This window comes from Clostridium sp. CF012 (assembly GCF_018861755.1).
Taxonomy (GTDB): domain Bacteria; phylum Bacillota; class Clostridia; order Clostridiales; family Clostridiaceae; genus Clostridium_AD.
Window position 1 is genome coordinate 1 of record NZ_JAHLEF010000027.1, and the last position, 57,671, is coordinate 57,671.

A 57,671-nucleotide genomic window follows, 5' to 3' on the forward strand; every position below is an offset into this window, starting at 1 on the left:
AAGAAAGAATACATGGAAGCTTAAATTATATTAGTCCAAATGAATTTATAAGGAAATCTATAAATTAGTTAGTATTCGTTAGAAAATGTCGTAAATAAAGGGAGCAATCCGCTTTCCTTTTGCTTACTACTTTTAATAGGTAATATATTAGGTAATGTATAAAAAAGAATAGTAGTAGAAACCATATTGTAGTATATAAATCATGTACATTATATATGGTTACTATTATTCCGAATATAATAATCAATAATGAATCTATTATTGAAAAATATAACTGTAACTTCAGAAACTCTTTTAATTTTAAAATAACCATTTTGCCACTTCTATAAATAGGTGTAACTTTATTTCTACATAAAACAGAGTAGATTAAACGATATATGACCCATACCCCCTTTGTTAGACACGAGGAACTCGTGCTATACTAAAAATGAAGGGTGGATGATTTTAGATGAATAAAAGTTATAGTGCTGAATTTAAAATGGAAGCAGTAAAGAGATTAGAAAAAACAGGAGAGCCGATGTCAAAAGTAGCTGCTGATTTAGGTGTTAAGCCAACCACAATGCAGGGCTGGGTAAATAAGTACAAAAAATCTCCTAAGGCTCCATTTATAGGTAGTGGACACTTAAGCCCAGAAGATGAAAAATTCCATAAGCTTGAAAAAGAAAATAGGAACCTCAAAGAGGAGAATGATATATTAAAAAAAGCGGCAGCCTACTTCGCGAGAAACCTCAAATAAAGAGATTTCTATTTATCAAGGCTAATCGCATGAACTACCATATAGCGAAGCTATGCATGGTCCTATCCGTTTCTAGGAGCAGCTACTATGCATGGGAGAAACGTCCAGAAAGTATAAGATCACAAGCAAATAGCCTTCTATTAAAGGAAATTAGTGATATCCATGTCAAAAGCAAGAAAGTTTACGGTTCAACAAAAATTACACGGATATTAAACGCCAAAAGCAAATCTTCTATTAATCATAAAAGAGTGGAACATATTATGCGTGAAAATGGCATAAAATCAAAGGTTTCAAAGAAATTTATAGCAACTACAAATTCCAATCATAAGCTTCCAGTTGCAGAAAATATCCTCAATCGTGACTTTTCTGTGGACAAACCTAATGAAAAAATGGTAAGTGATATCACCTATCTGTGGACCGATAAAGGATGGCTTTATATCGCTGGAGTATTGGATTTATGTGGACAAAAAATTATTGGATTGTCCATGAGTGAACGAATGACAAAGGAGTTAGTTATTGATGCGTTGAATTCAGCATATCTACGCGCTGGTAAGCCTTCAAACGTCATTTTACACTCTGATAGAGGTTCACAATACTGTTCTTACGACTACCAAAATTTGATTAAAAAGTATGGTTTTACATGTAGCATGTCCCGGAAAGGTAACTGTTGGGATAATGCACCGATGGAATCTTTCTGGGGCAAATTAAAATGTGAATGGCTCTATGGCACCCACTTTAGAACTCGTGAAGAAGCCCGTGCAGCCGTATTTGAATATGTTGAAGTATTTTATAATCGACAGCGAATCCATGCCTCAAATGGATATGTAACACCTGAAGATTATTATAATAAAGCTAATCGAAAGGCTAAAGTGGCATAAAATGAAATATTAAGTTATTGTACGAAAACAAGAGATAATACGAGTTTATAGTGTCTAGTTTATTGGGTAAGGGTCAATAATTTTTTGATGTTTCTTTTGTATCAAATTGAATCCCCCTTGATTTAACTAATTTCTACATATTATAACTTTGATTTCCTTATTTGTAAATATATTTAGAGATATATTTACAATTTCCCCCTTAAAGGAAAATAAACTCTATCACTATCCCTTAAAATTAACTCCAATCTAACCTTTTTCTTTTCTTGTGGAATGAAGCACATCATAAAAGGATTTGGTATATCCAAACACATTATAATCATAATTACTTCATCAGTTCCCCTAACTGGTTTTTACCACATTTCGACAATCTTCGAGCCACCCCCGAGGGTTATTCCAAGAAATGGATGAAACAATGTGGAATCCTTTTCTTGGTTGCTATTGCTTTAGCCTTAGTTTTTAAACTACCGCAAGCAATATATTTATCCTGGGACATTTAGTTGTAGATATATTTTTGAAAAGTAACACTTAATTAGATCTCTTAGAAATTCAATATTATTTTATTGGACAGCAAATAAACAACATTATCAAAATCCAATAACTTGAATTTATAAATAATATTGAGGAAAAGGTAGAGGATGGAATAAATAAGGCTACTATTCTTGCAAAAAAATTTTAAAAGATAAAATATAAGAAATGTTCATGAAGTAAATTTAATGAACATTTTTTATTAGTTAAATTGAAGAATAAGGGGGTTTTTCTTTATCTTAAAAATCGCATTTACTAAATAAGCATAATAAAGGAGATCGGTTATATCATTTCAAAAATTAAACTCACGATGTTATTTTAATGTCTTCTTAACAAAAACAGTAAAAAATAATAGGCTAATAAACGCAGATACAGCACAAACAATAAATAACGTTTGATATCCCACGAGTTGTGAAACAAATCCTAGAATAATAGCTCCTAAACCAATACCTAAATCAAAAGCGGTAAAAAATGTGGCGTTCGCTACTCCAATTTTCTCTGGTCTAGCTAATCGTATAATCGCTAGTTGAAGGGCTGGTTGTGCTGATCCGAATCCAATTCCGTACAAAATAGCGGTAATAACTAGTCCAACAATTCCTTTTGTAAATGCTAGGACTAATAGTGCGACAATTAGTATAAATAGTGCAGGAATAATAATGACATCTTCTCCATACTTATCAGATATCTTTCCTGTAATTGGTCTAATTACTGCAAGTATGAAAGCATAAACTAAGAAAAAAGTACCAACATTAACTTGAATTTTTGCCGCAAACAGTGGTAAAAACGTTGTAATTCCACCAAAAGTAATGGATAGGAAAAATGTAACAATAGCGATTGGTAAAAGGTCTTTTTCAAAAAATGATATTGCGTTTTCATGTGTATGTTGAATTGCTGGGATTTTTGTACAAAATGCAAGTATAAATGCAATAAGCGCTAATGCTGTGCATAGCAAAAATAGATAATGAAATGAAAATGATTCTGCTACCCAAAGACCTAATATTGGTCCTAAAGCCATGCCCAAAGTCATTGAAAGCCCATACCATCCCATTCCTTCTCCACGACGAGATTTTGGAATGACATCAGTCACAGCCGTTCCTATAGAAGTTGTAGCAATTGCCCAGCTTATTCCGTGGAGGATACGTAACATCACTAAAAATATAATTACTGTTACCAAATCATAAAAATACATTGTAATTGCAAAAAATATTAGTCCACTTATTATAAATACTCGTCGCCCATATTTATCCATTAATCCTCCAACAATAGGACGAACAATTACTGCCGATATTGTAAACACTCCAATAATAAATCCAACTTGAGATTCACTTCCACCTAATTGTTTAATAAATATGGGCAGTGTTGGCATTAGTAAATAAAAACCACTAAATAGTAATAATGATGTAATTGTCAGCATTATATAGTTTTTTGTCCATAAACGTTCCATTGTAATTCAATCCTTCTTTCTATAAATTTAATTGTATAAATCAAGACTACCACAGTATCATTTGGATGTGATTCATTATAGCTTTCTAAAAAAGTCTCATATAACTTTACACTAAACGCCTGATCTGCTGGACGATTGTTTACTTTTACGAATAAAACTGTTTCATTCTCTTCTCCTCCTGTTAATTATTCTTAAGTTGTTAGATCAATCATTTAAAATAGGTATTCAATTACAATCATAGTGTATTGATTTTTTAGTGAATCCTATTTCTTTCATAGCAAAACAAATACAGTCAACTTGATTGACTATATTGCATATAGTATAATAGAATTAATAAAAAGTCAACCTAATTGACTTTATTTGAGGAGGTTTTATATATGAATCATCAAGCATTTAGTAAATTAGATCTTACATCACTTTTGTTATTATCTTTTAGATCATCGATTAACGAACTACATGATAAATTGAGCGAATTGGGATTTGAAGATATTAGACCTACACATGGGTTTATGTTTACATACATCACCCCAGATGGAGCAACGGGTATAGAATTAGCTGAATATTTAGGAATTACAAAGCAAGCTGTGAGTAAAATGGTGGATTACCTTGAGAAAAATGGTTATGTGATGCGTAAAATTCACCCCACTGATAAGAGAGGGAAAATTATTGTTTTGACCGAGCGAGGATTGTTAGTAATGAAAGCAAAAGAGGATATACTAACTGATATTGAGAAACGTTGGATTGAAAATATAGGTGCTGAACGAATGCAAATGATCAAAGAAGATTTAATAAAATTAGTTCATGAAGCAAATGAAGGTAAATTGTCATCGAAGTTAATACCAGTTTGGTAAATATAAAGTGTCTAAAAATGTTAAATTAAACGATAATAACTGCTAATCAACCTTTTAGTAAATTGGGATATGTTTTTTCAAATTCTACCTTAGAGAATGCTATACTTGATGGGGTAGCGCTACTTTATGATTTTTCGTCTAAAGCAAAATTTAAGAACGCCACCTAATCAGACGACTAAGTGGCGTTCCGTTTGCATTTTGTTAGATTGGGGAACTACGGGTTTACGTTATTATTAATACAAAGACTGATAAATTTTTTTGCTGATTTGGTAAGAAATTTATTTTTTTGATAAATAATAGAAAATTGACGTTTTAGAGAAACGTTTTTAATTTTTATCACATGGATATTACCTAATGATACACCTGCTTTTACTATTACATCAGGAAGAATGGTTAATCCTAACCCTGCTTTTACCGCCTCAAAAATGATTAGTATGCTTATACTCTCCCATCGTATATTGATTTCTAATTCGTGTGCTGCCAAGAAACTCTCAAAAAATTCTCTGTCATCACTACCTCTTTCTCGTAGTATAAAATCTTGTCCATCTAGCATGTTTAGATCTATTTCATCGTAACAGCTAAATGGGTGTTTTTTACCGCAAACTAAAACCAATTCATCATCCATAAACTTAATTTGTTCAATATTTGGACTCTGTACTTTACCTTCAATTAGGGCAATATCAACAGTATTTCTTAAAATATATTCTTCTATTGTTTTAGTATCATTTACAGCGACATTTACTTTAACAGAAGGTGTCTGCTGCTCAAAAGCTTTGACATAAGAAGGCAATATACCAAAACCGATTGCAATACTTGATCCCACACGTAGAGTGCCGAAGGAGTCCCAATCTTTTATGCCTACTTCCACTTCGTCTGTTAGCGAAACAATATGAGTTGCATACTCTAATAATTGCTTACCAGTCTCTGTAATATATAGCCTTCGTGACACTCTGTCAAAAAGTTTAACTCCATAGTTTTCTTCAAGTTCACGAATGGCAATACTTACAGATGGCTGTGAAATGTGAAGTTTTTTGCCAGTAGCAGTTATACTATTGTTCTCACAAACTGCAATAAAAATCCTAAAATGCCTCAAGGTCATTTATTATACACCTCTTTCCATAGGTAATTGACTATACATATAATAAAATTATACTATTTTACTTATGAAGTTTCAAGATGTATAATTAAAATGATTTTAAAATCCCGCTAAAATATAACACACCGCTTAACTTAAGAAGGTTATAAAAAATAAGGATTTAATAAGTTACAGATGTCTGTTACATTAAGATAATGTAAAAAATCTATATAATAAAAAAGGAGATTGATAATATGAATTATTTAGTTGTTAGTAGCCACCCTTATGAAGGAAGCTTTAACGCAGGAGTAGCAAAAACTGTTGTTGAAACTGTTTCAAAAAACGGGCATTCTGTTGAGTGCATCGATCTGGTAAAAGATGAATTTAATCCTCTTATGACAGGGCAAGACTTGTTGCAGTGGAGAAAAGGACAGATAGAAGATCCATTGGTGTTAAAATATAAAGCAGCAATAGATAAGGCAGATATAGTGGTATTTCCAATTCCGCTATGGTGGGCATCAATGCCTGCTGCTTTAAAAGGATTTTGTGATAAAGTTTTTCAGCTTGGCTGGGCATATAGCTATGGGCCAAATGGAACAATGATTGGATTATTAAAAAATAAAAAAGCAGTCGTTATTACAACTATGCAAACACCTAACGACTACTACAACAACCAATTGCAAAATCCTATTACTGGCAGCTTTATAAAAGATACTCTTCAAACCTGCGGTTTTGAAGTTTTAAAACATTTTCAAATTGATCAAATTGCAACTGGTGGTAGACCTCATGCTGAAGAAAAGTTGAATGAAATCAGAGATTATTTTGCCCAACAATAAATAATAATTAAGGAGTTATATAGATAGTCTACATAACTTCAGGCTGTCAACAACAATAGTTGGCAGCCTATTTTCATAGTAAAATAAAAAATGAAAAATCCCCTCAAAACGTATGAGTGAACATATAACACACATAAATATATCGCAATTATCTCATGAACCTGTATTTGATAATTTGTTTCAAGTTAATAAACTTGCAGAATATCATTTAAAGAGATCAATATACGAAGAACTTACCAATCATCATTTGCTTAACAAGCAAACTTGATTGCAAAACTCTAAAAGATTTTAGTGTGGTATCTATCTGATATTAATCAAGACATAAGAAAACCCACAACTAATTAAATAGTTGTTGGGTTTTACTGTATAATACCTTCGATTTTAATACACTTTAGCTATAATTAATTCTGACAAAGAATCAAAAAATTCAGTCCAACGCTTTTTTTAAAAATAATATATATACATTATTATATAAATATTTATTCCCAATGACACAAAAATAAATAAATAATAATATTTTCTATTCTTCCTCTAAATTTTTTTCATCTAACAAGTAAAGTTTATCAGCATATTTAGACTCATTTGAAATCTTCAGCTCAGAATTTTTAGCCGCTTGTTTAACCTGAGCACCAGATATGTTAGGTTTGACAATACACCCAGCTCCAGCCACACAGCCACCCGGACATGCCATTCCTTCAAGGAGAAATCCATCATACTTTCCTTTTATGGCATCATTACACATCTCCCTACATTCTCTCAGTCCATCCGCAGCTTTAATCTTCACTTCTCGTCCTGGATGTTCTTTTTTTATCAAATCAGCTACAGCCTTAGCGACTCCACCTGCAACCGCAAAGCCTCTTCCTGAACCAGTTGCTTCATTACTCAGATTCTTATCTGTACCAATTATTTCCACTTCTTTAGCTTCTAACATTCCAGATAATTCCTCATATGTAATTACAAAATCCACTTCACTTTTTACGCTTTTTCTGGAAGCTTCTAATTTTTTCGCACTGCATGGGCCAACAAAAACAATCTTTGCATCTTTATGTTTTTCTCTCACAAGTCGAGCGGCAAAAACCATTGGAGTCAAAGTCATCGAAATATTTTCAGCATATTCAGGATATAATTTTTTAGCCATAACAGACCATGAAGGGCAGCATGAAGTAGCCATAAATGAAAGTTTTTCAGGTACATTTTCTATAAAATCTTTTGCCTCATCAATTGTACAAATATCTGCACCAATTGCAACTTCAACAACATCTTTAAATCCAATTATAAGCATTGCTCTTTTAAAATCATTAAATCCAACATTTTTACCAAACTGCCCCACATATGATGGAGCTACAATTGCAATTACTTCTTTCTTTTGATTTATTGCCTGAATTAGTTGAAATATTTGGCTTTTATCAGATATTGCTCCAAAAGGACAATTTACCATACACATTCCACAGCTAACACATTTATTATAATCTATTGATGCTCTGCCATATTCATCCGTATATATTGCATCCACTCCACATGCCATGGCACATGGCCGTCCATGTTTTATTATTGCTGAATACGGACACACTTTAGCACATAAACCACACTTTATACATTTTTCCTGATCAATAATACTTTTCCCATTAGCTATACTAACTGCGCCTTTAGGACAAACTTCTACACAAGGGTGTGCTAGGCAGCCACGGCACATATTTGTAACTTCGTAGCTATCTGTTGGACAAGAATTACAAGCAAATTTTATAATATTTACAAGTGGCGGTTCATAATATTTTGAAGGTTTTGTTGCCCCCTCTAACCCCTCCGTAATTGCTCTTGATTTATCACTTGGTCTTACATTTAGTCCCATTGCCAAACGGATTCGCTCACTAACTATTGCTCTTTCAAGAAATGTACTTTCTCTATACTTACCCACATCTCCAGGAATGATCTCATATGGGATATTCTCTATCTCTTTTAAATTGTCTTCAAAAGCCATCTTACTTACGGCCGTAAAAACTTTGTGTCTAATATCAGCAAGTGTTCTATATTCGTATTTCATTATAACTCCTTTTATGCTTTGATATTTATAAAAACTACATATATATATTCTTCGTTAGAATATCATATATTAACAATTTAGTCAATTTTGTTTATGTATTTATTATTTCTAATACTGCCCCCTCTATATGTTTAAGTTATCTTCTAAAGCTTGGGATTTTAATATCGCTAAACTGTATAGGACTTCTGCTAAAAGGTGCACACCCCCTTTAAACGTACATTGGATAACTAAACGTCAGAATAAACTCCTGCCACAGAAATACCTACTGAATGCATCATTCCCTTAAAAACATCTAAAAGTGTACTATATTGTTTAAATATACCTCCTCAACTTCTATAGCGCCGCCAACATGAAAAATTGATTAATACATAAAACCTTTATTTAATTTTAAAAAAATACTATAATTAATAATGATAATATATTAATTATAGCTACAAATAAAAAATATTAAAGACAAACCACCTCAACTATATGTTTACGCAAGGTTTGTCTATAATTTGAGGAGTTTATATATGAGAAAAAAAGATATACTTGAACTAAAAAGACGTCTAAAGAAAGAAGAATGCACCTTCACTAAAATTTGTGGTTGTTATGTTAATGGAGAAAAACATACTATTTTAAAATTTAGAGAAAGCTTTCTAAATTTAGATGAGGACGAATATTTTAAATACTTAGAAATTGCTAAAAAAGTACTATCTGGAACTATCGGAAATAATATTTTAGAACTTAACTTTCCAGTTAATGAAGATTTTATAAATGAAAGGCAAATTTCCCTTATGCAGCTTAAAAACAGTCAATTAAAAGATGATGCTCTTCTTGATAATCTTTATGATTTGATTATAGATAATTATGATTACACTGGTAATTTTTTAATACTCCTTTTTCATGATGCTTATGATGTTATTAGCAAAACCAAAGATAATGTAAAGATAGATGAATCTGAAGAAGTATATGAATATGTGTTATGTGCAATATGTCCTGTTTCACTTTCAGAGCCTGGTCTTAGATACTTTGAGACGCAAAATGAAATAAAAGCACGTATTAGAGATTGGGTAGTTGAGGCCCCTACTAATGGCTTTGTGTTTCCTGCTTTTATTGATCGTAGTGCAGATGTTAACTCTATTATGTATTACACAAAAAATGCAAAGGATACACATACTGAATTAATGGAAAATGCCTTAGGGTGCCTCTCAAAACAAACTGCTACGGCTCAAAAGGAAACCTTCCAATCAATTATTAAAGATTCTTTTAGTTCTGATGAAAAGAAAGCTGATAAGATTTTTAATGACATACAAGAAAACCTAAACAATATGATAGAAGAATATAATACTCTATATGAAGATACAGATTGTGAACCTATAAGCTTAACAAAGAAGGATATACAAAACCTTTTAATAGAAAGCGAAGTTCCGGTCGAAGTTACTGCTAAGATTGAAAAATGCTATATAGAAAGCTTTGGTGATGATATTCCCTTAGCAAAAAATTTAATTGACCCAAAGACTCTTAAAGAAAATGCGCAAAGAAAAAAGGAAGAACGCCTTCACAAGCAAGTAGAAATACTTCAAGCTAGACTTGATGAAATTAAACAAGAGAATGCTATAGATAATGAAACTCACCGCTCTACAGAAGTTAATGATGATAATGTGATTTTAGAAGAAGCTTCAACAACTGATTTAGAAGAAACATTAGAAACTAATCTAGAAGAAATTTTAGAAACTAATCTAGAGAAAGTTCCAGATGCATTTTCAGAAGATAGTATGGCTACTCCTCATTATGATGTTATACTTCAAGTAAAACCCGAAAAAATATCTCAAATAAAATCTCAAATAATTGATGGCCAAAAATGCATAGTTATTCCTATTAATGACAATGAACAAACTATGGTTAATGGCTTAGATAATTTGATTTAATTGAAAACACTACTGCACTGGGTTCCCCCCAAGTGTAGTAGTATTTTTTTTATTATTAATCTAAAATCTAAATTCGCTGGGGGGGTATTCCAGAAAACGGATGAAACAACGCGGAAGCCTTGTCTTGGTTGCTACTCTACTTGTAAAGGGTCAGGCACCTTACAAAAACTGGAACGATTTTTGTTGCTAATCCCTACTTTCTAATCTACAAAAACTCTCATAGTGAATACGCACCATTCCATACTATATCCCTATAATTTACTGGATCAGTGTCGCCTTCTGTGCTGAACATTAATACAACGGAATCACTGTCCAACCCAAGCTTTTCCTTTACTAAGCTATACTCAGGGTTAGTCATTAGCAATGAAAGTACTCCAGCACCTATTGCTGCTGACTCTCCAGAAATTATTCGCACGTCCTCTCCAATAGGATTACCGAGAATTCTCATTCCTGTAGCAGTTACACTATCAGCACATTTACAGAAACCAGTTGCGAAATTTCTTATTATTTCCCATCCAGCTGGAACAGGTTCTCCACATGCAAGTCCTGCCATGATACTATCTAATGATCCACCCACTGTATAAGCTGTACCATCATTCATTTCTCCAGACTTAAAGTAACATGCTGCATTTTTAGGCTCCATTATAAGTGTAGTAGGCATATCTCCATTATAATAATTTGATATAGCTCCTGTTACACCGGACGCCATTGCACCAACACCTGCTTGTACAAATAAGTGAGTTGGCTTTTTATAACCTGCAGCTTCTAGTTGTTCTATTGCTTCCATTCCCATAGTTGAATATCCTTGAAGAATAGTCTTAGGCACTTCCTCGTAACCTTCCCATGAAGTATCTTGTACAATATACCAATTGTTCTTTGTTGCCATTTCATTTGCATATCTTACAGTATCATCATAGTTAAATTCAGTGACTGTAACAGTTGCCCCTAATGCTTCTATGTTTTTTACCCTGCTCTCTACTGTTCCCTTAGGCATGTAGATTATTGCTTTTAAACCTAGTTCCTTAGCTGTCCAAGCTACACCTCTACCATGATTTCCATCAGAACAAGTAGCCAAAGTCATATCCTTAATTTTTGATTGGACGCTCTCAGATTTTAAGTAATCAAAAGTAACATTTCCAACATCAAGTCCTAGCTTGTCACAAACTAATTTAGCAATAGCATAAGAAGCTCCTAATATTTTAAATGAGTTTATATCGCCTCTTTGTGATTCATTTTTAATAAATATTGCCTTTACTCCTAGGTACTCAGATAAACTTTTCAATTGTACTAAAGGAGTAGCCGTGCAGTCAGGAATACTATCATGAATATGTCTAACTTTTTTTAATTGTTCTACAGATAGAAATTCTGCACATCTTTCTTTTTTAGCATCATATTTCCCATTAACTATAAATTCAATATTATTTGTTGTTTTTGACATTTGCTCATCCCCACCTTAATGTAATCGTTTAATATTATTTTTAGTTTAATACAATTTATTATATTCCAAATTATTCATATAGTAAATGCTTAAAGGACTTAAAAGTGTCAAACGTTATTATTGTTGGGGGGAATGGGGTAGTGGATAGGACCATGTTTCAATTCCATTTTCACTTGGATCACTAAAACTATTACAATGTATAGATGTAAATGTTTTGCAACCACCTTTATTAGCTATATCACCCCTCTGCGCTAGGGTTAAATACTTATCTATTGTTCTAGTATAGATGACCCTTTGACCTTGCTCTAGCATTATTCTTCCACATATTTTACTTATATTTAGAGCTATATTAGCCTCATGCGTTCCTCGTTTACCTATTGCACCAGGATCACTTCCACCATGTTCTGCGTCAAAACAATGAGTATATAACTTATTCATCTTTTTCACTCTCCTTAATTCCTTTTTTATTACCCGATTGCAACTGGATCAATGCCTCTCTTAATTTATCCGGTATAGGTAGTCCAAGCTGAGCACAATTTTCTAATAAGCTTATAAGTATTAAGCTCTTTCTTGCTATACCCTTAAGTCCCACATCAGAAGAGATCTCTTTATTTACATATGCTTTTATTAACCCTGTTGCGTAATCCAAAACCATGAAAGCTAATAATACTATTATTGCAGTGTCCCACACACCAAACAGCCACGTTAAACAAGTTCCATTACTGCTATTACTATTTTAATTGAAGTGCCTTTTCCCATCTTTATTCCTTCTTTCTCTTTATATTTTTGCATGAAAAAGACACCCTATCGAGTGCCTTAGTTTTATTATTATATTTTGTTATATTTTTTGTAAAGCACCAACATTGCTTCATTTACAAGTATACAGTCTTCTGTCCCTACAGGAAAAGAAGGACTTCTTCTGCCTGAAATTTTACCGTCATAAACCATTTGAACTTTGTAGACTTTGATAAAAATACCGTTCCAATCTTCATCTCCATATGCTACTTTATACTCTGTATTTGGTGGATGACCATTTGGTATTGGGCTACACGTTGCTGGAACCATTATACAATCTCTGGGATAAAAAACTTTTGCCATTTTCTCACGCCTTATAGTTAACCATAGTTTATTATAGGTTACCATGGTTAACTATAATTGCAAAGGCTTTGTTTTTATTCAATTATGTGTCGTCATGTTATCCTAAGTCGTCACAACTAAAAACGCCACAAACTTTTATTGTTTGTGACGCCTAATAAGAAGCTGATTAATGGCTTGTCTAACTAAATAAACCTACAACATCTGCAACATCTACAACATCTGCAACGTCTATTAGACATTTCCTCTACTAATATTTCCTCTAGTAATCGTACTCTTTCCTCTAATAATCGTACTCTTTCCTCTAGTAACCTATCATCACACCTATTACTCCTATTATTAAACGCTTCTTCAAATCCTTCCAATTCTTCCACTCTTCTACCTTTAGACATATTATTAAACCCCCTATATTGTATTTCAAAATATATTATGAAGGCTTGTCTAAATATGTGCAGAATGGAGTACATTTTAAATATAAATTTAATATACACATTGCTTCGCAGTTATTTCCTAAGTCGTCACAAGTAAAAACGCCACAAACTTTTATTGTTTGTGACGTCTAATTAGAAAAAGACGTAGTAACTATTCTGAAAATTATCTTAATATGCACCTTACTGATTTGAACATTTACAACTACTTGGGTAATCTTGTGATGATAAATCACTTAAAAACTCTTACCTACATCCTTATATAGGCAAGAGTCTTCTAAATTATCTTTAAATGCAACTACTCTTAATTCATATTTTTGAATACTTTAAAATTGTAATGCCACAATCTACGACATACTCTTTTAGATGTAGTTTTATTGTTGGATTATTTCCTAAAAATAAAGGTCTTCCTTTTCCTAATATTGTAGGAATTATTCCTATTATATATTCATCAACAATATCAGCCTTAATGAAGTTATCTACAAGCCTACCACCACCAAATAGAAATATATCCTTACCGTCCTTCTCTTTTTCTTCCTGGATTACCTTACATACATCTCCACTAATAAAGTGGAGATTGTCTTGATTTTGAATTTTTTGTGATGTTGCTACGTATACCTTTTTATTTTTAAAATCATTATGCATATTTTGGTCATAACAATTTTTACCCATAACTACTACATCTATCCCTTCTAAAAATTTACCAAAATCAAATCTATTTTTAGTATTTAATGTGTCATCTCCATCTCCCACTATCCAATCAAATCCACCTTCTTCTGATGCTATATATCCATCAAGACTTATTGCCAAATTTAAAATTATTTTTCTTTTCATATTAAATTCCTCCTAAAATTATTCAAAAATATTATTATTGTTTGATATATAATTAATTATACGCTATAATACTTGACATCCTATGTCATATAACAGGAGGAGAATTATGAGAGCAGACAGATTAATTTCTATACTAATGTTATTACAAATACATAAAAAATTAACTGCTTCTGAATTATCAAAAAAACTTGAGGTTTCTGTAAGAACTATTTACAGAGATATTGATATCCTTAGCGGTATTGGAGTACCTATAGTTACGGATAAAGGTATAAATGGTGGGGTAAGGCTTCTGGGAGACTATAAAACTTCCCTTACAGGAATAAATAAAAATGAACTCTTCTCTTTGTTCATTCCAACTGGTGATAAAATTTTAGAGGATTTAGGAGTTGAAAATCTTAAGGATTCTACAATACTTAAAATTTTAGGAAACTCTTCACCTAATCAAGTAAAAGAAGTTGAAAATATTCAAAATTATATTTATATAGATATGTATACTTGGAATCAATCTAACACTAGTGTAAATACAGACATCCTTTTTGTATTACAAAATGCTATATGGAACTCAAAATCATTAAAAATACTATATAGAAAAATAAATGAAACAAAAGAAGTAGTGTTAAATCCACTTGGTTTAGTTTGCAAGCGTGGGGTTTGGTATTTAGTTGCAGTAAATAATGAAATTATTAAAACATATAAAGTAGCCTCTGTTGAGTCTGCTTTATTAATGGATGATACGTTTATTAGACCAAATGATTTTAACTTAAAAAGTCATTGGAGAAATTCTACTAGCAATTTTTTAAGTTTAATTCCTAAACATACTTTTATCTTTAAAGTTAGTCCCTATATTTTAAATCATATAAAAGAAAGACAATTTATAACTATAAGTGAATCTATGGTTAATGAAAATGAAATTTATCTTAATATAAAATTCGATGCTTTATGGCAAGGTATAGAATTTGCTTTTGGATATGGAAAGGATATCGAAATTATTGAACCTATTGAAGCTATCTCTGAAATGAAGAAAAAAGCATTGGAAGTGATTGATTTATATTAAAAACAACTTATAAATAAGCCATTATAAAAATATATATCGGCTTGGTATAGATTTCCTATAACGGCTTACTATATACCTAAAATTTTGAACACAATCCGTAATAAGGCATAGAATTCCATTCAAATTTAGTAAAAGTCTTACTTGAGACCCCTTAGTAGCCACATTGCCTACTAAACTTATAGCTACTAGGACACTACAACTCTAGTTGTGTCTAGCACATCTGTATGGAAATATGCTGGAACAGCGTTGCTCCTTTTGTAACATCTTGTAGTAAACCACCTGATACATCATCGGTAATATGAGAGCCTGCTTTGTAACCAAACTCTTGTGTATACCACATAAATGACATACGGATGATATTCCAAGCGAAGAAAAAGATAATTGGTCCAAGTATGTTACCACTCATAGCAAGAGAAGCAGCTAATGCCCCTAAAATTGGCCTAACAGTAAACCAGAAAACTGGATCTCCGATACCTGCTAAAGGTCCCATCATACCAACTTTAACACCTTGAATAGTTATGTCATCGATTGGTAAACCATTTGCACGATCTTCTTTAGTCTTATATAATTTTTTGATTGCGGGTATCAATGCGTAAAGCTCTGTTGCAACAAACAGGCGGTTTGTCATTAGCTGATACTAATGTTACAACATTGCAAAATAACTTGGATTCATTGATTCCTGGACTTGCAGGATTAATATTGACATTACTTTGTATGTGGTTGCTTAAGAAGAAATTCAATCACTCAACACAAAGGTGGATCTAGTAATTGATGCAACATCCTTAACAGGTTTTACAGAATACGGTAAAATCATGATCGGTTACAAATGTTTTGAGTTTTATAATTCTCGTGATTCTCGCAAATATATTCAAATTCCTTGGGAAGAGGTTGACAATGTCATTGCGTCCGTATTGCTAAAAGGAAAGTGGATTCCACGATATGCGATCCAAACGAAGAAAAATGCTACCTATATTTTTTCTTCTAAAGAACCAAAAAAAGTACTTCGTGCTGTTCGAAAATATGTTGAGCCAAATCATATGGTTAATTCGTTAGTTTTTTTGATGTGGTCAAACGAGCGGTGCAATCGAAATTTAAAAAGAGTTGATCAACTAAAGAACTATTATCCTAAATCCCCACTAGCCTAAACTTTTAAAATACAAAAGCAACTAACCAACGAAACTATTCTCTGGTAAGCTGCTTTTTGTATTTATCTATTCATTTTAATGTCTCAACTACTCATTCCTATAGCAATCTTTATTATCTACTCAAGGATTTCAGTATATCCACCCAAGCATCAATGTAGCACTCATAATTGACAAGGCTCTCTAAAAAATCAACTCTCCTGCTTTATAGCCGTGTGGCAATTCTTCTTCACTTAAAAATTTGAAATTGTCATCACGCAGTATTGGTAAAAATGCTTCGTATGGTATCCTGGAAAACTCACAGGCATAATTACTGGATCCGAACCACTTACCCTCTTTGCTACTCAAATTCAAATCTCTGGCAAATTTTGTATAGTTTGAGCAATCATGCACTGCTAAATCCCAGTTTTCTTCATCGGCTATTTTCATGAATTTCAGGGTTAATTCACTGCTCCAAATTGGAGAAATATAGCCCTGTCTGGTAATATACATATTTTCCCCATTATAATTGTATATGTTATTATCATTTAAATGTAATTCTGCACAATTTATAAAATCGAGTTTTGTATCTAAGATTGCTTGCTTTTTCTTGAAAAATGCTTCAAAAAGCTCAGGTGTCATTGGAGTTTCAATACCTACATTTTTAATATATTTTTTCGCTATTCCAATATTTTCAATAACTTTGTCTGAACAATTAGAGGCACCCAGGTTGAAACGTATCTCGTCAAGACCGGCTTCACCTAATGCTTTCAGTGTCTCTTCCGTAGCTAAAGTACCATTTGTGTATAAATGTTGATAAATTTTAGCACCCTTAAATTTCTTTATAATCGAATAGTATTTTTCAATTTCCATGAATGGCTCTAAATAAACGTAGGAAATGCCAGTGGGTTTCTTTTGGATTGAAAGAAGTAAGTCAATATCCTTCTCATAAAATTTTGTGCCTCCGATTTCCCACATACCTTCGCCAACGGGCGGAATATTATCTAGTTCTCCATAATTATAACAAAACTTACACTCTAAATTACATTTGTTGGTTTTCCTAATTGCACTCAAACCGCTTCCCAACAGACAAGAACGACATCCTTTTGGGAATTTGCTTTCATTTCCCACAAAAAAAGTTCTATTCTCCAAAGTTTTCAAACTTTTAATTTCCGACATTAATGTATCATTTCTATGATCTATAGCTGCCTCAATTTGTGCAAAGGTAGAGTAAATGATTTCTTGTTGTTTTACCATAACTTCCTCATCCTCTGGTAATATTGCAAAAAATTCAAACCATTGCAACGCATCTTTCTTTGAAATTTTCATAACTTGGCCTCCTCTAATTAATCCGTTAATGTAAAAATTTTTACACTATTTTTCAGATTTCCTCTTTATATATCAATGGTTGCAGAGTTTTTTATACAAAAAAAACACTGAACCCATTTTTGGGTATAATTAAGCTCACTTACAACACAAAACTCTCCAAAAGGAGAGTTTCATTGCTGACCCCAATTATATCATTTTTATTCCTATATGACCATCCTTCTACATGCTATTTACTTATAGTCAGTGTCTCATCATCACCAGCTATGCATTCCCCTTTTCTATGTGACTATAACACCCCATTACATAATTGTTGCCTCAAAACCTGCCCCACCTAACTTCCTAACTTGATTTTCATCATCTTTAGTAATTTTAAATCTCACAGGATTTATATTCCCCAATGCATCGGTCCAAGAAACCATTTCAATGGGCTTTGTTATAATTTTCATATTACCCCTCCAAACATGGTATTGCTATATATAGTTAACAGTAATGGATAGATTTTGTTGAAAAATAGGGTAATTTGATGTATTATAATAGAACAATTGAATGGTGAAACTACATAGTATAATAGTTCAATTGCAAAAAAACATATTATAATACTAAGATTAAATAGGAGTACATATATGAAAAAAATATTAAACATAATTGCACAAAAACCTGATAAAACAGGAAGCGGAATATACTTACAAGCACTTGTGAAGGAAGCGGATAGAAAGGGCTATGAGCAGGCTGTAGTTGCAGGGATATCTGCAAAAGATGAAGATGTCTATTTTGATGTAAAAAAAGATATTACATTCTATCCTGTTATGTTTGAAACAAAGGAGTTACCTTTTCCTGTTGTAGGAATGAGTGATATAATGCCTTATGAAAGCACTAGGTATAGGGATTTATCTGAAGATATATTAAAAAAGTGGAAAAGTGAATTTTCTTTAATTATAGATAAAGCTGTTAAAGAGTTTAAACCTGATATAATTATATGCCATCATATATGGATAATAACCGCTATGGTAAGGGAAATATATCCAAATAGAAAAACAATAGCCTTTTGCCATGGAACTGATTTAAGGCAATTAGAGACTTTTAAAAAAATGGATAGCCAGTTTTCAGAAAATGTAGTCAAATATGTAATATATAATTGTAAAAACCTAGATGTAGTAGTCGCTTCTCAAAGCCATGAAAAAAATTTGGTAATTAACCAATATGGGATAAATGAAAAGAAAGTGAGAGTCGATGGATCTGGCTTTAATCCTGATATATTCTACATGGAGAAAAATAAGGATATAAATACTAATATAAAAATAGTTTATGCAGGGAAGTTAAGCTATTCTAAAGGGGTTCCTAATTTAATTAATGCCATAAAGTTATTAGAGACTCACCATAAGGATATTGAACTTTATCTAGTAGGCTCAGGAGTGGGAGAGGAAGCAAAAGATATACTGAAAATTTGTAGGGATAACACCTATGGTTTTAATATTCATGTTTTGGGGGCAATTCACCAAAAGGAATTAGGACATCTTTTTAGAAGTTGTGACATATTAGTACTGCCGTCTTTTTATGAAGGGCTGTCACTAGTATTAATAGAGGCCATGGCTTGTGGTTTAAAGGTAGTTGTAACAGACTTACCGGGTGTACGCGAATGGATGGGGAGCAGCATAAATAATAGCGGAATTATAGAATACTCATCTTTGCCAAGGCTGAAAGATATAGATATTCCAGTAGAAGAGGATATACCAAAGTTTGAAAGGAATTTAAGCTCGGCTATCAATAAGCAAATAGAAAATAAGTTAGTGATAAGTGAAGAACTTAAAAGTGCTATCAATAAAAAGTCTTGGAAAAGTGCCTTTGAAGACATAGAAAGGTCATTTTAACCTTTGCTATTACAATATTATTGAAAATTTAAAATGCTTAAGCTAGAGGAGAAAAAAATGATAATTGATACGCATGTTCATGAAAGTAAATATTCTGCAGATAGCAGTATTTCATTAGAAGAAATTATACATCGCGCAAAGGAAATAGGATTAGATGGGGTTTGCATTACAGACCATGATACAAATGAGTTAAGAAAAGAGAGAGGGGGGTCCTTTAAGCAGGATGAAGTTTTGGTCATTGTAGGCGCCGAAATATTAACCTTTCAAGGAGATATTTTAGTATTTGGTCTTGAGAAACTTCCAAAGAAAATGATAAATGCATCAGAACTACTTGAAATGGTAAATGAAGTAAAAGGAGTGGCTATAAGTGCTCATCCTTTTAGAAATAATAATAGAGGATTAGGTCAGCATATAAGAGAATTAAGCCAGCAAAGTATTGGGGTAGAAGTATTAAATGGTAGTACCACATCTTTTGGCAATCTATATGCTTATGCTTTAGCAATGGAACTAAATTTAGGGTGCTTTGGAGCAAGTGATGCTCATGTAATACAGAATTTGGGCAAATTTGCTACTCGTTTTGAAAACACAATCAGAGATGAACAAGATTTTATAGAAGCGGTAAAAGGTAGAAATTTTCGCCCTGTTGTACATAAATTTAATGCCTTTGAAGACATTAATATATAGTAGATATTGCAATTTATAATTTCAAATTTTACACACCCAACTAGGTGATAGTGTAAACACTATCTTTATTTTATTTATATAAATCCTTTCTTTAGCAAGCATCTCTATTTTGAAGGATAATCACTTTATAAAATAAATTCAGTATCAATTTCGTCTTGATTTAATATATATCAATATCTTCCACAATATAGTCCTGCCCTGTGGATTTTAAATTCACAGCTCTTATTATTAAAGTAAAGGGGGTTTCGCTTTAATCTTTATTCTATAATTAAATTATAATATAAGATTGTGAACATAAGATGAAGAGAATGTCTAGTTTGTGTTAAGTATTTATCCCATAATAACACAATTTCTTCCACTGTTTTTCCCCTCATACAGTGCTCTATCTGCTTTTTTTATCATATCATTAATGGTTTCATGACTTTCACTAACCGTTACCCCAAAGGTCATGGTAATTGATACTTTAGTTCCATCATACTCCATAGGTTGGCTTCCTATAATTTTCCTAATTCGATCTGCAAGCATATGAGCACCCTCAATTTTAGTTTCGGGAAGTAAGATAAGAAACTCCTCACCACCCCACCTGCATACAAAGTCATGTTCTCTAACTATATTATGAAGGCTTTGAGATATCATTCTTAGTACACAATCACCACAGTCATGTCCGCGATCATCATTTATTTTTTTAAAAAAGTCGATGTCTGCAATAATGAGTGAAAAATTCTTTTTAGTTTTTTTATATTTTATAAATTCATGTTCAAGCTTTTCCATAATATATCTTCGGTTATATAGACCAGTTAAGGAATCTGTCTTTGAATCCCACTCCAGCTTCTGTAGGTTATTTTTCAGAGTTAATATTTGAGAGGCTGATGAAATTCCTGCAAATACCAGTACATATCCCAAAATTATAAATGCTAAAAATAATAACATATTATAAATGGAATTGAAATTTGTTAAACGTCCGGGGAATGTAATAAAGTTAGTAATTAACAATAAAAATGCAATAATTGGGTATAAGGCCATATACCTTATGGTTTTGTCAGATACTAAGTTAAGAATCGTTTTGTAAGGTTTACTTATCCAAAAATAAGCTGCTAATAATATTAATATTTGCAGGCAATTTCTAAATACAATAGTAAGGTTTTGAAAATAGATAATATTAGCAGTACCTGAAATTAATTCTGCAAATTGGATGGCAATAACAAGCACGATTGTAGAAGATAGCCAAACACTAAACATAGTAAATACTTTCTTTGATATTGATTCTTCAAATACTAAACAAAAATATACTACGTACAAAAATGTAATACAATAATATATATATGTTGCAATTGATGAATTAAGCATATGTCTTGCTACATAAGAGCCAGTTGAAAAAATAAATAAGGTATTTAATATAAAGGTAGCAATGCAGAATTTTATTGATTTAGCTCTTGTAAGTAGGGTATGTCCGGTTAAAATGCAAAATAGGCTAATAAAAAACGAGGATATCATAGTTGGTGAGATCATACATACCTCTCCTTATATAAATTATTTTAATCCACATTAATCTATATTTCGTCACGAAATACATATTTGTTTAATTATACTATTATTATAGTAAGTTGGATATAAAAAAATAAATTTTAGTTATTTTTATTGAAGTAGATATAATTAAAAATAACAACTTGCCACTTGCCACGTGGGTGGCACTAATAAACACTGTGCAAAATTAAAATCTCCAATTGCGTAAGTAGTCCATAATCAAAACATAATCTAACCATTCTTCTCCTCCTCCTCCTTATTTAAATGTTTAAGCAGAAAAATAGTGCCCTTGCAGGCACTATTTCCCTAAGCTACTTCAACTGTACTAGTATCAGTAGTAACTATCTTAGCATCTTTCTTGCCAACTAAGTTACCACTGGCTGATTCAAAAATATTCTTTGCAATGACTAAATCCATAAGAGAATTTACCTCAGCCTCTGTAACAGATGGAACTCCATTTTCATCAGCTTTAATGTCATCTACAGTCAAAGTAAAATACTTACCCTCTGTAGATGTTAAAAATCTCATAGTTAATTTATGCATATCACATTACCTCCTTTTATTTATTTGACTAAAGGGTTTGGGATTCTCGGTTTTCATTTTTAGCTTTCAATTTTTAGCTAACAACTAAACATTAACTAAACTGAACTGATCTTCTCTGTCTAGTCCTACTAATGGATAAGCCTTAATATTAGAGATAGCTTGCCCTACTGCAAATATGTCGGCGTCCAATGCAGCAACTTTTAAATTGCTTAGCCTTTTTGTTGCATGTTTGTCTTTACCTTTGAGGTCAACCCCAACTACCATAGTAAGCTTTAATGTACTGGCTACCTTTGTTGATTTAACTGCCATGTTAATTCCCCCTTTCATTTTGTTTTCATTGAATATATATGCCCATTGAAAGTTTTGTGCGGAGTTTTTTAAAGTATATAAATCTACATAAGTTTTCTCAATTTCTCTAGCGCTTTTCTCTTCATTCGTGCAAATTGATGGTAGTTTTTATCACTATCACAGGCTATTTCTCCTAGTGACTGGTCCAAAACATAATATCTCTCTAAAATATCACGCTCAGAGGGATTAAGTTTATCAAGAGCTACATATAGTTTTTTAACTTCATCATAGGCGATCACTTCATCTTCTAATGTGAATTCATAATCTCCTATAGTGTCTATTTCTAATAGATCACTGTTTGGCGTCTCTCTAAAATGCTTTATTTTCCCTTTTAAAAGGGCTCTAAAATTCATCTTTATGGAATTTATGCAGTAAGCGTTAAAGCTATTGCTACCTAGCTTGTACATGGCTATTGCTTTTAAAACTGAAAGATACCCATGTTGCACCAGATCTTCATAATTATAACTTGGAATGTGATATTTTGAAGCCTCCTTGAATATTAGATACTTGAATTTTTCTATTATTTCTTCTGTAGCGCTTTCTTCTTTAGTTTTTGCCTTTTCAACTAATTTTTCCATGATATACACCGCCTTGTATAATATTTTATAAAAGCTATATGCATCCCTCGCATTTATCCATGGTTAATCAAGCATCAAAAGGCCCTAAGTTAAGTAAAATTAACTTCTCTTGTTCCCATAAAATCCTCCCCCTACTCAGTGATTTTTAATCCTTATCTTCACTACATTTAACTGGGCTACATGATCAATACTTTTATTTTGTCTCTTGTCCCCTTGTCCCAGGTACAAATGGCTTATTTACTAGGTCTTAATAACTCTTTGGGACAATGAGGACAAGATTCTCTTACGCGGGTATGCGTATTAGGCATACCTGTCCTTACTATTCTCTCTAATTTATATACCTCTATATACAATTCTTGTCCTAACTGTCCCAAAGCATCTCCAAACCTTGATTCCATAACGGCTTGAGTGATAGGACAAGGTTATGGGACAACCTATAATCTACTGTCCACACTGCCGAGCAGATTTTCTCATTAAAACTCTTTGTCTTCCATAAATAGGCAAGTAAACTCTATCATTAATATTCTCCCACCCCTCAATCTTCCTCATTATCCCACCTATCTCATAAGAATCTATCTTTCTTAGCATACTTGCATCTTTCCCAAAGAGTTCACACCAAACCTCCATTATACAAACCTGGTCACGAATTACTGTTCCTAAAGTTTTTACTGCCAGTTCTCCCTCGCCTCTTAAAAAACCTCTCCGCTCATATAAGTTCATCTCCTCCCAATTGCTTGGAAGAAGTTTATCTAAATACTCTCTAACTATGCCTTCCCTTTCATCACTTTCAAAAGCTTCAATTTGTGCCGTTTCTGCGGCTTCAGTAAGTGAGCTATCTAATATTAAAGATTCCCCATTGTGGTGCATCATTAAGACTTCTGCCCATATTTGATCTATGTCTTTTATATCCCAAGGTTTAAATTCGGACTTGCCCTTAACCTTTACAGGCCAAAATCTTCTTCCCCCTGTGGTGTCTCTTAGAAAACCGGCTTCTTGATTAGTAGTACCTACAATAATGCACTGCCTTGGATGTTCCTCAACTACTCGTCCATAACTTGCTCTAAATTTATCATCCTGCCTTGTTAAAAAGGATTTTAAGGTATCCTCATCAACCTTTTTAATACCAGCAAGTTCCCCAATTTCTAAAATCCAGCTCCCTTGCAATTTTTCTGCTGCTGTCTTATCATGCATATCCGCTATACTTAGTGCATCACTAAAAAATTTCCCACCAAGCTTTGAAAATATAGTACTTTTACCTATTCCCTGAGGACCATTTAAAATAAGGGTGGTATCAAATTTAATTCCAGGCTTCATAACCCTAGCTATTGCCGCACATAAGGTTTTCCTCGTAACTGCTCTAACATATTCACTATCAGAGGCGCCTAAATATTTAATTAGTAAGGTAGAAGCTCGCGGAACGTTATCCCAGGTCGGTAGTGATTTTAAAAATTCTTTTACTGGGTGAAAGGATCTCTCTATAGCAACCTTTAATAGAGCCTCCTGACATTTACTTGGGGACCAAAGCTTATATTTTTTTTCAAGATAACAAGAGAGACCTGCATCATCTCCTAAGGACCAGCCTGCTTTTAATCTTTTCCAAGGCACCTCACTTAGTGTTTCTATTCTTTCGCTATGCTCATTATAAGCAATTCCCATTAAGGCAGAATCATGTCTGATTATTAATACTAGATTTGTCAAAGTTTCCTTAAATCCACCTTTAGCATTAATCTCTAACTGCTCTGCCCAATTATCCACACTACTAAAATCCTCTGTAGCCTCATTAATATGTTCCCGAGCTATTTGATTTTTCACGCAGCTGTCTTTCATTGCAAGCTCTTGCATAGCTTTAAAGGAAGGCATTTTATTCATTGGTGTCCCTTCCCGCGTTTCATCATCCAGGGCACCAAACTTGTGAACTCTTACTAAATCAAAGGCATTACAAAGTTTACCGGAAGCGGGATCTGTTCCGTGGTGTGAGTATGCAAAGTCACCTTTTTCATAAATAACAAGTCCCCCTGCTGTTGTTCCCTTAGTATAGGTGTATCTATTTTCCATAAGACAGGTCACATATACCTCACTTAAAAACTTTTCTATAACACCCACTATATTATAGGTTCTACAAAAGGCACCTACTACTCCACCCTTTTCACTTGGATTTCCTTGCTTATCTGCTAGCTTTTCTCTCCGTTTTATATTTCTTGAAGACTCCGGCCAAAAACTTGTATCCTGCCAATTTTCGTATCTACTTAAGATTTCATCTGGATTTAACCATGGGGAATCTTGATACTTAAAAACAAACTCTCCATACAGGGACGTTGAGGGCCAATACATAAGTCTAGAAGGTTCATAAGTTGTATCATCAAAATAATCTATTCCTATGTCTGCTGCAATTTTTCTAGATACCGCTCCATATTCTTCTGGACTTACTGCCCTACTTAAGGGAATAACAAGCCTTAGCCTTGGAAAATCCGGATTATGCTTATGGGTGGTATACATTGCGCAGCCAAAATCAAATAACATTTCTATAGTATCCCATAGGCCCTTCTGTCCATAGTCAGCATCTAAAGTTATGAGACATCTATTGAGTACCACATCACTTTTTCTTTTTCCTTCTCTTAAAGCTCCACCAACAAAGCCACCCACATCCTTAAGGTTATCTTGCTCAAGCTTTGATAATTTTTTATATTCCTGGCAGCTCTCAGGTGTTCTTGTAGTTTTGCACACTCTATTTAAAAACTCAGACCACTTCATGATTTGATTTTTCCACTTTAATTCTTTACGGTTTCTTCCTATAGCAATAGTAATAAGGCCATCGTTTTTCAAAGCTATTCCCCTCCGACATTCACACATAAAATTATTAGGTGCAGTTAATCATCACGTACTGTGAAGCTAATCATCACGTACCGTGATGTTAATCCTTCTTATAATAATCAGTTTCAAAACCAGCCGCTTGTAGTGGTAGGCCAGGAGCCCAATCAATAGCTTGTCCCATGATTTCATTCACATCCTGCAGAGACCCAAACCCCTTTGGTACATCTAAGATAACTTCATCATGAACATGAAATACTATTTTATAGACTGACCTGTCTAGCCTGAGCATTGCCTCTGCTAAGCAGTCTCTCGCAATTGCCTGTACTATGTTTTCAGTAAGTTTCCCACCAAAGGTACTAATCCTTCCCCATTGTTTTGTTGCTTGCTCTATTCCCTCATAAGTAAGCTTTGGTTTGTTAAACCTAACATCTGTTTCAATTCTAGGTCTAACATAAGCAAGACTTCTTCCTGAGGGAAGTTTAATAAATAGCACCCGTTTTGAGCACGAAAACTCAAGTCCACACTGCATTTTAACTATCTTATTTTCAGACACTGCCACTATTGCTGCATTTTCAATTTCTCTCCAAAGCACAACAATGTTTGGATTAGTTTTTCTCCAGGCTGTAACAATACCTCTAAGTTCTTCTTCCTTAATTCCCATCTTTATTGCTCCCATATTAGTTAAGGCACCAACACTTCCCCCGAAACCACAAGCTAGGGTTGCTATTTTCCCTTTCTCCCTTAATTCATACTGTGGACTTCCTTTTACTATATTTTGAATTGGCACCCCAAACATCTTGCTTGCAGTCATTTCATATATCTTCCCATGGCTTTTAAAGGTATCAATAACCCATTTTTCACCTGCAAGATAAGCTATAACTCGAGCTTCAATTGCACTAAAGTCTGATACAATAAATCTAGAATTCTCTGAGGGAATAAATGCTGTTCTTATAAGCTGTGATAACACCGCTGGTACGCTATCAAAAAGCATTTCTAGCATTTCATAATCTCCCGCTTTTATAAGTTCCCGGGCAAAGCTTAAGTTATCCATACTATTTCTAGGAAGATTATGAATTTGAACTAGTCTTCCTGCCCAACGACCTGTTCTGTTTGCACCGTAAAACTGCATAAGTCCTCGCACCCGCCCGTCCGCGCATATTGCTCTTTCCATAGCTTCATATTTTTTAACTGAGGTTTTAGATAATTCTTGCCTAAGCTCAAGTACTCTTTTAACAGCAGCATCTTCTACTCCTTCTAATAATTCCTTCACCTTTTCTTTAGATAAACTTTCAACCTTTAGTCCACTACCTTCTAGCCAAGTTTTTAATTGAGCTGGGCTATTTGGATTTTGAAGCTTCGTTAAAGCTATAGCCTCCACTGTGATCTTCTTTTCATAAGCCTCATCACAATTTATAGCATTACGGACTAATACACTATCCACTCGGACTCCACCATCATTTATTTTTTGGTCTAGTTCCCAAAGCTCCCACTCTTTATCTGTCAATGGAAACTGTTCAAGTCGACCCCTTATAGCTCTCTCAACTTCTACATCTTGCTTGCAATATGTTTTAAATGTCTCCCATTTCGCTACATCTGCCTCTGTTAAATTATAAGTTCTTCGCCCATTATCAATACTATCTTTGCAAGGCATAGAAAAATATCTAATAAGAGCCTTTCCCTCTCTCATTTTCTGCTGTTGCAGATTTAAACACTTTGAAACTCCCTCAAGAGTTGAAGGAAGACCTAAACTTAAGGAATAAGCAGCACTACATCTCCACTGGTTAGGAATCATAGGTTTATTTAAGTATTTAGCAAGACAGGTTCTCTCAAAGGAGGCATTAAAAGCAGTTTTTATAACTCGGGGGCTTGTTAAATCCTCTATTATATTTTGTGGTAATTTTTCTCCAGAAGCTAGGTCTATAAGCTTTACTTGTTCCTCATCATAAGCATAGGCAAATAATAATATTTCAAAATCCTCTGATTCTGTATATGCATAAACTCCACATTTTGTAATATCAATACTGGAATAGGTCTCTATATCAATAGCAAGCAAATAATCAGCTCCTCTAGGATAGTAGAAAATTTTCTTTAAAATTAAGGCATTTATCCCCTTTGAATTTTGAAAACTTTTTTCTCCTTAAATTAATTTAAAAAGTCCTCGTCCTGCGCAGCAAAATCTTCTTCTGCGCTACTATGATTACCGAGCATTTCTCCTTCTTCTAGCTTTTGAAGGTTTTGTAGTCCACAGGCTATGCCGTTATTTTCCTCTGCACTGTAAGCATAAAACACAAGACTGGCTCTTCCATAACAACCACTATAAAATTCACTTTGATCTACTATAGCTTGTACACTTTTGTTAACTATTCCAGGCTTTATATTGCTATTTGCGTTAATAAAATAGCTTCCTGCATACACATCATCATCTGGTCTATCAACATCCCCATCATGAAGAGGAGTTTTAAAGTTATAAGGTATGCCTGCCCCAAGTTTTGATGTGGCCTCCTTCTTGGCATCAACAATTGCTGCATTTATTTTTCTTAGAGTCTCCACGTCTGTTTTGGGAATTATAATACTAACGGAATATTTAGGTTCACTACCATTAATACTCTTTGGTTCCCACACATTTGCATAACTAAATCTCACCTTTCCAGTAATTACTTTCATGAATACAGCCTCCTCTAAATAATAGAATTTGTTCCCTTCAAAAGTTCACCATACTTTTCTTTTGGAATCTCTGTGAGCTTTGTAGCACCAAAACTTTTTATAAGTGCTTTGACTTCTTCTTGCTTACCATTTTTTGAAAGCCTTGCCAGGGTTCCTCTGACTTCCTGTAGAGTTATTTCTTTAACTTCTGATTTTGATGTTTCTATCTTTTCATTTTGTGCTATTAGTTCTTGATTTTTCATATCAAGTTCTTGATTTTTCATAGATCGCTCATTTTTAAGCTCTATTGCTTTTGGATTTACATTAAAAATAGGAACTGCATTGTGAAGAACTGCAGCAAGAGTTAAGAGAGAGTTTGTTATGTCCTCGGAAGCTTTTATATTAATATCAATGTTAATATTCATGATTTTCCTCCCTTATTGTAAATTTTGTTCACTATTAGAATAAAAAAATAAGTGATCCACTGTAATTCCAAATAAATCTGCAATTCTCTTAGCCAGGCTAAAGCCTGGCATTCTTCTGTTATTTTCAATCATATTCACATAGTCCTTACAAATACCAAGCTGACTTGCAAGCTTTACCTGAGAAATACCTTTAAGTTCTCGCTGCGTAACAAACACCATATTTTTCATAATTCCCCCACTCCCTCTTTTTAGATTTATTGTATATATTTACTATATATGTTAATTATATCGAATGCACTGTTCAATGTAAATCGAACAAAAAGTTTTTTCGAATATTCTTTTCGACACATTGACACAAATGGAACAATTTGGTATGATGAAATTAGAAAATGGAGGCGAATCTTATGTTATTTGGTGATAGAATTAAACAACTTAGAGACAGTGCTGGTTTGACCCAAGCTGAACTTGGTAAGTTAATTGGAGTTTCCGATAGAGTTTTAGGATACTATGAAGCCAATGAAAGATTTCCTAGAAAACAAGAAGTCATTGCAAAATTTGCGGAAGTATTCAACGTTTCAGTTGACTATCTTCTCGGTAGGGAGGGTTCATTTTTGAAAGATTCTGCTGAAGAATATGGTGCTATAGGTCACACACAAGCCCAAGGAGTACTAAAGAGTGTGGAAACGCTGTTCGCTGGCGGGGAACTCATAGAGGATGATAAAGATGAGGTCTTTAGAATAATTTCAGGACTTTATTTTGATGCAAAAAAGAGAAACAAAGAGAAATATGGTAGGAAGAAAAATGCTAAATAGCTTTTTCTACTAAACACCTTTAGGGAGGGTGCGAATGAATTGTTCAAAAATTTCTAAATGTGCCAATAATCTAATAAAAACTTATGAAACCAATGACCCTTTTAAAATTGCCGAATATTTGGGAATTAATTTAAAATATGAAGAGCTTCACCGTTTAAAAGGGTTTTATACTTATATACTAAAGAATAGATATATTGTTATTAATAATAGTATAGATGAGATAAGTGCTAGAATCATTTGTGCTCATGAGATTGGTCATGACCGATTCCATAGAGGCCTGACCATTAATATGTTTCAAGATGAAATGTGTGTACCTTTAAAAACATCCATACCTGAAATACAAGCAAACTACTTTGCTGCAGAGTTACTTATGTCCGATGACAAATTTTTAGAGCTAGTAGCTCAGGACTATACTTATTCTCAAATAGCTTGTACTCTAGGGGTACATACAGAACTTGCAATTATAAAAGCGCAGCTTCTAAATAGCAGAGGTCATGATTTAAATGTGCCTTATGAGCCAGGGGCTAATTTTTTGGGGAAGATATAAAAAATTGTACAATGAAAGATATGAGTTTTACTTAACTTTGTCGGACTTTTTAAACAAGCCTTAAAAATATAAATACCACATTGAATAAAATCTCCAAAATAGTCTATAATTTAAATACCAATCCTTTTAAATGGTGAATAATTGAAAACACTACTGCACTGGGTCCCCCCCAAGTGCAGTAGTGTTTTTTTTATCATTAATTTACTTTAGTCTTAGCTACAATTTTAATATTACCGCCTTTAAAACATATGTATCCTTAATAACTGCTTTAATATTCTCAATGGGCGCAACAGTTCCCCCTTTACCCCTCAACTTCTCAACCCATGCTCCCGCTCCACTTTTATCATCTCTTTTTACTATTTGGTAAAAATTAGCTCTTCCCCTGAGGTCGTTACAAATGTTGGAAACGAAGTGGACAACTTTTGTTTGCTATTTTTGCTTAGTCTTGTAATCTTTCCAAATTAAATAAAGATAATCTCTAGTATTAATACCACTCATTATTCAACCCCCTCTTCTCCATAATATATCTATAATTTTTTTTCTTCTCCGCACTAAAAAAACATATAGTAATTCTTTTATCATGGGATTAATTATTCTATCATAATATCCATCTATAATATCCTTTATTTTACTATTACTTAAGTTATCTCTTATCTTCTCTACTATGGAAATCGTTCCATCATAATAATTATTTTTAATATACTCAACTAACTCAAAATGCCCTATTCTATTAGGCCTTGACCATCTTATCATATAGTGGTGATATTCTTATTTCTCCATTTATTTTATTTCTTACTATACCCCAATTACTGTGATGTCTATCACTATTACCTATACGGGGGGCTTTTTAGTGAATCGGCGAACGTGAACCCCCTTAGGTTCATAATTATACGCATTTTAATTTTATTTAACAAAACGAACCAATCCAAACTCATCCGAAAATTTCATTAGCCTTAAGTTAATCATATTATTCTTTGCAATTTTCAATTATTCTTTTTGTAATTTTAAATATCTTAGATTTATTCCAAACATTATAGTCGCCAATAATATATAATCTATATTTTGCACGTGTCACTGCGACATTGATAATATTTGGCTTAACCCACCTTACTGCACCGTTAGCCTTTTCATCACATCCAAGGAGAAATATTACTTCTTTAGCTTCTTTTCCTTGGAATTTATGTACGGTACCACAATAATTATCAACCCACCTTTCAACATCATCCTTATATTCATTAAGTTCAGCAGATTGATTAACCATATCTTTAATTCCGTTTATAACGGTAGTAAATGGTGAAATTACATATAAATCTGGAAGTCCATTATACTTTCTAAAACCACTAATAATTATTTCAAGTGCCTTTTTACCCTGTTCTTGAATAAAATGATTTTTCTTACCACTTTCTTTGCCGCCCACATTTATCCAACAAGATTTTTCTAATACAAATTTAACCTCATCCTCTTCTTTAGCTTCTATAGTTTGTATTTTCATCGTTTTACCGTACGATAATTCATTAGATATATCAAACATTGGATTAATGCAACGTCTGTGCACAACAAGAGGGCAACCTATCCATGTAAGCGGTGCATCTTCATTAATAGGATCTTTTATATATGATCCAAAACTATTAATTCTATCAGCAAATCCCTGTACTGAAACTGTTTTATTCATATACGGCATAATAATCTTATCTGAAAATGCTCTCTTAATAGCATCTGCATCATCTGTAACAACTGGTTCAACTTGTTTAGGATCTCCAACGATTATTGCCCTTTTGCACCTCCATAATGCACCTAACGCAACTTGTGGCGCAGCCTGCCCAGCTTCATCTATAATTAATAATCCCAAACTTCCTTGTTCTTTTATATTTCCTAAAAAACGGCCTACTGAAGCAAATGTTGTAGATATTACTGGAGTTAGTAAGAACAAGGTATTTATTAAGTGTCTATATGACTTATTTTTATCCTCTTGACTATATACGCATAATTCATTATCGCAATTATTACGAAATTTCCACATCATGGCAAGATTTTTAAAATTATCTCTACAGGCAAATGATGATAATATAAACTCTTTATGTAATTGTAGGGCAAGATAAAATAATTTTTCTCTTTCTCGATTATATTCTTCTGTAATCCATGGATTTAAAATCTGTATACTTGTACTTATATCCTCATTTTCACTTTTAAAATCATTCCAAAATTCATCGTCTATAACTACCCTACACTTACCGTACTTATTTAAAATATCCTGCAATTCTTTTCTATCCTTTACGATAGTATTTTGAATATTTACTATTGTTTTATTTTCTTTATTAATACTGTTCTCCAAGCTACGAATCAATCTTTTTTCTTTTTCTATGTAATCAGTGATTTCGGCAAGCCGTTTTTCGTATTTATCCTTTAATTGTGTTGTTTCAATATATTTATAGCGACTTTTTTCCACTTTATTCATTGATATTTTCACTTCATCATTACTTAAATTAAGTTCTTCTTTTAAAACTATAACTTGCCTGAGCCTTTCAGTCTGCATCCATTTTCCAAATATAATCTCATACCACTTTCTAGCATCCTCTTTGTTAATAATATCCTCTTGAATACTCTCAACCTTTTTCTTTATTTTTTGAAAATCATTCTCCTCAATTTTAAATTCTTCTAAAAATTTCAATTCATCATCTTTCGCAACTGATATAAAATTAATTGTATCAATCTTTTTGTTCTCAAGATTTTCTGCCTCTTTCAATTGTTGCTTTATCTCATCCTTTAGCTTTTTAATCTCATTTTCAACCTTAACAATCAACTTTTCGTTGTGATTTTCTCTTATTCTATAGTCATCTGATAATCGGCTAATTTTTGAAAGTTCTTTTTTAAGATCTTCAACTTTTGAGAATTGAATTTTAAATTCTTTTTTTGCATTTAAGTAGCCTTCATGACGTTTTTTAACCATTTCATTATTACAATAAAAGCTCTCAATAACTTGATTTAAAACATTATAACAATACTTTCCTATGTTTGATGATTTACCCATAGGAGCAGAAATCAATCCCCATTTGTTTGTATCTAAAGAATTTTCTGCCTCATCACTTTTACACATTAATTTAGAGGCAAGCCATGAAAAGTACACGTCATTCTTTTTTATAAATTTTACTTCAGTTTTTCCTTTTTCTTTTCCATCAAAAATTTTGTATGATTCAGTATTTACATTTTTAGATGTATCAAATAAATCAGCAATATCTTTCAATCCTTTTGAAACAATTTCACTATCTTCATTATCCGATTTAAGACTTGAAAGAATAGCTTTTTCATCTGGAAGTTCTTTTGTAATATTTTCTACAGCTGAATTATTACATGATGCTACAAGCATAGTAAAATCAGATAACTTCTTATCTTTAAAAACATAGTATTTATTACAATATTCATCATATCCATTGTTCACAAAAGTACCATGTTCAAAGTTCCTCAGCTCAAATGCATCGTCAGCTTTTTCATACTTGGACAAAAATTCTGCACGATTAACAATATTGGAAGCTATAATTTCTTTTAACAAAGTAGTTTTCCCAGTTCCTGGAGGACCATTAACTGAAAATATTTTTTTTGTTTCATCCTCTTCACTAATACCTATATTTATAGCAATTTGCTGCATTAAAGCAGGTTTAAATTTAGATGGCCATTTACCAGAAGGGGCTTTATCAGCATATAACCATTTTTCAATATGGGTCTTACTATTACGTATATCTATACGATTTTCAACACCAAGCATTTTACCGTCATCTAGTTGTTCATAATAAGCACCTACTATGTAATCCACTATATCTGAATACATGCTACTATCATTATCATATTTAAGAGACTTTTTTACCATCTCCAAGTCATCTGTATAAAAACCTTTTACAAGTTCACTAATATCCTCTGTCTTATCATCTTCTCTGTTAAAGGTTTTTTCACTTTCATATCTAGTATAGATGAAACTACCTTTTAACTTAGATTCTATGAACTCTCCACAAATGGGCTTAATGTATTTATCTAAAACAGATTCATATAAATTGTCAATACTTACTTTGTTCAACGTTTCTGTAGTACTAATCTTCTCTGCAATTGATTTAATATCATCATAATAATTTTTACTTGTTATAATTCCTTCAATTCTTCCATCAGACTCAGAACATTTATAAATTCCCCATACCAATGGAGATATTCTAAAACTGTTCGCCTCATACACACCGTCTTTATCTACTTTTAGTCCAATTAGGCAAATTTCACTAGTATCTTCTTCTGGTCTATCATCATCTAAATTTAAATACTTATATAGATTATTAATCAAAATTTCTCTCTTCATTTTCCCTATACACAAGTGCATAGCACTACTACATAGTTGATATTTTTTATAAAAAGTATTGTCTCTTTCTATTATCTCTGAAGTTTCAAATTCTAATGGAAAATTATAAAACAATGTAAATTTAGAAATTTTTCTTTCTTTTTCATCTTTACTCAATTTCCCTTGTTGTTCTTTTCTTACTAATTCGACTTTCTTTCCATTATCTTTTGTATTTTGCGGAAATGATTCTTGACTCAAAAACTCAATAATATGCCAAAACTCAACTATTTTATAAGCTATATCTTTTTTCATCTCTTGCTCGGTATTCATATTTTTTCCAATAATATTTACTCACTCCCTATGTATCTTTTTCACCCTGATCTATTACTGCAAAGAGGATCTCCCTCCATATTATACCATCATTTACGCAAAAACGGCCTTCTTTTCTCGTGTGTCCTCAATGTATCCATCATTTTTGTATTTGGCGTTATTTAGATTATTAAATAATTTTACTAATATATCTAAAACTTCGCCACCATATTTATCATAGGCCCTTTCATCTTTTCCAAATTGAGCTTTACTTAATATTTTTTGAGTAATAATTTCTTCATCCTTTATATTTCTTGTTTCCATAGATGATAAAATATCACTGAAGTAATACGCCACTCTGGCCTAACAGGTACTAATTGAAATCTTTGATTATCCCTATTAGCACCAACTGCCTCCGCAAATAATTCTACTGTTTTACTCTTTCCAGTGCCTGAGATAATAACAAAGGGTTTAGTTTTTAAACTAAGATAAAAATTAGTAATTAGGTCTTTTGTATAATAAAAACCTTTACTTGTTATGCAGTTGTTAATATATGTAATTTCTGCATTAATATTGTTTATTGTTGCGAATTCATTGTCTAACTCATCTTCTAAAATAACTTCATCCTCTAATTCCTCCTCTTCTGGTTCACTCTTTGATTTAGGAATTAAATCTAAATAAAAGAATCTACATTTTCACCTTTATAAAAATCTATGTATTCTTGATATTCTACTGTAATTGTTATGGGTTTCTTGTCATTTTCTTTTTCATATCGGACAATATAATCATAGCTTAATTCTAGTTTTTCTTTTAAAAGTTCAAGCAATGCTTTATTACTATATCTAAGCTGCACTGTCATTCCGGATTGCCCTTTAGAACTTGGCCATAAAACTACTTATAATTTTTATTACTATTAATGTTAAATAGTTTATAGAATAACTCTTCAACCTAATTTTCAGGTATTAACCTCCTATGAAAATACATTATATTTTTCATTATCTATTGCATATGCACTATCAGTTACTAATACTTTTTATTTCTTTAATAAATCCTCTTTGTAAATTAATTTATGACTCTCATTTGGTACTATAAATCTCTTATCTCATTATGTAAAACTACTATTAAACAACAACAAACTAATTATTAAAATAACCTGTAACTGCTCTTGTAATATCATATATCCACAGGTTTTCTCGTGAATAATTCTGAACTTAACCCAATAAAGTAGACATTGCTTAAAAAAGCTCACGCTGTCTTAGTCTGGCACCTATATTCATTTGGTGTCAGGTTGCTTAATTTCGCTTGGAACCTTTGATTATTATAGAATTCTATATATTTTGAAACTGATTCGAGGACTTCTTGTTCCTCATTAAGTTTGTTTATGTACATCAGCTCTGATTTAAAGTTAAAAAAAGATATCCCTTCGCAGCATTGTCCAGGTACTTGCCTTTACTTGACATACTTTGTTAATTCCATAAGATTATAGTAATTTGTTATATTGCTTGGATGTATATTGAAATCCTTGCTCACTATGAAGCAAGATTTCTTCACATCTCTTTTTTTACTAGCTTTTTCTGCAGTATCCAAGACAAGCTGAAAACCGTTAGATCGGCTTACCTTATAGGCGACAATTTCTTTATTGCATAAATCTAGAATAACTGAAAGGTATAGTCTACTGCCATTAAATATCAAATATGTTATATCCGTAACCCATTTAGTATCAGCCTTATTGGATTTTAAGTCTCTATTTAGTATATTATCTGAAACAATTATTGTTTAGGAACCTACAAAATGCTTTTTTGTTAGTCTTATAACCGCTTTAATGCCTAGGCATTTCATCAATCTATAAACTCTTTTATGGTTCATTTTTGTACCATGTTTCTTTTCAATCCATATGAACATTCTTCTATATCCATATATCCCTTTAGATTATAGTAGCAAAAGCTCTTTTTTATACCAATCCGCCTTCCTATCTCCTGAGTATTTTAAGAATGCATTCTCAGCTTCAAGGTATTATATACGCTCCTCTAGTCAAGATTCACCCCTTTAGTTACAACCTTTATTAGGAGATTTAGATGTTTAGCGATTCTCCTTAAGATTATCTTCTCCAATTTCCCTATATTTCTGCAACCATCTTTAAATCACTTTTATGTTAATATCTAATTCCACATAAACACTTTTCTGTGTTTTACAATCATCTATAACCATTTATATGGCTTTAAATTTGAAATCTGAACTATAAGTTTTTCTTACCCTTCCTTCTTTAATCTTAGAAATATCGCCATCCAAAATTAATTTTATAGGTCTTTTTAACCCGTGCCTACTTTAAATGGAGCACTTCATATTCAGCCTTCTTGTTAATTAATCTCTTATTGATAATAAATCATCTAACTCTTTAACAATCCCATCCTTTAACATTATAAATCTTTTTCGTAATATTTCTTTATAACAATTAATTTCATTTTGTTGTTGATTACAACCTTCAAACATATGTTTATATTCGCTAGATATAAAGTGATTCACAAAAATTGAATTGCTATTGCTCTTTTCAAAAATATCCTCTAAGTATTTAATTGGGTTTAAGTCACTAATTTTATTATTTGTTTTTGATAATATATATGTTCTATTAAGTGGACTATTTAAAATATGATTCTTTTTATCCCTCAATTGTTTAGAAGATTCACCAATCCTTACACAGTTCTTCAATGGTATTATATGATGATCTTGCACTTCTATGTTTATATTCTCATTATCAATGAATATTACTTTTCCTGCAGCTATTTCCCACGTATTTAGGGAAATCTCATATAATAAATCTTTAGGTTGTCCACTTAAAATATACTGTAAAATAGTTTTATGAACAACCGTTGTAACCGCTTCATTTTCTCCTTCGCCTAATAATATAGACATATCACAAAAACCTTCAACATTTAATATCTTATCTTTTAATTTTTCATAATTTCCATTTTCACCTTTTACTACCCATTTGTATAAGTATTGAATATCCTTAATGCATTTTTCATTTTGATTATTTCTATACTCGCCTCCAATTATTGACGCCCAGTACCAAAACTCTATCTTAGATAATTTTTCATTACTATTCCATACATCATCATCTAATAATAAATAAGCAATCGGTAATATCATTAAATTATAATGTAAGTCTGTAATTTTAACTATACCGCAACGTATTTGTAAAAATGAACAAGCCCTTATTAATCCATTTATAACAGTGTTTGTTCTTTTGTTTATATCTTCATGTTTTATATTTAAAATCTTATCTCTTTTCATCAAATCAATTTTAATATTATCAACATTCCCATAATCTGTATAACTTAAAATTGATAAAAGATTTAAATACTGTTTCTTAATAATGGTATTTATCTCATTCTCTTTTATAGTTTCCATATAAGAAGATTTTAACTTTTTAGGCTTATTACCCTTTAACAATGCAGTAAGATCATTAGATATATCAATATCAGCTTCTAATAAATTTGAAATTCGCTTACTTAAAGATTCACAACTTTTATCTCTTGCTGCTCTAGCAACTACAAGATCAAAGTTATCAAGCGGAGTTCCTCCTTTATTTATTCTTTCAAATATCACTACTGCCCTACAAATTTCATCTGATTGCAATCTAATTATATCTACCTTTTGCCTTAAAATGTTTTCGAAAAATGTTTGTACTTGAACTTTCCAGATAGCAGCTAACTTTGACCAAGTATCTAATATAGTAGTTTCATCATTCTTATCAATATACGCTTCTATATCAGGCTCTATATCCCCTAGAATTTCAATGATTTTGCCTCTGTTATCTTTATAATCATTTATAAGCTCATCTTTTCTCTCGTTTGCTATTCTATCTATTACGTATTCATAAAAAGCCTTTTCATCATTTACTTTAAATAAGCTATACAATGGTATCCAGCCTTCTTTTGTTGCATCTTTGGCCTTTGCATTTAGTATGCTATTATGCTTTTCAATCTTATTGCCAGAGATATCACGCGCCTCAAAGTCAGGATTATACCACTTTTTAGAAAGTGTAACACCTATATTTTCAAAAACCAATCTATTCTCTATATTGCTTGGCTCTTCTTTAATTAAATTTTTAGAATTAAATTTCAAATCTCTCCAACCAAAAACATCAATTTCATCTTGCTTTGGTATTATTCTTAAGAACCACCTAACTTTTAATATTTGATATACTTCTCTAGCAGTATCTTTCCAATCATTTTTAGAAAAAAAATCACTCAGCACTCCCTTTAATGAAGTTAATCGCTGTTGACCATCAAGTAAATACATACATTCTTCTTTTGGACTAGCTTCACCATTAGGAAATCCTAGTTCTTTAGTTGCAAAATCATCATTTTTACCATCTAATATTAAAAAACTCCCTATTGGTAGTGATAATATAAGAGAGGCTATTAGTTCTTTTTGTTGAACCTTATTCCATACTAGATCTCTCTGAAAATCAGGCAATACCAGTTTCTTTTCATCTACTAACTTAAACAATTCTATCAATTCCATAATCTTTCTCCTAAACAACCAACTTTACGTGGCATACAAATTTTAATTAAAATATTAGTTTAGCTATTATATATTGTTACTCAAATCGTTTATATTAACAAAACTCTGCCCTTTATATCTTTTAAAAACCAAGCTGACAGGTTATATTAATATTATTACGATTTTTTCTAACTCACTCTAATTCTTTCTCTTTTTCAGGTGTCTGTTGAGTCGCCATTTCATAAATTGGTAATGTTGCAACCAGCTTATATCTACCTACCAGATATCAGTCAGTATTTTACTAAGCTTTTACAAAATCTCCTCTTGCGCTTGCTATTGATACAAATGTACCTACTTACTCTACAGATCATATAAAAGTTTCTTATCAAAATTCACATCTTTATTTATCCTATAGTTCTGATCAATAACAAACTGCCTATACTCTATAGCTAAATCAACAAGTTCTCTAAGCTCCTCATCTCTTACTTCTCCATCCGGATATACAAGCTTAATCATCCCACTTACCATTTTATTTACAGCATCTGTATCTCTTATAGAACAATCCTTTAAGTTAATTTTATTTGTTATATAGTTGTAATTTTTTCTTCTTAACTTATGAATCACTTCACTAAAATAATCTGCTGCAAATCCAAGGTTTTTTGTATATGCACTATTAGGATTACCTATGCTTTTCAACTCCCAACCAGGTACAACACCTGCAAGCCTATCCAAAAATGCACTATGAGTATTAGTAGTATGTAATAAGTCACCCAGCAAATTCTTTTTATCAAAATAACCAGAAGGTAAATTTCCAACCATCATAATTCCACACTCACTAACCTTTTCTACGCCACCACGATCAAATTTTCCTGAAGCAAGATATTGATATAGCTTATTATTTACGTTATCCTCTAGACCGGTCCTTTGAATCTTATCAATTTCATCAAAAAGTAAAACATCATACTGAACCAATAGTCCATCCTGCTTTGTAGTAAGATTATAGAATAATTGTGGAGCACTAACCTTACTTCCGGAAATTACTCTAGAATAGGAACTAAGATTTTCATAAGCATATGTCTTTCCTGTTCCTGGGCTACCAAACTCCATCATAAATATATTATTCTCAACCATTGGAATAAGTCTAGAAAGTAATATCAATTTTTCTCTCCTATCATAATTTTGAAAGTTAAGACCTATAGTACTTATCATTACGTTCATCCACTGTTCTGAATCAAAACTACTTCTTGATTCAACAAGCTCATCAACATCTATGTCTGACAGTTGAAACGGTTTAAATTGAGTAAGACAAATATCTTTTGCTACAAAGTCATATGAAACTTCCCCCATTCCCCAAAGTCCATCTATTAGTAATCTTGGATGTTCAGTCAATATATTATCGGAGACCTCTGCATCATTTATTGCGAGACTGGGAATTTCCATTTGAGTTGGTTTTTTATTTCCTTTTCCACTCCCAAGATTTATCTTAACCTTGAATTTATCTATTATCTTGATATTTCCATCTATTCTTAACTCATTACGGAACTTTTCTTTTTCCCTTGATTCAATTCTATGTTTGTGGATATACGCATTGGTTTCTTTTATTCCATCATCGGTTATTTCATCTTCGCAAAAGAATCCAATAAGATACTCAGATACATATCTTGGAAGACCATGTATCTCATTTTTTATAGCTTTTGGTTTATCAACTACAGCACTTCCAAAGTTATCCTTTAAAAGTCTTTCCCAAATTTCCATACTGTCCTCCTATAATAAGCTTCTACTATTTTTAATTTTTTCATTAAATTTGTTAACTTTATTTTCTTTTACAAAAATCTCAATAGGCATTTTGATTACAAATTTCTCACCTAAAAAATAAAATTCGATTTCAATTATATCCATAATTTTTTCTTCTGAACGAGAAATTTTTATCGGAAGTTGAATAAGTTTATTTCCATCAAAATATGGGATAACCTTTGTTATCTCTATAAGGAGAATTATTATGATATCAACATGTAAAAAAGAAACAATAAAATGGGCAATTGTAGCTCTTTCATTGATACTACTAGTAGGATGTTCTACCGTAAAAAGAGCCTGTAAATAATTTTGTGTAAACAGAATAAAAAGTACTCTTTCTTGGCAATAATTGAGATAAGTTAATTATCCAAAAATTGTAAGGAGGAGTATTTTTATGTCGGAAAATTCTAAGGAAATTTTAAGAAACTATATCAATGATCAAAAGTTTTCAAGTACAAACGAGGTCTTAGCTGCTATGAAGATTATGTTCAAAGACGTTCTCCATGAAGCATTAGAAGCAGAGATGGATTCGCAACTTGGATATGACAAGTATGATATATCAGAAAAACAGACTGTAAATAGTAGAAATGGTTACTCTAAAAAAACTGTAAAATCTGAGCTTGGAACAGTAGAGCTTAATATACCACGTGATAGAAATGGAGAATTTGAGCCTAAAATCCTGCCTAAGTATCAAAGAAATATAACTGGTATTGAAGATAAAATAATGGCCCTTTATGCAGCTGGAATGACCACAAGAGATATAACTGAGCAAGTCAAAAATTTATATGATGTTGAGATATCTGCTGAAATGGTATCAAATATAACAAACAGGATTATGCCTGCTGTTACAGAGTGGCAAAATAGACCACTTGAAAAAACATATTCATTTGTGTTTATGGATGCAATACATTACAAAGTGCGTGATGACAAGCATATTGTAATCAAAGCAGCTTATGTTGTATTGGGTGTAAATATGGATGGAGAAAAAGAGGTTCTTGGTATATGGGTAGGAGCAAATGAAAGTAGCAAATTTTGGCTATCAGTACTTAATGATCTTAGAAACAGAGGCGTCCAAAACGTTTTGATGTTCTGCGTAGATGGCTTAAATGGATTTAAGGAAGCAATAGGATCTGTATATCCCTTTGCAAAGATACAACGTTGTATAATTCATCAATTGAGAGGAAGTATGAAATATATACCACATAAAGATAAGAAGGCTTTTGCTACAGACATAAAGGCTGTTTACCGCGCAGTAAACGAGGAGGTTGCACTAGAAAATTTAATTTTGGCAAAGGAAAAATGGTCGAGTAAATATCCAAACGCAATAAAGAGCTGGGAAGATAATTGGGATAATCTCATAACTTTCTTTGTATTCCCAGATTATATTCGTAGAATTATATACACCACAAATGCTATAGAAAGCCTTAACAGTCAATTTAGAAAAGTCACTAAGACAAAACTTATATTTCCTAATGACGAAAGTCTTATGAATATGCTGTATCTAGCTACTGAAAAGGTGAGCAGAAAATGGACTCGAGTATATGCAAATTGGGATCTTGTTATTAGCCAACTCAATATATTATTTAATGAAATTCTAAATGCAGGAGCGTAGCTTAGGGCCTCCGTCCCCAAACCCCTGAGGTTTATCGCTTTAGTTCTAACAGGAAAAATAAAAACAGGCAACCCAAAGGGATACCTGTTCCTGTTGAAGCTCAATAACCGCTCAGGTTGCTCCTCAGCATTGCCCTATCCTGTTATTAAGCATGTATATTATTGACTAAAAGTGGGAATAATATACTATATAGAGATGACGAATTAAAAGTATTCGTCGACTTTAATTAACATTTTTTTACAAAAACTTAAATATCAATTTTTTTGCCTAAGAGAGAGAATACTTCAATTGTGGTATTTAAATCAAATAATTTATCCATATTGCTTTTATCTAATATTTCGCTAGTATATAAAATATAACAAGTTGCAGCCTTTTTATCTCTTCCCGCTCTACCGGCCTCCTGATACAGAGATTCTATTGAACCCGGTATGCCATAATGAATTGTATATCTTATGTTGCTTTTATCAATCCCCATACCAAAAGCTTTAGTTGCAATAAGTAAGGAATACTTGTTTTGTTTATAATCACTTTGTACCTTCTGCTTATAATTATTAAATTCTTCTTTTTCCATCACCATGGTTTTGATTTTTTTACCATTTTTATAACTAGTTTCTTCTGGTATTTCCCCTGAGTACCACTTAGCCACTTCAGGATACTTTTGCCATATCTTCTTGTGCAGTCCATAACATCCCATAGGCCCGTTTTTATTTACAGTAAATATAAGCCCACTTTTAGTTTTTTTATCATTAACTTTAAATATAGAATTTTTATTAAACATATCCATTAAACTTTCTAATGAGCTATATTTATTTTCACTATTCTCCCCACTATCCCTGTAAATCTTAAATCTTAGTTCTGGTCTAGTATATTCTAATATGGTTTTCACATTTTCCCGTACCGCCTTAAATTCTACAAAATATCCTTCAATACGTTAAGGGATGCAGTCGCTGTAAGTCCTAAAAGGTTTGTGCTAGGACAATATTTTTCAATAGTCTTACATAAATTAAGATAGGATGTTCTAAAATCATGCACCCACTCAGATAAACAATGTACTTCACCAATAACAGCTAAAGCTATGGTTTGCTCTTCATTTAACACCGTCAAGTATTGCCTAAATTCTTTTATTTGAAATCTTTCAGGTGAAATCCATATAAAAAAATACTTACCTTTAGAAAAAGCCTTCCCTATTACATTTTTCTCTTCTGCCTTTTGATCACTGCTAATAAAATTTGTTTTAGTTATAAATTTACTATCTAAGTTTTCCTTTTGATCATACATAAGGGATTTAATTGGCACAACCACAAAACTTATACAAGGTTGAAGTAAGGCTGCAAATTGATAGCATAAGGATTTTTCACCTCCTGTAGGTAGTAGTCCTATTGTATCCTTGCCTCTCAAAGTATTTGTTATTATAGGTAACTGAGCATGGGAAAAATCATCATACCTAAATATATTCTTAAGCAAAAATTTTAAGGCAGGTATATCACTATCCTCCCCATCTTGGATTATATTGTACTTTTTCTTCCCCCATGTATATACCACAAGAAACCTCTGCCCATGCCGCTACAAATGCATCTTTAGCTTGATTCACTAATTCCTTCGTATGCGCTATAAATAATGTTCTCTTTCCAAACTTCTTAGCATCTGTTACTGCTGTTATTGTCTTACCTGTACCTGTAGCATGATATAGTAATGCTATAGTTTCATTATTCTTTCTCATATTTTCAAGATTAGCTATAGCCTCTGCCTGATGATCCTTAAGTAGAAAAGCCTGGCCCTTTTGTTTTGGAAGGTATTCTTCTAACTCTTTAAACATAGGTAATTCACCAAGAAAGGTTTGAAGCTCATCCTTTACCATCTCTGGCTTTGTGTTTAACTGATTATATACCCATCTATAAATTTTCCAATTTCCATATATAAGACTATTTTATTTAAGCAAATCATCATAATATTTATCTTGAGATACTTTCGACGGATTATGCCAAGTCTCTCCATCAATTTCTATGGCAATTTTTTGTCCTTCACTTTCTAGAGCAAAATCTATAAATCTACTATTTCCATATATATCAACGAAAGGATGCTGTATTGATAGATACTTTGTATTTTCTGGTCCAAAAACCTCTGCAAATATACCTATAAACAAATCCTCTGCTATGCTTCCTAATTTAAAACTATCTTTTGGTGCCACCCACGCGGCAAGTGGCAACTTATTATTAACCATATCTACCTCACTTCAAAATTCTACATTTTATTTTTAAAAATTACATTAATTCCACTCTATCACATTAGCATTGCTAAATTAGGGGAATACTGTCACATTTGAAATTAAAAATAATCCCACGCTATTGATACGTGGCAAAAAAAATAGATAAGCACTAAATGCCTACCCATCATAATCCTCCAACTTACTTTTAAATTTCACACTCCACCCCTAGGATCAGTCACATCGCCTTTTGAAGCATAAATTTCTTCACTCCAAAGAAATTTATGCTATAAACTCATTGTATACATCAATGTATTTAAAATTCAACTATGTATTTTTACGTATTGGGTGATTACAGTCAATATTTACTTTACTTTAAGATCACTTTATCTTCAGCGTAGAACATAAAAGTCAAGTTTGTACTATCCTTTGGTACTTCGAAAGTAATAGTACCCTCAACTATTCAAACTTTGTAACTGTAATTGCAGCTCTCCCTATTTTAGCTTCTTCATTATTAGAATAAAATTTTGGATTTACTTTTATATTAGGGAGCTACTGGTGTACTCGGCTTACTAGCTAAAGCTTTACTCAGATTTCCTGAAAGTGCATTTTGCAAATCATCACTACCTTCAATTAACCATCCTTTCTCTCCTTTTATAAGCTTAATGTCAACATCTGTAATAGTTTTTGGTGCATTAGGATCATTAATATATTTGTTAAAAGATGTCATTATTTGAGCCTCTGGATCACTTTTCTGGCCTGACATAGCTTGTTTTAGTAATTCAGGCAACATGTCAGTGATTAATTTACCATATATTTTAGGTAAATCAATGGATGTTACCTTAGTTTTTACTACTGCATTCTTGCCAGTAACGCTAGAAGATACAATAGTATAGCTGACTTTTGAAAAAACCGATTTAACTATTTTCTCCTGATTCGCATCTGTATACTTGAAACTATCTTTAGTTTTATCTTTGCTAATATAACTTTCCATAGAAACGATATCTGATTTTTGAGCACTGGTAAAGAACTTCTTTACTGTAGCATCAGGTTTCGCACCACATGCTACTAGTGAGACTGAAAATAGTATAACTGCCATGATTTTCAAAGTTTTGTTGTTTTTCAAAATTATTGCCCCCTTATATTTTAGTCCATTGCTACTATTTGTCTAATATCCATTTTGATTTTTAGTGCTAAAACTTTTTATATAATACTATATCCATCCTTTCTTTAATTCTGTTATTTTGAAGAGTTTTCTTGGTTTTCGAATAAATCACCTTCAACATATTCTTTTTTAATACCTTCGGCACCCTTACGATATGTAAAATCATCTCTATTAAATAATGTGAAGATATTCTTATCAAATTGCATATTAACTACCTTCCCCGAAATTTCACTACCTAATGTCCAAGGTGTTTTTTAAGCTTCTTATTATTTCTCTCCTTCTTTTCGTATCGTTCCAATTTTTTTATCACTTCTTGTGTCTCTACCGTTTTCATTTCTAATAGTACCTGGCGGAAGGTCATTCTTTTTCTCGAATGTGCCAACCGTACAATCACTTCTAACCTTTCGTGTCATTTTATTCTCCTCCTTTGAAATTTATATTTCATTATTAATATAAAGCTATCGTTTGGTGCCACCCACGTGGCAAGTGACAAGTTCTTATTCTTAACCATATCTACCTCACCTTAAAATTATACATATTATCTCTAAAAATTCAATTCATTACACTTTAGCACATTATCGTTGCTAAATTAGGGGAATACTGTCATATTTCAAAATAAAAATGATGCTACCTGCTAGCAAGTGACAAAATAATTTAATTTTCAAGCAATAAATCCTATCCAGTATATCCCCCCACTTTTCCTACCTCAACGTACCTATATCCCAACAATACTCACCCTCATCTCACTCTTTATAATTTTTCACTCTGTATATATTATTTAAGGCTAAAGCTGCTGCTCTCTCTGCTCTGCCTTCTCCAGTAGCTGATGCTGAAGATAAATAAGCTATACCCTTGTGATGTGTAAATATATCTACAATATCAATTGGCACAATGACACTTATACGTTCTGGGGCAATAGTATTTATATACTGCTGTGCAAGCTCTTTCTTAAGATTATTTTTATTTAAAGAGCAACCAAATTGTGTTCACAATTTGGTTGCGTCCCCCGGGGAATTTTCCAAAGAAGCTTGCGACCGAGATTGCTATTAATTAATCTCCTTATTTCATTCCAATATTCTCCTATGCTATAATTAAACCAACCTATTAATCAAGGAGGTCCCCTACAATGAAAATCTACAACAAATTAGTCCGCGACAGAATTCCTGAAATAATTAAAGCCACTGGCAAGAGCTTTGATGCACATTATGCTAAAAAGGAAGAATTACTACCGCTTCTTGAAACAAAATTAACTGAGGAAGTATCTGAATATCTAGAAGACAAAAACTTAGGAGAGCTTGCTGATATTATGGAGGTTTTATTTAGTCTCGCTGGCGCTCTTGGATATTCAGAGGAAGATTTGATTACCAAGAGAAATTCTAAAAAAGAGGAAAGAGGCGGCTTTGAGAAAGGCATAATCCTTGAGAAAGTTTATGAATAGAAAATTCCCTCTTTATTCATTTTTAAGAGAATCTGCAATTATCAGATTCATAATTATCTACTATGAGTTGTGCTACCGCTTTATCAAAAAAAGCATATTGTCTGCTTAACCTCCATAGTCAATATATTAATAATTCCTGCACTTTTGTATATTCACAGCAATATAAGATAATCTCTCCATTATTTTTGTTTGTTCTAATAGCACTTGTTTGTCTTCTTTCTCATTTATGTTAACAACATTAATATTATTTACTCTATTTCTACAATCTTCAACAATATCAAGACACCAACTTAGAAATGATTCATTGTTTTTTATTCCTTCAAATACCTCGTGGTCTCCTTTAAAAACATAATCACAATTTCCCTCCTTACATATACTATAAAACGGTCCAGCAAGTCCATCAGTCAACAACTCCATATCAGACCAAAATTGTTTTATTTTATTTGACTTAAATTTTGTATTAATATAAAATGCTTGCTCAAACAGTTCATTAAATATTTTTAGTTGCTCTATATTATTCAAATGAAATTTCACCACCCACATATCAATATTTATTTCAACAAAAACACACCTACATTTTAAACTTACTTGAGTTTATTGTTATATATTGTTTATTCAACAGTTATATCTGAATCTGTCTTGTATGGAACTCTCCCTGACGGAATTTGTGAGGATGCAGGCATAACATGTGTATCTTGATCATCAAAAAATATATGTGCATTAAAAGCTTTCAATACCGCTTTTTTTTTCAACTCCGCCAAGAAAAAATGCCTCATCTACTTTTACTCCCCATTGTCTAAGTGTTAATATTACTCTTTTATGTGCTGGGTTATTCCTCGCTGTAATTACGGCTATCCTTAATATATGTGGATATTTCTCTTTGATGGTGGAAATGGTTCTTAATAACTTAGCAAAAGGTCCATCTGGCAATACCTTTTCAGCATTTGCTTTCTCATGTTCTAAAAATGCTTCTAAACCCTTTTTCCTATATATGTTCTCAGATTCATCTGAAAAAATAACTGCATCACCATCAAATGCAATACGGATTTCTTTATCATCAGGAGTATAATCCTTTGGCACATCATAGATAAGCGCTGCTGCAAATCCTGCATCTATTGCTTCTTGTACGTCAACCTCATTCTTTGAGAGAAACAGATCAATATCAAATGCTGAAAGATACTTCGCTATATTTTCACCGCCTGAAAATGCCGCTCTTACAATTCCCAAACCTAATTTTTCAATTGAATTAAATACTCTTAAACCGCTCTCTGGGCTATTCCTCGACATTATTATAACTTCGACTATTGGAGTATTAAATTTATCATTTAGATCCAGCAATGCTTTAACCAATGAAAAAGCAGTTCCGGATTTCAAAATTTCATTTTCATGTTCAACTTGGTATTTCGCATATTCTGTAAGTCCTTTTTCATTATAAATAGTATTTTCATATTCTAAATCAAATAGAGCTCTAGATGTTATTGCGATCACTAGTTTATCATTCAAATTGTAAGACATTTGAAACCTCCTCTAGTGCCACCCACGTGGCAAGTGGCAAGTTCTACACATTGCCATAACCCTTTGTTGTTATTTGAAAATTTTCTTCAACACATCAAAAATACTAAAACTAGTACGATTATATACACGGTTATAGGCAGCCTTTTTAGGATTTGTAAGCCACCCAAAGCCACGTGGTGCTCTTATACCTAAGCTATTTTTTATTATTCTCTTTGGGCTGGTCCTACTGCTAATCATTTTCTTTAAGCTTGGTTTTCTTATTCCAAATTTCATTATACTTCCTCCTCAAATTTCATTTTTTTATTTTCCCTTTCCTCTTGCATCCAAGGTTGATTAACAAAGTCTACTTTTCTTTCAATATTAACCCTTGCGTTCCATACATATACATAAGCATCATGAGCTAATCCATTATCCATCTCCACTTTGACCAGTCTTCTTAAATACAAATCGCCTTCCCCTTCAAGTCTATCAAGCCTTGACATTGTTTCATTATCTACCTCAAAAACTTCACCCTTTGTACACTCATTTTCATCAAGTATAATACCAGGATAGAAGCCAAGATCATACAGAGCATACCCTTGAATTGTTCCAATCCCTAAAAATATTGAATGCTCAAGGTAATACTTGTAATTACTACGTCCCCTCATTAAAGTTCCATATACAAACACTTTTCCCATCTTAATTACCTAGCTGATCAGGCAGCTCTATAACCCATTTTCTAAGGTTACCTAAATTCTTTTTCGCTAATTCTTCAAGATCAACTGTTGATAGTTTTAATTTCTTTTTAACATATATAGAAGTTATACTTGTTTTATGATCCGCACATTTCAGGGTAAATCCATCTGGCGTAGTTATTCCACTTATATTTCTATTAACAACAAAATAGGCAGAATAAAAGGAATTTAATGTAGGGTGACCACAGCAGCAAAATTCAGTTTTATACCCCTTTTTATTTAAATCAAACATTATATCAAGAATTGGAGTATCAATCTCACTAAGCGCACTTAAGCATTTTCTGCAGAAGGTTTCCCCATCCTTATGGGTGGTTAAGCACTTCATACAAGCCATGGTTTTATGATTCAGGTCTGCATTAATACAATCTATACTTTCATAAGGTATGAAGCTTTTCTTTAGTCCTTCTAAAAGCATGTCATCTATCTCTTTTCTCTTTTGTTTAACTGTAAAGTACCTTGCACCTACATCATATTTACCAACCACATCTTCTTTGTGCTGTCTTATATATCCATCTTTTGTCAAGGAATCTACCAATAAGGGAATATCCCATAGATCTATCCATGCCATATGTGCAAGCTCAAACAAACCTTGAGCATGCTCCTCCCCTCTTAGATATAATAAAGCTTTATGTTTACATTCTTCAGTAACCTCACCTATAAGGTATTTATTGATATATTCTTCTGGAAACCCTTCTTGCCTCATTCCAGCTTCAACCTTGCTCACGTATTCCGTGGAAGCTTTCACGCCACTAATCTCTTTATTAACTACAGTATAAACAATCACTTCCACCATTTCCCCAGCTAGATAAACATTTACGGTTTTTCGGACGTAAGCTCCTACACTAACCCCTTCTCTTCTATCAATTGCTCTAAGTGCCCTGTCACTAACCTCTACAACCAGTCCAAGAACATAGTCATGATTTCTTGAAGTTACTACATCAAGCACTCCGCCCTTCCAGTTCTTAGATTTCTTTGTAAAAGCTAACCTATAATTATCAAGTTTTCCTATTCCAAGCACAACATAATCCTTCTGCGCATCATCTTCTTTCAAAGTCTTTTCAATTTCCATCCTATTCGTCAAACTCCCGTAAGCAAATACTAGATTCATAATTATCCTCTCCCTACAAATTATTGTGTATGAGTATATAATATATTAATATTTAAAGGAGTTTCGGGCGCTAAGCGTACTTTCTTTATCTTCCATAATATTTTCAATAGGTATTAAAGTTTCAACTTTTTCCTTAGAGATAACTTGTATATTATAAGAATCTTTAACTCGTACCCTTCCCTCTACTATACAAACTTTATCATCAGAGGCATAAGTAATGCTTACAATATGGCTGCACTTCTCATAGTAGTGATACCTATTAAGCAAGTTTTCAGCAAATATTTGTTTTTCACTATTATACTCTTGTTTCCTATCTTCAAAAGTTATAGGTTCCTCCCACTTTTCTATAGATTCTTTTATAATATGTTTTGCATAATCTGAAAGCTGAGAATAAACCCAGTTGCTTAAATCATTAAGTATATTATCATATTGGGTATCCTTTGAAATCTTTTTAATTCCAACAGTTAGTGCATATACCTGAGTAAGATTAAGTGGCATAAACACGGGATGTGCTGTAGAACTATACTTAAACTCCTGCCTACCGTCACTGCTTCTTTCTCTATCTACTTCTATCTTTATCTTCTGATTTTGAAATTCGATTCCATTTTCAAGGGCATTCAAGTCTGGTCTAATATTTTTTTCATTTAACCAATAGTGTTCTTTAAGCATTTCCATTGTCTTTGGTGTTCCCTGTAGATATTTTATAATATCTAGTTGCCTTTCTATATCCGATCCAAAGGCCTTTCTATCTGGGCAGATTTCATCAAGCATAAAGCATGTATCATAATTTCTATTTAACCAGGTAAAATACAATTTTAACCGATCATAACTTTTCCTTTTATCCTGGCAATGCCTCATTGTATTCTCCACCGCGTCTACAAGTATAATCCAATCAGAAGAATTCGGTTTTATATCTACCACAAATTCATTGTCTTTTACCCTATCCTTTAATAAACTGTTAATGCTATTAAGAAAATTATTTTCCAGAAGCACAATGCATACTGCTTTTTCTTTTGAGTTCTTTATTGTACTTAGATATATTTCTATGCTTTGTTTCATTGTTGTCTTCATATTCAGCCACCTTTTTCCATTTGTCCTGTTTTTACAAACATACTTGGTGATTCGAGCCTTTATTTACTTTACTTTGCTTTACTTTAAATTTTAACATTGCCTCATCGTTAGCGTAGAACATAAATGTCAAGCTCGTGCTTTCCTTTGGTACTTCGAAGGTAATTGTTCCCTCAGCTTCTCCATCAGCTGCAAGCTGTCCTTCACCTAATACCCTCCCTAAAGCTGTGAACGATTTCGGGTTCAATAAGCATACAGAAAATTAGCTTTCCTATCAATAAAAAATATAGTGGAATTATTAGGTTAACTTTTGTTCTAGAGTTCCTCTTGTAGCCTCGGTTTCTATATTAGAACTAACTAAATTTAATAAGAAACTATCTGTACTCAACAATCCTTGAACTTTCTTCATTTGTTTTTCCATAATCATAAAATAAATGCGAATAATTTTTAACTGGTTGATAATTATTTCACGTTATTTATATTTTTCACATTTTGCACATATAGACATTTGCGTTTTTAAATATTCTTCCATATACCCTTTTAAAGCTACACCTGATATATTAGGACATTTTATATTATTGCTTATCTTTGCTTCAGAATAATTTTTTACTTCCATTAGATATTTTATGTGATTCCCTCTGCAATTTGCCATTTTACTCGCATTTGCTTGTCCATCTGTTAATGAAGCATATTTACGACTATATTGCTTTCCAAGTTCTTCTTTAATATTTCTTTCAACTATCTCAGCCACTTCATCATAAGTTAAACCATATTCACTTTTCAATTTTTCCAAATCCATATATTCATTTTTTAAATCTTGCCTTAACTTAAGTTCAATCTGGTTTGAAATCTCTTCTTTTCTTTGCGATAAGGATATATTCAACTCACTATTTTCTGTTTTTAAAGCATTTATTTCATTCTCTTTTTCTGTAATTAGTTTCTGAGACTCAAATTGAATTTTATTAATACTATCTTGCAAGTTTCTATTACATGTAGTAACACTTAAAATTTCCTTATCTTTTTTATTAATATCATCTACATACCTTTTCCCAATATCACGCAAGGAATTTTGACAGAATTCTATGGTCTTATTCTTATACATAGAAACTTCATTCTGATACTCAGTTATATCAGTAATATGAGTAATATCTTTAAAATACAAGTATGCTATTACACAATAATCATCTTTTATAGTTATTGTATCAAGTACACTAGCCAATATTAATCTTCTTTTATGCTTATTTTTCTCTTCTAACTCATTTACCTCTCCAGTAATTGGTATATACATAAATAGCAAATGATTATTACTATAATCTTTAAGGGCTAATAAGAACTCTGCATCTGCATGAAATGCGTAATACCCACTTATTTCATCTACTGAAGTTTGCTCAAGCATATTTATGATAGAACCACGTTTCTCTTTATTAGTACCGATTCTTTCATCAATTTCAGTTTTATCTAAGCCTTGAAGATTTAAGATGTCTATGTAGTTATTTGAAATATATGTTGCTCTATTTAAGTGATCGATTGTATATGCATTTATAATATTTTCTTCTAAAAAACCTACTTTTTTATATTCTATTGCTTTATCAATATGACTAACAGAAAGTAAGTTTTTCATAGTTTGTCCTTCAAAAATATATTGTTCAGTTCTTTGAATCGGGTTAGCATTAACACTATTCAATGGAGCTGCTAATAGATCAGCCCTCAATTTAGTGTTTTCCTCTCTATTGTAGGTATATATATCCTCATCTTTTAAAACCACGTATTTGTTTTCTTTACTCCAAAATTTTGAAACTGCAAACCTTTTCATTTCTCTATGGAGAGCGCTTTCATAAGTGTTTGCTCTAGGCTTTTCAAACTTAAAAATTTCTTTATACCCTTCATTTGAAGTTCTTAAGTTACAATCATGAGTATCATCATCCTCTTCTTTAAATTGTTTATGTGCAAAGTATGGATTTTTCTTCATTCCGTCTCCCAAAGCACATATAAAGACTTCTTCTTTACATCCACAGCACCTTAACTTCACCTTATTAACTGGCGTATGATATAAGTAACTAGATATAACAGAACTATTACTCATTAACCAGTACTCTGGATAAATCTCTATCCATTCATTATTAATATAAGCTTCTGCTTTTTCCACTATGCTCACTCCCCCTCTTTATTACCAAGTTATCTATATTCCCTAGGCTAAGATCCAAAATCATATAATGCCTACCATTGGATTATTCTACTACCTAACTGTAACGGCCTTCTCCTCTGGTGCCACCCACGTGGCAAGTCCTAAACACATTGCAATATCCCCATACGCCTTTGTTGTTATTTAAAAAGCTTCTTTAATACATCAAAAACACTAAAACTAGTACGATTATATACACTGTTAACTTTTGAATCTGGCTTCAAGTTTTTATTTTAAAAAATTTTATTAATTCCACTCTATCACATTAGTATTGCTAAATTAGGGGAATACTGTCATATTTGAAATTAAAATGAGGTTACCTGCTCACAACTATATGCGTTTACATATTTCTATGATTATATTTATATAGTATCATTCTGCAAAGATAAAAATTTGTCTTGTAAAAATATAAAAATAGAAAAGCTATTAAAAATGTTTATTACATTTTTAATAGCTTTTCTGGACATCTTCTATTTTTTTATTAGCTTATATCTCTTTCTGATTTAGACATCCATCTTTAATCTCATCTTTTTAAATCTCATATAAATAGGAAGAACTTTCTCTATTATTTAATACAAATAAAGCCCATTCTTTTGATGGCATTTCATATTCCTTTATATTTAAATTTTCATCTTTGGAAATGTCCTCCGACATACTTAACTCCGTAACTGTTGGAGTCCCTCCATAAATAGCTGCAACTCTCTTAGCCATCAATTCAGCTTGACTCCTTATTGTTGTGCAGTAGAACCCTTTACCAAAGTCTTTGTATGGTCTACATTTATTTAGGTCAATGTTTTGAATCATAATATTAGAACCATGATACAAAATCATTGTATATTACCCCCATTATTTTTAGACACTATGATCATATCATCTACAGCGTCATCGATGCTTAAAGTATGCTCTATTTCATAATTATCCAGCAAGAAATTAATAGCTTTATGCTCATTAAGATAATTAAAAGCTTCTTTTCCATTTATATTTAATCTATCTGCAAATTCATTAACACATACCACCATATATTTAACTATATTTAAATCTCTTTCTCTTAACATCTTAATCACTCTCCACTATTAGTTTACCTACTATTATTATAGTCATTTTCTTATTAAAAGAAACATTTACTACTCAGCCTACCATCTTTAAATACCAAAAGCCATAGTCCACTTTTAGTTTTTTTATCATTAACTTGAAATACAGACTTTTTATCAAACATGTCCATTAAGCTTTCTAATGATCTATATTTATTTTCACTATTGTCCCCACTATCCCTATAAATCTTAAATTGTAATTCTGGCCTTGTATATTCTAATATAGTTTTTACATTTTCACGCCCCGCATCAAATTCCACTAAAATATCCTTTAATACATTAAGGGATGCAGTAGCTGTAAGTCCTAAAAGATTTATGCTAGGACAATATAAAAATTTGCGTTGTAAAATCTCTTAAATTAAAAAAGCTATCAAAATGTTTAATACATTTCGATAGCTTTTATGAGTCAGGAGCCCTAGTATAAAATGGGACCATTTTGTTAAGGCTAAAGTAACTTAATTAGATTTGACAACTTTCTTAACTAAGACTTAATTGCATAGAAATCAGTGGTTTCAGTGTATTAAAACATACTTCAGTTAATTATTTAATTAGAATCTTTTTAAATTTAACAAAATTCTAATTAAATTTAAATACGTTATCGCAACTCTATGTTGCAACTGAATAACTCAGTAAGAATTATACCATCATTTCTTCTACACTTCTTTCTACTACTGCCACCATGTCATCTTCAGCACCGAGACTGAAGTTAAAAACAATACCTTTTCCTCCACCAGCACCGATTGCAGAAATAAAAACATCACTACCTGTGCCTACCACAGTAAGGCTTAAACTTGATCTATTGCCGTTCCTCATAAAATATTTATCATATACCCTAACTGCTACATTTGTGTCTCCATAATTGTAGTTGCTTTCATCAACTAAATTCATAGTTATACCACTGCTACCAATATCATTTTCCAAATGATGAAGTGTTTCCTCAAATTGACCCCTAATAATCTTTTCATACTTTGCCATGCTACATCCTCCCTAGTTTTAGTTCGTTTGATATTGGGTTACTACTTGTGTCGTTCGTTATGAATATTGTATATTATAACGCATTAATGATTTGAGTATATCATATACATAGCATAAGCAAATTGAATAATCACTATTAAAAAGAAACTGATAAACATTGTAGTTTTCTTTTGTTTATCAATATTTTCTCCATTCTCAATAATTCGTCTATTTACAATGGCTACTACCATTATTAACATTGTAACGGCATATGCCCTTTCGCTTATTGCATACATACACATAATGAAAGTAATTATATTTATAACAACTACAGATATTACTGGGTTTTTACATATCATTGACTTCATAATCTTTCCCCCCACTAATTCACAATATTTTACAAATTCGACACAACTCTTCAACTGAAAAACGCCTTAAGATATCCTTTATATGCCTTACACCTATCAAGTTTTTCACATCTTTTGTACTTTCCATTATAGACACAACCTTTACAGTTGGTTATGATGGACTTTTAGAAAGATGCGACATAACTTAAGATAAAACTATGTTATTCAAACCCTACAAACTGGAATTTGTTATTTCCAGTTTAGGTTTCTCGTTAGAAACAATAGTGGATAGGCAGTCAATTTTACTTACTTTCGCACTGGTCTGATATACTTAAAAAACCGTTCCGGATTATGATAAAGGTAAATTATTCTACCAGGGGAAGTATCAAAGCAGTAGCCAGTGCCTGCAAAATCAAAAGTTGCCATTGCCTTTTCAATTGTTTCCTCTACACTACAATTTTCCTGCTCATAATCAAATGGCCCATGTTCAAAAATAATATACTCGGCTTCGGGAACATCAATCATAAGCATTTGTGGTGGTACTTCGCCTTTATAATCAAAAGAAAGACGTGTACCGTAACACTCTGTGCGTGGAATACCCCAATCACAGAGTCTGCCGTCCGGGTCGTTAATGTACGCCATAATCTGACCGCTGCCGCTGTTAGACTCGTTCCCACCATCGTCATCCAATTTGCCCTTGATACTATCGAGTAAGCCGCAAATTGTTTCACAGTCCTGTGCCGGAATAAGACTTTGCTTTTGCCAAAAATCCCAATACCCATTACTCTCATAGTTTTTAATGTGCAAAAATTTGTGTGCGGGAATGGTTACAAAATAAATTTTAACATCATCTGTAGATTTCATCATACCAATCTCTCCTAATCCTAAAAAGTAGCGGTCGAAAGGGTTTATTTTTGTACGAAGAACGACAGGCTTAGGCTTTTTTCTGTAA

General features: G+C 32.2%; 66 protein-coding genes and 3 pseudogenes (1 of these 69 running past the window's edge). 13 read left to right on the forward strand and 56 right to left on the reverse strand.

The window, feature by feature from the left end:
- Positions 1–448: 448 nt before the first annotated feature.
- Positions 449–1,614, forward strand: a protein-coding gene (locus KPL50_RS18940; protein WP_216300109.1) for an IS3 family transposase whose coding sequence is annotated in 2 segments (ribosomal slippage) — positions 449–707 and positions 707–1,614 — 1,167 coding nt in all. Because the reading frame shifts where the segments join, the coding sequence is not laid out codon by codon here.
- Between the two features lie 838 nt (positions 1,615–2,452).
- On the opposite strand, the gene KPL50_RS18945 is transcribed toward KPL50_RS18940, so the two are convergent.
- A complete protein-coding gene (locus KPL50_RS18945) occupies positions 2,453–3,583 on the reverse strand; it encodes an MFS transporter (RefSeq protein ID WP_216300110.1) in 1,131 nt (376 codons plus the stop codon).
- A gap of 377 nt (positions 3,584–3,960) precedes the next feature.
- Here KPL50_RS18945 and KPL50_RS18950 point away from each other — a divergent pair, with 377 nt between their 5' ends.
- Complete coding sequence (locus KPL50_RS18950; RefSeq protein WP_216300111.1) at positions 3,961–4,434, forward strand: MarR family winged helix-turn-helix transcriptional regulator; 474 nt, start codon at positions 3,961–3,963, stop codon at positions 4,432–4,434.
- A gap of 214 nt (positions 4,435–4,648) precedes the next feature.
- On the opposite strand, the gene KPL50_RS18955 is transcribed toward KPL50_RS18950, so the two are convergent.
- Complete coding sequence (locus KPL50_RS18955) at positions 4,649–5,533, reverse strand: LysR family transcriptional regulator (RefSeq protein WP_216300112.1); 885 nt, start codon at positions 5,531–5,533, stop codon at positions 4,649–4,651.
- A 230-nt stretch (positions 5,534–5,763) separates the two neighbouring features.
- Here KPL50_RS18955 and KPL50_RS18960 point away from each other — a divergent pair, with 230 nt between their 5' ends.
- Complete coding sequence (locus KPL50_RS18960; protein WP_216300113.1) at positions 5,764–6,345, forward strand: NAD(P)H-dependent oxidoreductase; 582 nt, start codon at positions 5,764–5,766, stop codon at positions 6,343–6,345.
- Between the two features lie 520 nt (positions 6,346–6,865).
- Here KPL50_RS18960 and KPL50_RS18965 read toward each other — a convergent pair.
- Positions 6,866–8,386 carry a 4Fe-4S dicluster domain-containing protein gene (locus KPL50_RS18965; protein ID WP_216300114.1) on the reverse strand — a complete coding sequence of 507 codons (1,521 nt, stop codon included), beginning with the start codon at positions 8,384–8,386 and terminating at the stop codon, positions 6,866–6,868.
- 512 nt (positions 8,387–8,898) lie between these two features.
- On the opposite strand from KPL50_RS18965, the gene KPL50_RS18970 reads away from it, so the two are divergent.
- Positions 8,899–10,296: a DUF4317 domain-containing protein gene (locus KPL50_RS18970; protein ID WP_216300115.1), complete on the forward strand. Its 1,398-nt coding sequence runs from the start codon at positions 8,899–8,901 to the stop codon at positions 10,294–10,296.
- Between the two features lie 217 nt (positions 10,297–10,513).
- Here KPL50_RS18970 and dpaL read toward each other — a convergent pair whose 3' ends face one another.
- From dpaL to KPL50_RS19000, 6 genes are all read right to left on the reverse strand, one after another.
- Positions 10,514–11,734 (reverse strand): diaminopropionate ammonia-lyase, encoded by a 1,221-nt coding sequence (gene dpaL, locus KPL50_RS18975; protein ID WP_216300116.1) that lies wholly within the window; start codon positions 11,732–11,734, stop codon positions 10,514–10,516.
- 117 nt (positions 11,735–11,851) lie between these two features.
- A complete protein-coding gene (locus KPL50_RS18980; RefSeq protein WP_216300117.1) occupies positions 11,852–12,172 on the reverse strand; it encodes an N-acetylmuramoyl-L-alanine amidase in 321 nt (106 codons plus the stop codon).
- Positions 12,165–12,389 (reverse strand): phage holin family protein, encoded by a 225-nt coding sequence (locus KPL50_RS18985; protein WP_309245197.1) that lies wholly within the window; start codon positions 12,387–12,389, stop codon positions 12,165–12,167. The genes KPL50_RS18980 and KPL50_RS18985 overlap by 8 nt, the downstream gene beginning before the upstream one ends.
- A gap of 173 nt (positions 12,390–12,562) precedes the next feature.
- Complete coding sequence (locus KPL50_RS18990) at positions 12,563–12,832, reverse strand: hypothetical protein (RefSeq protein WP_216300118.1); 270 nt, start codon at positions 12,830–12,832, stop codon at positions 12,563–12,565.
- 182 nt (positions 12,833–13,014) lie between these two features.
- Positions 13,015–13,221, reverse strand: coding sequence for a hypothetical protein (locus KPL50_RS18995; RefSeq protein ID WP_216300119.1), 207 nt, complete (start codon positions 13,219–13,221; stop codon positions 13,015–13,017).
- A gap of 345 nt (positions 13,222–13,566) precedes the next feature.
- Complete coding sequence (locus tag KPL50_RS19000) at positions 13,567–14,091, reverse strand: dihydrofolate reductase family protein (RefSeq protein WP_216300120.1); 525 nt, start codon at positions 14,089–14,091, stop codon at positions 13,567–13,569.
- A gap of 106 nt (positions 14,092–14,197) precedes the next feature.
- Here KPL50_RS19000 and KPL50_RS19005 point away from each other — a divergent pair, with 106 nt between their 5' ends.
- Complete coding sequence (locus KPL50_RS19005; protein ID WP_216300121.1) at positions 14,198–15,145, forward strand: YafY family protein; 948 nt, start codon at positions 14,198–14,200, stop codon at positions 15,143–15,145.
- Between the two features lie 241 nt (positions 15,146–15,386).
- Here KPL50_RS19005 and KPL50_RS19010 read toward each other — a convergent pair.
- Positions 15,387–15,740: pseudogene (locus KPL50_RS19010) on the reverse strand (PTS system mannose/fructose/sorbose family transporter subunit IID); the annotation flags it as partial.
- Between KPL50_RS19010 and KPL50_RS27545 the strand changes: the two are divergent.
- Together KPL50_RS27545 and KPL50_RS19020 are read left to right on the forward strand one after the other, a co-directional pair.
- Positions 15,734–15,910, forward strand: a pseudogene (locus KPL50_RS27545) (PTS system mannose/fructose/sorbose family transporter subunit IID); the annotation flags it as partial. The pseudogenes KPL50_RS19010 and KPL50_RS27545 overlap by 7 nt on opposite strands.
- Positions 15,880–16,250: pseudogene (locus KPL50_RS19020) on the forward strand (DUF956 family protein). The pseudogenes KPL50_RS27545 and KPL50_RS19020, both read left to right, overlap by 31 nt.
- 220 nt (positions 16,251–16,470) lie before the next feature.
- On the opposite strand, the gene KPL50_RS19025 reads toward KPL50_RS19020, so the two are convergent.
- Positions 16,471–17,595, reverse strand: coding sequence for a radical SAM protein (locus KPL50_RS19025; RefSeq protein ID WP_216300123.1), 1,125 nt, complete (start codon positions 17,593–17,595; stop codon positions 16,471–16,473).
- A gap of 299 nt (positions 17,596–17,894) precedes the next feature.
- Entirely contained in the window at positions 17,895–18,041 is a 147-nt protein-coding gene (locus KPL50_RS19030; protein ID WP_216300124.1) for a hypothetical protein, read from the reverse strand.
- Positions 18,042–18,218: 177 nt separating this feature from the next.
- Between KPL50_RS19030 and KPL50_RS19035 the strand changes: the two genes are divergently transcribed.
- Both KPL50_RS19035 and KPL50_RS19040 read left to right on the forward strand, forming a co-directional pair.
- Positions 18,219–19,463, forward strand: a complete 1,245-nt coding sequence (locus tag KPL50_RS19035; protein ID WP_216300125.1) for a glycosyltransferase family 4 protein — start codon at positions 18,219–18,221, stop codon at positions 19,461–19,463.
- Positions 19,464–19,520: 57 nt separating this feature from the next.
- Positions 19,521–20,147: a PHP domain-containing protein gene (locus KPL50_RS19040; protein ID WP_216300126.1), complete on the forward strand. Its 627-nt coding sequence runs from the start codon at positions 19,521–19,523 to the stop codon at positions 20,145–20,147.
- 330 nt (positions 20,148–20,477) lie between these two features.
- Here KPL50_RS19040 and KPL50_RS19045 read toward each other — a convergent pair whose 3' ends face one another.
- From KPL50_RS19045 to KPL50_RS19090, 10 genes are all read right to left on the reverse strand, one after another.
- Positions 20,478–21,656 (reverse strand): GGDEF domain-containing protein, encoded by a 1,179-nt coding sequence (locus tag KPL50_RS19045; protein ID WP_216300127.1) that lies wholly within the window; start codon positions 21,654–21,656, stop codon positions 20,478–20,480.
- 321 nt (positions 21,657–21,977) lie between these two features.
- Complete coding sequence (locus KPL50_RS19050) at positions 21,978–22,214, reverse strand: DUF2922 domain-containing protein (protein ID WP_216300128.1); 237 nt, start codon at positions 22,212–22,214, stop codon at positions 21,978–21,980.
- Between the two features lie 84 nt (positions 22,215–22,298).
- Positions 22,299–22,523, reverse strand: coding sequence for a DUF1659 domain-containing protein (locus KPL50_RS19055; RefSeq protein ID WP_216300129.1), 225 nt, complete (start codon positions 22,521–22,523; stop codon positions 22,299–22,301).
- An 83-nt stretch (positions 22,524–22,606) separates the two neighbouring features.
- Entirely contained in the window at positions 22,607–23,140 is a 534-nt protein-coding gene (locus KPL50_RS19060; RefSeq protein WP_216300130.1) for a sigma-70 family RNA polymerase sigma factor, read from the reverse strand.
- A 233-nt stretch (positions 23,141–23,373) separates the two neighbouring features.
- Positions 23,374–23,538 carry a hypothetical protein gene (locus KPL50_RS19065; protein WP_216300131.1) on the reverse strand — a complete coding sequence of 55 codons (165 nt, stop codon included), beginning with the start codon at positions 23,536–23,538 and terminating at the stop codon, positions 23,374–23,376.
- Between the two features lie 43 nt (positions 23,539–23,581).
- The gene (locus KPL50_RS19070; protein ID WP_216300132.1) at positions 23,582–25,990 is read right to left on the reverse strand and encodes a virulence-associated E family protein; all 2,409 of its coding nucleotides are present in this window, start codon (positions 25,988–25,990) and stop codon (positions 23,582–23,584) included.
- A gap of 61 nt (positions 25,991–26,051) precedes the next feature.
- A complete protein-coding gene (locus KPL50_RS19075; protein WP_216300133.1) occupies positions 26,052–28,004 on the reverse strand; it encodes a DNA polymerase in 1,953 nt (650 codons plus the stop codon).
- An 89-nt stretch (positions 28,005–28,093) separates the two neighbouring features.
- Positions 28,094–28,615: a DUF2815 family protein gene (locus KPL50_RS19080; RefSeq protein WP_216300134.1), complete on the reverse strand. Its 522-nt coding sequence runs from the start codon at positions 28,613–28,615 to the stop codon at positions 28,094–28,096.
- Between the two features lie 14 nt (positions 28,616–28,629).
- Positions 28,630–29,019 carry an rRNA biogenesis protein rrp5 gene (locus KPL50_RS19085; RefSeq protein ID WP_216300135.1) on the reverse strand — a complete coding sequence of 130 codons (390 nt, stop codon included), beginning with the start codon at positions 29,017–29,019 and terminating at the stop codon, positions 28,630–28,632.
- A gap of 12 nt (positions 29,020–29,031) precedes the next feature.
- Positions 29,032–29,247 carry a helix-turn-helix transcriptional regulator gene (locus tag KPL50_RS19090; RefSeq protein ID WP_216300136.1) on the reverse strand — a complete coding sequence of 72 codons (216 nt, stop codon included), beginning with the start codon at positions 29,245–29,247 and terminating at the stop codon, positions 29,032–29,034.
- Positions 29,248–29,423: 176 nt separating this feature from the next.
- Here KPL50_RS19090 and KPL50_RS19095 point away from each other — a divergent pair, with 176 nt between their 5' ends.
- Positions 29,424–29,831 (forward strand): helix-turn-helix domain-containing protein, encoded by a 408-nt coding sequence (locus tag KPL50_RS19095; RefSeq protein ID WP_216300137.1) that lies wholly within the window; start codon positions 29,424–29,426, stop codon positions 29,829–29,831.
- Between the two features lie 34 nt (positions 29,832–29,865).
- Positions 29,866–30,378 carry an ImmA/IrrE family metallo-endopeptidase gene (locus tag KPL50_RS19100; protein WP_216300138.1) on the forward strand — a complete coding sequence of 171 codons (513 nt, stop codon included), beginning with the start codon at positions 29,866–29,868 and terminating at the stop codon, positions 30,376–30,378.
- Between the two features lie 501 nt (positions 30,379–30,879).
- On the opposite strand, the gene KPL50_RS19105 is transcribed toward KPL50_RS19100, so the two are convergent.
- From KPL50_RS19105 to KPL50_RS27550, 10 genes are all read right to left on the reverse strand, one after another.
- Positions 30,880–31,131 carry a hypothetical protein gene (locus tag KPL50_RS19105; RefSeq protein WP_216300139.1) on the reverse strand — a complete coding sequence of 84 codons (252 nt, stop codon included), beginning with the start codon at positions 31,129–31,131 and terminating at the stop codon, positions 30,880–30,882.
- A 214-nt stretch (positions 31,132–31,345) separates the two neighbouring features.
- The gene (locus KPL50_RS19110) at positions 31,346–35,023 is read right to left on the reverse strand and encodes a DEAD/DEAH box helicase (RefSeq protein WP_216300140.1); all 3,678 of its coding nucleotides are present in this window, start codon (positions 35,021–35,023) and stop codon (positions 31,346–31,348) included.
- Positions 35,024–35,116: 93 nt separating this feature from the next.
- The gene (locus tag KPL50_RS19115; protein WP_216300141.1) at positions 35,117–35,326 is read right to left on the reverse strand and encodes a hypothetical protein; all 210 of its coding nucleotides are present in this window, start codon (positions 35,324–35,326) and stop codon (positions 35,117–35,119) included.
- A gap of 349 nt (positions 35,327–35,675) precedes the next feature.
- Positions 35,676–35,861: a hypothetical protein gene (locus tag KPL50_RS19120; RefSeq protein WP_216300142.1), complete on the reverse strand. Its 186-nt coding sequence runs from the start codon at positions 35,859–35,861 to the stop codon at positions 35,676–35,678.
- A 386-nt stretch (positions 35,862–36,247) separates the two neighbouring features.
- Positions 36,248–36,421 carry an IS3 family transposase gene (locus KPL50_RS27990; RefSeq protein ID WP_375372945.1) on the reverse strand — a complete coding sequence of 58 codons (174 nt, stop codon included), beginning with the start codon at positions 36,419–36,421 and terminating at the stop codon, positions 36,248–36,250.
- A 30-nt stretch (positions 36,422–36,451) separates the two neighbouring features.
- The gene (locus KPL50_RS19130) at positions 36,452–36,775 is read right to left on the reverse strand and encodes a DDE-type integrase/transposase/recombinase (RefSeq protein WP_375372946.1); all 324 of its coding nucleotides are present in this window, start codon (positions 36,773–36,775) and stop codon (positions 36,452–36,454) included.
- A gap of 3 nt (positions 36,776–36,778) precedes the next feature.
- The gene (locus tag KPL50_RS27995; protein WP_375372947.1) at positions 36,779–36,922 is read right to left on the reverse strand and encodes an IS3 family transposase; all 144 of its coding nucleotides are present in this window, start codon (positions 36,920–36,922) and stop codon (positions 36,779–36,781) included.
- A 441-nt stretch (positions 36,923–37,363) separates the two neighbouring features.
- On the reverse strand, positions 37,364–39,529 hold the full coding sequence (locus KPL50_RS19140) for a DUF262 domain-containing protein (RefSeq protein WP_216300146.1): 2,166 nt from the start codon (positions 39,527–39,529) through the stop codon (positions 37,364–37,366).
- A gap of 339 nt (positions 39,530–39,868) precedes the next feature.
- Positions 39,869–41,263, reverse strand: a complete 1,395-nt coding sequence (gene brxL / locus KPL50_RS19145; RefSeq protein ID WP_216300147.1) for a BREX system Lon protease-like protein BrxL — start codon at positions 41,261–41,263, stop codon at positions 39,869–39,871.
- Positions 41,264–41,272: 9 nt separating this feature from the next.
- Positions 41,273–41,407 carry a hypothetical protein gene (locus KPL50_RS27550; protein WP_290443255.1) on the reverse strand — a complete coding sequence of 45 codons (135 nt, stop codon included), beginning with the start codon at positions 41,405–41,407 and terminating at the stop codon, positions 41,273–41,275.
- A gap of 289 nt (positions 41,408–41,696) precedes the next feature.
- Here KPL50_RS27550 and KPL50_RS19150 point away from each other — a divergent pair, with 289 nt between their 5' ends.
- Positions 41,697–42,914, forward strand: a complete 1,218-nt coding sequence (locus tag KPL50_RS19150) for an IS256 family transposase (RefSeq protein WP_216300148.1) — start codon at positions 41,697–41,699, stop codon at positions 42,912–42,914.
- A gap of 247 nt (positions 42,915–43,161) precedes the next feature.
- On the opposite strand, the gene KPL50_RS27150 is transcribed toward KPL50_RS19150, so the two are convergent.
- From KPL50_RS27150 to KPL50_RS19180, 8 genes are all read right to left on the reverse strand, one after another.
- Entirely contained in the window at positions 43,162–43,800 is a 639-nt protein-coding gene (locus tag KPL50_RS27150; RefSeq protein ID WP_216300149.1) for a helicase-related protein, read from the reverse strand.
- Between the two features lie 23 nt (positions 43,801–43,823).
- Complete coding sequence (locus tag KPL50_RS19160) at positions 43,824–44,456, reverse strand: DEAD/DEAH box helicase (RefSeq protein WP_309245198.1); 633 nt, start codon at positions 44,454–44,456, stop codon at positions 43,824–43,826.
- Positions 44,401–44,772 carry a DEAD/DEAH box helicase family protein gene (locus KPL50_RS27155; protein ID WP_253200705.1) on the reverse strand — a complete coding sequence of 124 codons (372 nt, stop codon included), beginning with the start codon at positions 44,770–44,772 and terminating at the stop codon, positions 44,401–44,403. Before KPL50_RS27155 ends, KPL50_RS19160 begins: the two co-directional genes overlap by 56 nt.
- Before the next feature lie 69 nt (positions 44,773–44,841).
- Positions 44,842–45,135, reverse strand: coding sequence for a hypothetical protein (locus tag KPL50_RS27160; RefSeq protein ID WP_253200706.1), 294 nt, complete (start codon positions 45,133–45,135; stop codon positions 44,842–44,844).
- A gap of 526 nt (positions 45,136–45,661) precedes the next feature.
- Positions 45,662–46,243, reverse strand: coding sequence for a DUF4878 domain-containing protein (locus KPL50_RS19170; protein ID WP_216300151.1), 582 nt, complete (start codon positions 46,241–46,243; stop codon positions 45,662–45,664).
- Between the two features lie 113 nt (positions 46,244–46,356).
- Positions 46,357–46,488, reverse strand: a complete 132-nt coding sequence (locus KPL50_RS27555; RefSeq protein WP_290443256.1) for a hypothetical protein — start codon at positions 46,486–46,488, stop codon at positions 46,357–46,359.
- A gap of 60 nt (positions 46,489–46,548) precedes the next feature.
- The gene (locus KPL50_RS19175; protein ID WP_216300152.1) at positions 46,549–46,695 is read right to left on the reverse strand and encodes a hypothetical protein; all 147 of its coding nucleotides are present in this window, start codon (positions 46,693–46,695) and stop codon (positions 46,549–46,551) included.
- Between the two features lie 330 nt (positions 46,696–47,025).
- Positions 47,026–47,172 (reverse strand): hypothetical protein, encoded by a 147-nt coding sequence (locus KPL50_RS19180; RefSeq protein WP_216300153.1) that lies wholly within the window; start codon positions 47,170–47,172, stop codon positions 47,026–47,028.
- Between the two features lie 236 nt (positions 47,173–47,408).
- Here KPL50_RS19180 and KPL50_RS19185 point away from each other — a divergent pair, with 236 nt between their 5' ends.
- Positions 47,409–47,720 carry a nucleoside triphosphate pyrophosphohydrolase gene (locus tag KPL50_RS19185; protein ID WP_216300154.1) on the forward strand — a complete coding sequence of 104 codons (312 nt, stop codon included), beginning with the start codon at positions 47,409–47,411 and terminating at the stop codon, positions 47,718–47,720.
- A 126-nt stretch (positions 47,721–47,846) separates the two neighbouring features.
- On the opposite strand, the gene KPL50_RS19190 is transcribed toward KPL50_RS19185, so the two are convergent.
- The 16 genes from KPL50_RS19190 to KPL50_RS19255 form a co-directional block, all read right to left on the reverse strand.
- A complete protein-coding gene (locus KPL50_RS19190; RefSeq protein WP_216300155.1) occupies positions 47,847–48,242 on the reverse strand; it encodes a hypothetical protein in 396 nt (131 codons plus the stop codon).
- An 89-nt stretch (positions 48,243–48,331) separates the two neighbouring features.
- On the reverse strand, positions 48,332–48,472 hold the full coding sequence (locus tag KPL50_RS27165) for a 5'-nucleotidase (protein ID WP_253200707.1): 141 nt from the start codon (positions 48,470–48,472) through the stop codon (positions 48,332–48,334).
- The gene (locus tag KPL50_RS19195; RefSeq protein WP_253200708.1) at positions 48,441–49,235 is read right to left on the reverse strand and encodes a 5'-nucleotidase; all 795 of its coding nucleotides are present in this window, start codon (positions 49,233–49,235) and stop codon (positions 48,441–48,443) included. Before KPL50_RS19195 ends, KPL50_RS27165 begins: the two co-directional genes overlap by 32 nt.
- Positions 49,236–49,304: 69 nt before the next feature.
- Complete coding sequence (locus tag KPL50_RS19200; RefSeq protein WP_216300156.1) at positions 49,305–49,508, reverse strand: hypothetical protein; 204 nt, start codon at positions 49,506–49,508, stop codon at positions 49,305–49,307.
- Positions 49,508–49,912 (reverse strand): gamma-glutamylcyclotransferase, encoded by a 405-nt coding sequence (locus KPL50_RS19205; protein ID WP_290443257.1) that lies wholly within the window; start codon positions 49,910–49,912, stop codon positions 49,508–49,510. The genes KPL50_RS19200 and KPL50_RS19205 overlap by 1 nt, the downstream gene beginning before the upstream one ends.
- A 1-nt stretch (position 49,913) precedes the next feature.
- On the reverse strand, positions 49,914–51,077 hold the full coding sequence (locus tag KPL50_RS19210) for a gamma-glutamylcyclotransferase family protein (protein WP_216300158.1): 1,164 nt from the start codon (positions 51,075–51,077) through the stop codon (positions 49,914–49,916).
- A 45-nt stretch (positions 51,078–51,122) separates the two neighbouring features.
- Positions 51,123–52,148 carry a hypothetical protein gene (locus KPL50_RS19215; protein WP_216300159.1) on the reverse strand — a complete coding sequence of 342 codons (1,026 nt, stop codon included), beginning with the start codon at positions 52,146–52,148 and terminating at the stop codon, positions 51,123–51,125.
- A gap of 31 nt (positions 52,149–52,179) precedes the next feature.
- Positions 52,180–52,392, reverse strand: a complete 213-nt coding sequence (locus tag KPL50_RS19220) for a hypothetical protein (protein WP_216300160.1) — start codon at positions 52,390–52,392, stop codon at positions 52,180–52,182.
- A gap of 51 nt (positions 52,393–52,443) precedes the next feature.
- On the reverse strand, positions 52,444–52,572 hold the full coding sequence (locus tag KPL50_RS27560; protein WP_290443258.1) for a hypothetical protein: 129 nt from the start codon (positions 52,570–52,572) through the stop codon (positions 52,444–52,446).
- A 45-nt stretch (positions 52,573–52,617) separates the two neighbouring features.
- Positions 52,618–54,291: a hypothetical protein gene (locus tag KPL50_RS19225; RefSeq protein ID WP_216300161.1), complete on the reverse strand. Its 1,674-nt coding sequence runs from the start codon at positions 54,289–54,291 to the stop codon at positions 52,618–52,620.
- Between the two features lie 567 nt (positions 54,292–54,858).
- Positions 54,859–55,158, reverse strand: coding sequence for a DUF3990 domain-containing protein (locus KPL50_RS19230; RefSeq protein ID WP_216300162.1), 300 nt, complete (start codon positions 55,156–55,158; stop codon positions 54,859–54,861).
- On the reverse strand, positions 55,155–55,382 hold the full coding sequence (locus tag KPL50_RS19235) for a DUF3791 domain-containing protein (protein ID WP_253200709.1): 228 nt from the start codon (positions 55,380–55,382) through the stop codon (positions 55,155–55,157). The genes KPL50_RS19230 and KPL50_RS19235 overlap by 4 nt, the downstream gene beginning before the upstream one ends.
- Before the next feature lie 53 nt (positions 55,383–55,435).
- Positions 55,436–55,678, reverse strand: a complete 243-nt coding sequence (locus KPL50_RS19240; RefSeq protein ID WP_216300163.1) for a hypothetical protein — start codon at positions 55,676–55,678, stop codon at positions 55,436–55,438.
- Between the two features lie 376 nt (positions 55,679–56,054).
- Positions 56,055–56,393: a DUF6054 family protein gene (locus KPL50_RS19245; RefSeq protein WP_216300164.1), complete on the reverse strand. Its 339-nt coding sequence runs from the start codon at positions 56,391–56,393 to the stop codon at positions 56,055–56,057.
- Positions 56,394–56,476: 83 nt separating this feature from the next.
- Positions 56,477–56,740, reverse strand: a complete 264-nt coding sequence (locus tag KPL50_RS19250) for a hypothetical protein (protein WP_216300165.1) — start codon at positions 56,738–56,740, stop codon at positions 56,477–56,479.
- 285 nt (positions 56,741–57,025) lie between these two features.
- A protein-coding gene (locus KPL50_RS19255) for a helix-turn-helix transcriptional regulator (RefSeq protein WP_216300166.1) crosses the window boundary here: on the reverse strand, positions 57,026–57,671 show its 3' portion. Its footprint extends 320 nt past the window's final position; the window shows 646 of its 966 coding nt (coding positions 321–966); its start codon lies beyond the right edge, outside the window — the gene reads right to left on this strand; the stop codon is at positions 57,026–57,028.

Excerpts from the sequence above, each read along its gene's own strand:
- KPL50_RS19245 (WP_216300164.1), bottom strand. The coding sequence starts at position 56,393 with ATGGCAAAGTATGAAAAGATTATTAGGGGTCAATTTGAGGAAACACTT.
- KPL50_RS19210 (WP_216300158.1), bottom strand. The coding sequence starts at position 51,077 with ATGAATCTAGTATTTGCTTACGGGAGTTTGACGAATAGGATGGAAATT.
- KPL50_RS18960 (WP_216300113.1), top strand. The coding sequence starts at position 5,764 with ATGAATTATTTAGTTGTTAGTAGCCACCCTTATGAAGGAAGCTTTAAC.
- KPL50_RS19140 (WP_216300146.1), bottom strand. The coding sequence starts at position 39,529 with ATGGAATTGATAGAATTGTTTAAGTTAGTAGATGAAAAGAAACTGGTA.
- KPL50_RS19115 (WP_216300141.1), bottom strand. The coding sequence starts at position 35,326 with ATGGAAACAAGAAATATAAAGGATGAAGAAATTATTACTCAAAAAATA.
- brxL (WP_216300147.1), bottom strand. The coding sequence starts at position 41,263 with ATGGAAATTTGGGAAAGACTTTTAAAGGATAACTTTGGAAGTGCTGTA.
- KPL50_RS18990 (WP_216300118.1), bottom strand. The coding sequence starts at position 12,832 with ATGGCAAAAGTTTTTTATCCCAGAGATTGTATAATGGTTCCAGCAACG.
- KPL50_RS19195 (WP_253200708.1), bottom strand. The coding sequence starts at position 49,235 with ATGTCTTACAATTTGAATGATAAACTAGTGATCGCAATAACATCTAGA.
- KPL50_RS18945 (WP_216300110.1), bottom strand. The coding sequence starts at position 3,583 with ATGGAACGTTTATGGACAAAAAACTATATAATGCTGACAATTACATCA.
- KPL50_RS19065 (WP_216300131.1), bottom strand. The coding sequence starts at position 23,538 with ATGGAATCAAGGTTTGGAGATGCTTTGGGACAGTTAGGACAAGAATTG.
- KPL50_RS19105 (WP_216300139.1), bottom strand. The coding sequence starts at position 31,131 with ATGATAAGATGGTCAAGGCCTAATAGAATAGGGCATTTTGAGTTAGTT.
- KPL50_RS19110 (WP_216300140.1), bottom strand. The coding sequence starts at position 35,023 with ATGAATACCGAGCAAGAGATGAAAAAAGATATAGCTTATAAAATAGTT.
- KPL50_RS19230 (WP_216300162.1), bottom strand. The coding sequence starts at position 55,158 with ATGATTTTGTATCATGGTTCTAATATTATGATTCAAAACATTGACCTA.
- KPL50_RS19150 (WP_216300148.1), top strand. The coding sequence starts at position 41,697 with ATGTCGGAAAATTCTAAGGAAATTTTAAGAAACTATATCAATGATCAA.
- dpaL (WP_216300116.1), bottom strand. The coding sequence starts at position 11,734 with ATGTCAAAAACAACAAATAATATTGAATTTATAGTTAATGGGAAATAT.
- KPL50_RS19205 (WP_290443257.1), bottom strand. The coding sequence starts at position 49,912 with ATGGGAAAAGTGTTTGTATATGGAACTTTAATGAGGGGACGTAGTAAT.
- KPL50_RS19100 (WP_216300138.1), top strand. The coding sequence starts at position 29,866 with ATGAATTGTTCAAAAATTTCTAAATGTGCCAATAATCTAATAAAAACT.
- KPL50_RS27560 (WP_290443258.1), bottom strand. The coding sequence starts at position 52,572 with ATGATTATGGAAAAACAAATGAAGAAAGTTCAAGGATTGTTGAGTACA.
- KPL50_RS19095 (WP_216300137.1), top strand. The coding sequence starts at position 29,424 with ATGTTATTTGGTGATAGAATTAAACAACTTAGAGACAGTGCTGGTTTG.
- KPL50_RS19200 (WP_216300156.1), bottom strand. The coding sequence starts at position 49,508 with ATGAAATTTGGAATAAGAAAACCAAGCTTAAAGAAAATGATTAGCAGT.
- KPL50_RS27155 (WP_253200705.1), bottom strand. The coding sequence starts at position 44,772 with ATGGTAAAGGATGAGCTTCAAACCTTTCTTGGTGAATTACCTATGTTT.
- KPL50_RS19030 (WP_216300124.1), bottom strand. The coding sequence starts at position 18,041 with ATGAAAATTATAACAAAGCCCATTGAAATGGTTTCTTGGACCGATGCA.
- KPL50_RS27550 (WP_290443255.1), bottom strand. The coding sequence starts at position 41,407 with ATGGATATAATTGAAATCGAATTTTATTTTTTAGGTGAGAAATTTGTA.
- KPL50_RS19045 (WP_216300127.1), bottom strand. The coding sequence starts at position 21,656 with ATGATCTCACCAACTATGATATCCTCGTTTTTTATTAGCCTATTTTGC.
- KPL50_RS19055 (WP_216300129.1), bottom strand. The coding sequence starts at position 22,523 with ATGGCAGTTAAATCAACAAAGGTAGCCAGTACATTAAAGCTTACTATG.
- KPL50_RS19250 (WP_216300165.1), bottom strand. The coding sequence starts at position 56,740 with ATGAAGTCAATGATATGTAAAAACCCAGTAATATCTGTAGTTGTTATA.
- KPL50_RS19060 (WP_216300130.1), bottom strand. The coding sequence starts at position 23,140 with ATGGAAAAATTAGTTGAAAAGGCAAAAACTAAAGAAGAAAGCGCTACA.
- KPL50_RS19120 (WP_216300142.1), bottom strand. The coding sequence starts at position 35,861 with ATGACAGTGCAGCTTAGATATAGTAATAAAGCATTGCTTGAACTTTTA.
- KPL50_RS18980 (WP_216300117.1), bottom strand. The coding sequence starts at position 12,172 with ATGAATAAGTTATATACTCATTGTTTTGACGCAGAACATGGTGGAAGT.
- KPL50_RS19175 (WP_216300152.1), bottom strand. The coding sequence starts at position 46,695 with ATGACACGAAAGGTTAGAAGTGATTGTACGGTTGGCACATTCGAGAAA.
- KPL50_RS18955 (WP_216300112.1), bottom strand. The coding sequence starts at position 5,533 with ATGACCTTGAGGCATTTTAGGATTTTTATTGCAGTTTGTGAGAACAAT.
- KPL50_RS19185 (WP_216300154.1), top strand. The coding sequence starts at position 47,409 with ATGAAAATCTACAACAAATTAGTCCGCGACAGAATTCCTGAAATAATT.
- KPL50_RS19090 (WP_216300136.1), bottom strand. The coding sequence starts at position 29,247 with ATGAAAAATATGGTGTTTGTTACGCAGCGAGAACTTAAAGGTATTTCT.
- KPL50_RS18965 (WP_216300114.1), bottom strand. The coding sequence starts at position 8,386 with ATGAAATACGAATATAGAACACTTGCTGATATTAGACACAAAGTTTTT.
- KPL50_RS18950 (WP_216300111.1), top strand. The coding sequence starts at position 3,961 with ATGAATCATCAAGCATTTAGTAAATTAGATCTTACATCACTTTTGTTA.
- KPL50_RS19215 (WP_216300159.1), bottom strand. The coding sequence starts at position 52,148 with ATGAAGACAACAATGAAACAAAGCATAGAAATATATCTAAGTACAATA.
- KPL50_RS19035 (WP_216300125.1), top strand. The coding sequence starts at position 18,219 with ATGAAAAAAATATTAAACATAATTGCACAAAAACCTGATAAAACAGGA.
- KPL50_RS19070 (WP_216300132.1), bottom strand. The coding sequence starts at position 25,990 with ATGTGTGAATGTCGGAGGGGAATAGCTTTGAAAAACGATGGCCTTATT.
- KPL50_RS19080 (WP_216300134.1), bottom strand. The coding sequence starts at position 28,615 with ATGAAAGTAATTACTGGAAAGGTGAGATTTAGTTATGCAAATGTGTGG.
- KPL50_RS18985 (WP_309245197.1), bottom strand. The coding sequence starts at position 12,389 with ATGGTTTTGGATTACGCAACAGGGTTAATAAAAGCATATGTAAATAAA.
- KPL50_RS19085 (WP_216300135.1), bottom strand. The coding sequence starts at position 29,019 with ATGAATATTAACATTGATATTAATATAAAAGCTTCCGAGGACATAACA.
- KPL50_RS19025 (WP_216300123.1), bottom strand. The coding sequence starts at position 17,595 with ATGAAAATTTCAAAGAAAGATGCGTTGCAATGGTTTGAATTTTTTGCA.
- KPL50_RS27555 (WP_290443256.1), bottom strand. The coding sequence starts at position 46,488 with ATGCAATTTGATAAGAATATCTTCACATTATTTAATAGAGATGATTTT.
- KPL50_RS18995 (WP_216300119.1), bottom strand. The coding sequence starts at position 13,221 with ATGTCTAAAGGTAGAAGAGTGGAAGAATTGGAAGGATTTGAAGAAGCG.
- KPL50_RS19235 (WP_253200709.1), bottom strand. The coding sequence starts at position 55,382 with ATGTTAAGAGAAAGAGATTTAAATATAGTTAAATATATGGTGGTATGT.
- KPL50_RS19050 (WP_216300128.1), bottom strand. The coding sequence starts at position 22,214 with ATGCATAAATTAACTATGAGATTTTTAACATCTACAGAGGGTAAGTAT.
- KPL50_RS19000 (WP_216300120.1), bottom strand. The coding sequence starts at position 14,091 with ATGAAAAGAAAAATAATTTTAAATTTGGCAATAAGTCTTGATGGATAT.
- KPL50_RS19005 (WP_216300121.1), top strand. The coding sequence starts at position 14,198 with ATGAGAGCAGACAGATTAATTTCTATACTAATGTTATTACAAATACAT.
- KPL50_RS19040 (WP_216300126.1), top strand. The coding sequence starts at position 19,521 with ATGATAATTGATACGCATGTTCATGAAAGTAAATATTCTGCAGATAGC.
- KPL50_RS18970 (WP_216300115.1), top strand. The coding sequence starts at position 8,899 with ATGAGAAAAAAAGATATACTTGAACTAAAAAGACGTCTAAAGAAAGAA.
- KPL50_RS27160 (WP_253200706.1), bottom strand. The coding sequence starts at position 45,135 with ATGGTTAATAATAAGTTGCCACTTGCCGCGTGGGTGGCACCAAAAGAT.